Origin of the sequence: Methylobacterium sp. 2A (assembly GCF_009806555.1) — a bacterium.
Classification (GTDB): Bacteria; Pseudomonadota; Alphaproteobacteria; order Rhizobiales; family Beijerinckiaceae; genus Methylobacterium.
The window spans coordinates 1-56,420 of sequence record NZ_VUOK01000003.1 but is presented as its reverse complement, the minus strand read 5'-3'; the positions used below and the strand labels follow the sequence as shown (position 1 = coordinate 56,420).

General features: G+C 69.3%; 53 protein-coding genes, 1 tRNA gene and 2 pseudogenes (1 of these 56 running past the window's edge). 31 read left to right on the top strand and 25 right to left on the bottom strand.

What is annotated here, in order from left to right; genetic code table 11:
- The 3 genes and pseudogenes from FVE89_RS00490 to FVE89_RS30805 form a co-directional block, all read left to right on the top strand.
- Positions 1-1,097, top strand: the final stretch of a protein-coding gene (locus tag FVE89_RS00490; protein ID WP_160532307.1) for a hydantoinase B/oxoprolinase family protein. The gene continues 1,234 nt to the left of window position 1, outside the view; only the last 1,097 of its 2,331 coding nucleotides appear in the window; its start codon lies beyond the left edge, outside the window; the stop codon is at positions 1,095-1,097.
- Between the two features lie 74 nt (positions 1,098-1,171).
- A complete protein-coding gene (locus FVE89_RS00485; protein WP_160532306.1) occupies positions 1,172-1,681 on the top strand; it encodes an acetone carboxylase subunit gamma in 510 nt (169 codons plus the stop codon).
- A gap of 37 nt (positions 1,682-1,718) precedes the next feature.
- Positions 1,719-1,901, top strand: a pseudogene (locus tag FVE89_RS30805) (hypothetical protein); the annotation flags it as partial.
- Between the two features lie 132 nt (positions 1,902-2,033).
- On the opposite strand, the gene FVE89_RS00480 reads toward FVE89_RS30805, so the two are convergent.
- Positions 2,034-2,228, bottom strand: coding sequence for a hypothetical protein (locus tag FVE89_RS00480; RefSeq protein ID WP_342390077.1), 195 nt, complete (start codon positions 2,226-2,228; stop codon positions 2,034-2,036).
- A gap of 34 nt (positions 2,229-2,262) precedes the next feature.
- Between FVE89_RS00480 and FVE89_RS00475 the strand changes: the two are divergent.
- Positions 2,263-2,669: pseudogene (locus FVE89_RS00475) on the top strand (transposase); the annotation flags it as partial.
- 298 nt (positions 2,670-2,967) lie between these two features.
- On the opposite strand, the gene FVE89_RS00470 reads toward FVE89_RS00475, so the two are convergent.
- From FVE89_RS00470 to FVE89_RS00460, 3 genes are all read right to left on the bottom strand, one after another.
- The gene (locus FVE89_RS00470) at positions 2,968-3,759 is read right to left on the bottom strand and encodes an ABC transporter permease (RefSeq protein WP_246730456.1); all 792 of its coding nucleotides are present in this window, start codon (positions 3,757-3,759) and stop codon (positions 2,968-2,970) included.
- A 92-nt stretch (positions 3,760-3,851) separates the two neighbouring features.
- Entirely contained in the window at positions 3,852-4,781 is a 930-nt protein-coding gene (locus tag FVE89_RS00465; RefSeq protein ID WP_160532304.1) for an ABC transporter permease, read from the bottom strand.
- A gap of 209 nt (positions 4,782-4,990) precedes the next feature.
- The gene (locus tag FVE89_RS00460; RefSeq protein ID WP_160532303.1) at positions 4,991-6,634 is read right to left on the bottom strand and encodes an ABC transporter substrate-binding protein; all 1,644 of its coding nucleotides are present in this window, start codon (positions 6,632-6,634) and stop codon (positions 4,991-4,993) included.
- Between the two features lie 312 nt (positions 6,635-6,946).
- On the opposite strand from FVE89_RS00460, the gene FVE89_RS00455 reads away from it, so the two are divergent.
- From FVE89_RS00455 to FVE89_RS00445, 3 genes are read left to right on the top strand one after another with little or no spacing between them, the layout of a single operon-like run.
- Complete coding sequence (locus tag FVE89_RS00455) at positions 6,947-7,564, top strand: MotA/TolQ/ExbB proton channel family protein (RefSeq protein WP_342389768.1); 618 nt, start codon at positions 6,947-6,949, stop codon at positions 7,562-7,564.
- Positions 7,565-7,566: 2 nt separating this feature from the next.
- Entirely contained in the window at positions 7,567-8,037 is a 471-nt protein-coding gene (locus FVE89_RS00450; RefSeq protein ID WP_160532301.1) for a biopolymer transporter ExbD, read from the top strand.
- Entirely contained in the window at positions 8,034-8,864 is an 831-nt protein-coding gene (locus FVE89_RS00445) for an energy transducer TonB (protein WP_246730430.1), read from the top strand. The genes FVE89_RS00450 and FVE89_RS00445 overlap by 4 nt, the downstream gene beginning before the upstream one ends.
- Before the next feature lie 101 nt (positions 8,865-8,965).
- On the opposite strand, the gene FVE89_RS00440 is transcribed toward FVE89_RS00445, so the two are convergent.
- The 5 genes from FVE89_RS00440 to arsH all read right to left on the bottom strand — a co-directional run bounded on the left by FVE89_RS00440 (position 8,966) and on the right by arsH (position 14,845).
- Positions 8,966-10,069, bottom strand: a complete 1,104-nt coding sequence (locus tag FVE89_RS00440; RefSeq protein WP_160532300.1) for a LacI family DNA-binding transcriptional regulator — start codon at positions 10,067-10,069, stop codon at positions 8,966-8,968.
- A gap of 96 nt (positions 10,070-10,165) precedes the next feature.
- Positions 10,166-10,954: a DUF1868 domain-containing protein gene (locus FVE89_RS00435; RefSeq protein ID WP_246730429.1), complete on the bottom strand. Its 789-nt coding sequence runs from the start codon at positions 10,952-10,954 to the stop codon at positions 10,166-10,168.
- 44 nt (positions 10,955-10,998) lie between these two features.
- Positions 10,999-13,332, bottom strand: a complete 2,334-nt coding sequence (locus FVE89_RS00430; RefSeq protein ID WP_246730428.1) for a TonB-dependent receptor — start codon at positions 13,330-13,332, stop codon at positions 10,999-11,001.
- Between the two features lie 466 nt (positions 13,333-13,798).
- Positions 13,799-13,888, bottom strand: a tRNA-Ser gene (locus FVE89_RS00425).
- Between the two features lie 201 nt (positions 13,889-14,089).
- Complete coding sequence (arsH, locus tag FVE89_RS00420) at positions 14,090-14,845, bottom strand: arsenical resistance protein ArsH (RefSeq protein ID WP_342389766.1); 756 nt, start codon at positions 14,843-14,845, stop codon at positions 14,090-14,092.
- Between the two features lie 50 nt (positions 14,846-14,895).
- Here arsH and FVE89_RS00415 point away from each other — a divergent pair, with 50 nt between their 5' ends.
- Genes FVE89_RS00415 through arsB form a run of 3 tightly spaced genes read left to right on the top strand, consistent with a single transcriptional unit; the run spans position 14,896 to position 16,764 of the window.
- Entirely contained in the window at positions 14,896-15,267 is a 372-nt protein-coding gene (locus FVE89_RS00415) for a helix-turn-helix transcriptional regulator (RefSeq protein WP_160532297.1), read from the top strand.
- Entirely contained in the window at positions 15,260-15,697 is a 438-nt protein-coding gene (gene arsC / locus FVE89_RS00410) for an arsenate reductase (glutaredoxin) (protein ID WP_160532296.1), read from the top strand. The genes FVE89_RS00415 and arsC overlap by 8 nt, the downstream gene beginning before the upstream one ends.
- A gap of 8 nt (positions 15,698-15,705) precedes the next feature.
- Positions 15,706-16,764: an ACR3 family arsenite efflux transporter gene (arsB, locus tag FVE89_RS00405; RefSeq protein WP_160532295.1), complete on the top strand. Its 1,059-nt coding sequence runs from the start codon at positions 15,706-15,708 to the stop codon at positions 16,762-16,764.
- 118 nt (positions 16,765-16,882) lie between these two features.
- Here arsB and FVE89_RS00400 read toward each other — a convergent pair whose 3' ends face one another.
- The 3 genes from FVE89_RS00400 to FVE89_RS00390 are packed head-to-tail and all read right to left on the bottom strand — an operon-like array spanning position 16,883 to position 19,414.
- Positions 16,883-18,001, bottom strand: coding sequence for an ATP-dependent RecD-like DNA helicase (locus FVE89_RS00400; RefSeq protein WP_160532294.1), 1,119 nt, complete (start codon positions 17,999-18,001; stop codon positions 16,883-16,885).
- Positions 18,002-18,011: 10 nt separating this feature from the next.
- Positions 18,012-18,944, bottom strand: coding sequence for an oxygen-dependent coproporphyrinogen oxidase (hemF, locus tag FVE89_RS00395; protein ID WP_160532293.1), 933 nt, complete (start codon positions 18,942-18,944; stop codon positions 18,012-18,014).
- 59 nt (positions 18,945-19,003) lie between these two features.
- Entirely contained in the window at positions 19,004-19,414 is a 411-nt protein-coding gene (locus tag FVE89_RS00390; RefSeq protein WP_342390076.1) for a PaaI family thioesterase, read from the bottom strand.
- Positions 19,415-19,933: 519 nt separating this feature from the next.
- Between FVE89_RS00390 and FVE89_RS00385 the strand changes: the two genes are divergently transcribed.
- From FVE89_RS00385 to FVE89_RS00365, 5 genes are all read left to right on the top strand, one after another.
- Positions 19,934-20,434 (top strand): MucR family transcriptional regulator, encoded by a 501-nt coding sequence (locus FVE89_RS00385; protein WP_160532291.1) that lies wholly within the window; start codon positions 19,934-19,936, stop codon positions 20,432-20,434.
- A 476-nt stretch (positions 20,435-20,910) separates the two neighbouring features.
- The gene (locus FVE89_RS00380) at positions 20,911-21,438 is read left to right on the top strand and encodes a hypothetical protein (RefSeq protein WP_160532290.1); all 528 of its coding nucleotides are present in this window, start codon (positions 20,911-20,913) and stop codon (positions 21,436-21,438) included.
- 45 nt (positions 21,439-21,483) lie between these two features.
- A complete protein-coding gene (locus FVE89_RS00375; RefSeq protein WP_160532289.1) occupies positions 21,484-21,945 on the top strand; it encodes a GNAT family N-acetyltransferase in 462 nt (153 codons plus the stop codon).
- A 70-nt stretch (positions 21,946-22,015) separates the two neighbouring features.
- Entirely contained in the window at positions 22,016-22,372 is a 357-nt protein-coding gene (locus FVE89_RS00370) for a hypothetical protein (RefSeq protein ID WP_160532288.1), read from the top strand.
- Positions 22,373-22,502: 130 nt separating this feature from the next.
- Positions 22,503-23,621 (top strand): DUF2336 domain-containing protein, encoded by a 1,119-nt coding sequence (locus FVE89_RS00365; RefSeq protein ID WP_160532287.1) that lies wholly within the window; start codon positions 22,503-22,505, stop codon positions 23,619-23,621.
- A 10-nt stretch (positions 23,622-23,631) separates the two neighbouring features.
- On the opposite strand, the gene FVE89_RS00360 is transcribed toward FVE89_RS00365, so the two are convergent.
- A complete protein-coding gene (locus tag FVE89_RS00360) occupies positions 23,632-23,952 on the bottom strand; it encodes a hypothetical protein (RefSeq protein WP_160532286.1) in 321 nt (106 codons plus the stop codon).
- Between the two features lie 297 nt (positions 23,953-24,249).
- Between FVE89_RS00360 and FVE89_RS00355 the strand changes: the two genes are divergently transcribed.
- The 4 genes from FVE89_RS00355 to FVE89_RS30800 all read left to right on the top strand — a co-directional run bounded on the left by FVE89_RS00355 (position 24,250) and on the right by FVE89_RS30800 (position 29,982).
- Positions 24,250-26,124, top strand: coding sequence for a PAS domain-containing sensor histidine kinase (locus tag FVE89_RS00355; protein WP_160532285.1), 1,875 nt, complete (start codon positions 24,250-24,252; stop codon positions 26,122-26,124).
- Positions 26,125-26,176: 52 nt separating this feature from the next.
- Complete coding sequence (locus FVE89_RS00350; RefSeq protein ID WP_160532284.1) at positions 26,177-26,902, top strand: peptidoglycan-binding domain-containing protein; 726 nt, start codon at positions 26,177-26,179, stop codon at positions 26,900-26,902.
- An 87-nt stretch (positions 26,903-26,989) separates the two neighbouring features.
- The gene (locus FVE89_RS00345; RefSeq protein ID WP_160532283.1) at positions 26,990-27,328 is read left to right on the top strand and encodes a DUF1491 family protein; all 339 of its coding nucleotides are present in this window, start codon (positions 26,990-26,992) and stop codon (positions 27,326-27,328) included.
- Between the two features lie 491 nt (positions 27,329-27,819).
- Positions 27,820-29,982: a HAMP domain-containing methyl-accepting chemotaxis protein gene (locus FVE89_RS30800; RefSeq protein WP_246730427.1), complete on the top strand. Its 2,163-nt coding sequence runs from the start codon at positions 27,820-27,822 to the stop codon at positions 29,980-29,982.
- 117 nt (positions 29,983-30,099) lie between these two features.
- Here the strand turns inward: FVE89_RS30800 and FVE89_RS00335 are convergent, their stop codons facing one another.
- The 5 genes from FVE89_RS00335 to FVE89_RS00315 form a co-directional block, all read right to left on the bottom strand.
- Positions 30,100-31,149, bottom strand: coding sequence for a 2-dehydropantoate 2-reductase N-terminal domain-containing protein (locus tag FVE89_RS00335; RefSeq protein WP_160532281.1), 1,050 nt, complete (start codon positions 31,147-31,149; stop codon positions 30,100-30,102).
- Between the two features lie 183 nt (positions 31,150-31,332).
- A complete protein-coding gene (dgcA, locus tag FVE89_RS00330) occupies positions 31,333-32,316 on the bottom strand; it encodes an N-acetyl-D-Glu racemase DgcA (protein ID WP_160532280.1) in 984 nt (327 codons plus the stop codon).
- Between the two features lies 1 nt (position 32,317).
- Positions 32,318-33,331 carry an N-acetyltransferase DgcN gene (gene dgcN / locus FVE89_RS00325; protein WP_160532279.1) on the bottom strand — a complete coding sequence of 338 codons (1,014 nt, stop codon included), beginning with the start codon at positions 33,329-33,331 and terminating at the stop codon, positions 32,318-32,320.
- Positions 33,332-33,651: 320 nt separating this feature from the next.
- Complete coding sequence (locus FVE89_RS00320) at positions 33,652-34,203, bottom strand: N-acetyltransferase (RefSeq protein WP_160532278.1); 552 nt, start codon at positions 34,201-34,203, stop codon at positions 33,652-33,654.
- Positions 34,204-34,452: 249 nt separating this feature from the next.
- A complete protein-coding gene (locus tag FVE89_RS00315; protein WP_160532277.1) occupies positions 34,453-35,619 on the bottom strand; it encodes a type III PLP-dependent enzyme in 1,167 nt (388 codons plus the stop codon).
- 716 nt (positions 35,620-36,335) lie between these two features.
- Here FVE89_RS00315 and FVE89_RS00310 point away from each other — a divergent pair.
- Complete coding sequence (locus FVE89_RS00310) at positions 36,336-36,842, top strand: N-acetyltransferase (protein WP_160532276.1); 507 nt, start codon at positions 36,336-36,338, stop codon at positions 36,840-36,842.
- A gap of 14 nt (positions 36,843-36,856) precedes the next feature.
- On the opposite strand, the gene FVE89_RS00305 is transcribed toward FVE89_RS00310, so the two are convergent.
- Complete coding sequence (locus FVE89_RS00305; RefSeq protein WP_160532275.1) at positions 36,857-38,629, bottom strand: methyl-accepting chemotaxis protein; 1,773 nt, start codon at positions 38,627-38,629, stop codon at positions 36,857-36,859.
- A gap of 410 nt (positions 38,630-39,039) precedes the next feature.
- Here FVE89_RS00305 and FVE89_RS00300 point away from each other — a divergent pair, with 410 nt between their 5' ends.
- The 6 genes from FVE89_RS00300 (at position 39,040) to FVE89_RS00275 (ending at position 49,099) form a co-directional block, all read left to right on the top strand.
- Positions 39,040-40,482 (top strand): polysaccharide biosynthesis C-terminal domain-containing protein, encoded by a 1,443-nt coding sequence (locus FVE89_RS00300; protein ID WP_160532274.1) that lies wholly within the window; start codon positions 39,040-39,042, stop codon positions 40,480-40,482.
- 142 nt (positions 40,483-40,624) lie between these two features.
- On the top strand, positions 40,625-41,812 hold the full coding sequence (locus FVE89_RS00295) for an FAD-binding protein (protein WP_160532273.1): 1,188 nt from the start codon (positions 40,625-40,627) through the stop codon (positions 41,810-41,812).
- A 137-nt stretch (positions 41,813-41,949) separates the two neighbouring features.
- The gene (glcF, locus tag FVE89_RS00290; RefSeq protein ID WP_160532272.1) at positions 41,950-43,278 is read left to right on the top strand and encodes a glycolate oxidase subunit GlcF; all 1,329 of its coding nucleotides are present in this window, start codon (positions 41,950-41,952) and stop codon (positions 43,276-43,278) included.
- Between the two features lie 305 nt (positions 43,279-43,583).
- Positions 43,584-43,967 (top strand): addiction module antidote protein, encoded by a 384-nt coding sequence (locus FVE89_RS00285; protein WP_342389763.1) that lies wholly within the window; start codon positions 43,584-43,586, stop codon positions 43,965-43,967.
- A gap of 653 nt (positions 43,968-44,620) precedes the next feature.
- On the top strand, positions 44,621-47,671 hold the full coding sequence (locus FVE89_RS00280) for a ribonuclease E/G (protein ID WP_160532271.1): 3,051 nt from the start codon (positions 44,621-44,623) through the stop codon (positions 47,669-47,671).
- A gap of 186 nt (positions 47,672-47,857) precedes the next feature.
- Positions 47,858-49,099, top strand: a complete 1,242-nt coding sequence (locus FVE89_RS00275; protein WP_246730426.1) for a methyl-accepting chemotaxis protein — start codon at positions 47,858-47,860, stop codon at positions 49,097-49,099.
- Between the two features lie 16 nt (positions 49,100-49,115).
- On the opposite strand, the gene uraD is transcribed toward FVE89_RS00275, so the two are convergent.
- The 6 genes from uraD to FVE89_RS00245 form a co-directional block, all read right to left on the bottom strand.
- Entirely contained in the window at positions 49,116-49,625 is a 510-nt protein-coding gene (uraD, locus tag FVE89_RS00270; protein ID WP_160532270.1) for a 2-oxo-4-hydroxy-4-carboxy-5-ureidoimidazoline decarboxylase, read from the bottom strand.
- A gap of 4 nt (positions 49,626-49,629) precedes the next feature.
- On the bottom strand, positions 49,630-49,998 hold the full coding sequence (gene uraH, locus FVE89_RS00265; protein WP_160532269.1) for a hydroxyisourate hydrolase: 369 nt from the start codon (positions 49,996-49,998) through the stop codon (positions 49,630-49,632).
- A gap of 20 nt (positions 49,999-50,018) precedes the next feature.
- The gene (uraH, locus tag FVE89_RS00260) at positions 50,019-50,537 is read right to left on the bottom strand and encodes a hydroxyisourate hydrolase (protein ID WP_160532268.1); all 519 of its coding nucleotides are present in this window, start codon (positions 50,535-50,537) and stop codon (positions 50,019-50,021) included.
- A gap of 96 nt (positions 50,538-50,633) precedes the next feature.
- Positions 50,634-50,861, bottom strand: coding sequence for a DUF2934 domain-containing protein (locus FVE89_RS30790; RefSeq protein ID WP_342389762.1), 228 nt, complete (start codon positions 50,859-50,861; stop codon positions 50,634-50,636).
- Between the two features lie 92 nt (positions 50,862-50,953).
- Positions 50,954-51,124: a DUF3606 domain-containing protein gene (locus tag FVE89_RS00250; RefSeq protein ID WP_160532266.1), complete on the bottom strand. Its 171-nt coding sequence runs from the start codon at positions 51,122-51,124 to the stop codon at positions 50,954-50,956.
- A gap of 99 nt (positions 51,125-51,223) precedes the next feature.
- Positions 51,224-52,234 carry a 2-keto-3-deoxygluconate permease gene (locus FVE89_RS00245; RefSeq protein WP_160532265.1) on the bottom strand — a complete coding sequence of 337 codons (1,011 nt, stop codon included), beginning with the start codon at positions 52,232-52,234 and terminating at the stop codon, positions 51,224-51,226.
- A 174-nt stretch (positions 52,235-52,408) separates the two neighbouring features.
- Here FVE89_RS00245 and FVE89_RS00240 point away from each other — a divergent pair, with 174 nt between their 5' ends.
- The 5 genes from FVE89_RS00240 (at position 52,409) to pdxA (ending at position 56,211) form a co-directional block, all read left to right on the top strand.
- A complete protein-coding gene (locus FVE89_RS00240; protein WP_160532264.1) occupies positions 52,409-53,188 on the top strand; it encodes an FCD domain-containing protein in 780 nt (259 codons plus the stop codon).
- 48 nt (positions 53,189-53,236) lie between these two features.
- Positions 53,237-53,548, top strand: coding sequence for a DUF4926 domain-containing protein (locus FVE89_RS00235; RefSeq protein WP_160532263.1), 312 nt, complete (start codon positions 53,237-53,239; stop codon positions 53,546-53,548).
- The gene (locus FVE89_RS00230; protein ID WP_160532661.1) at positions 53,523-53,816 is read left to right on the top strand and encodes a DUF6883 domain-containing protein; all 294 of its coding nucleotides are present in this window, start codon (positions 53,523-53,525) and stop codon (positions 53,814-53,816) included. The genes FVE89_RS00235 and FVE89_RS00230 overlap by 26 nt, the downstream gene beginning before the upstream one ends.
- A 266-nt stretch (positions 53,817-54,082) precedes the next feature.
- Entirely contained in the window at positions 54,083-55,186 is a 1,104-nt protein-coding gene (locus tag FVE89_RS00225; protein WP_160532262.1) for a four-carbon acid sugar kinase family protein, read from the top strand.
- Positions 55,183-56,211, top strand: a complete 1,029-nt coding sequence (gene pdxA / locus FVE89_RS00220) for a 4-hydroxythreonine-4-phosphate dehydrogenase PdxA (protein WP_160532261.1) — start codon at positions 55,183-55,185, stop codon at positions 56,209-56,211. Before FVE89_RS00225 ends, pdxA begins: the two co-directional genes overlap by 4 nt.
- Positions 56,212-56,420: the final 209 nt, after the last annotated feature.

Below are 56,420 nucleotides of genomic sequence, written 5' to 3'. Positions count from 1 at the left end.
GGCGCGGCTTGTCCCGATCGTATTTCGGGCGCGGCTACCTCGAGGAGGTCAATGCCGGCAACGCCAACACGTCGAACTGGCTGCAGGGCGGCGGCTTCAACCAGTACGACGAGATCCACGCCGTCAACTCGTTCGAATGTGCCGCCAACGGCGTCGGCGCGGGCGCCATCGCGGACGGCCTGTCGCACGCCGCCGCCATCTGGAACCCGGAAGGCGACATGGGCGACATGGAGATCTGGGAACTCGCCGAGCCGCTGATCTATCTCGGCCGGCAGATCAAGGCGTCCTCGGGCGGGGCTGGCAAGTATCGCGGCGGCTGCGGTTTCGAGAGCCTGCGTCTGGTGTGGAATGCCAAGGACTGGACGATGTTCTTCATGGGGAACGGCCATATCAGTTCCGACTGGGGCCTGATGGGCGGCTACCCGGCTGCGTCGGGTTACCGCTTCGCGGCCCACGAGACCGGGCTGAAGCAGCTGATCGCCGACGGCAAGCCGCTGCCGTTCGGTGGCGACACCGACCCTGAGAACCCGATCTGGGACGGATTGCTCGAAGGGGCGCGGATCAAGCGCGACAAGCAGGCGATCACCACGGAGGAGATGTTCGCCGACTACGATCTCTACCTCAACTACATGCGCGGCGGACCCGGCTTCGGCGACCCGATCGACCGCGAGCCGCAGAGCGTGGCCGACGACATCAACGGCGGCTACCTGCTGGAGCGGTTCGCTGCCCAGGTTTACGGCGTCGTCGGCAGCCGGGGGGCCGACGGCCTCTGGTCCGTCGACTCCGCCGCCACGCTGGAACGACGCAAGGCGATCCGCGGCGAGCGCATCGCCAAATCGGTTCCGACCCGGGATTGGATGAAGGGTGAGCGGGAGAAGATCCTCGCCAAGGAGGCGGGCGACCACGTCAAGCAGATGTTCGCGGCCTCCTTCAAGCTCGGACCGCGCTTCCTGGCGGAGTTCAAGGCCTTCTGGGATCTCCCGGACGACTGGACGCTCTCGGAAGACGAGATCGGCATCCCCCATTATGGGTCGACATACGCGATGGACATCTCCGAGTTGCCGGACGTGAAGGTCGTTCAGTTCGTCGAAGAGTAATTGTGTGGTCCGGCGAAGCACGTCCTGCCGCCCGACCCGCCCGATCACCACCAATTCGCACGAGGAAGCGACCGATGGCCTATACCCGCTCGAAGATCGCCGATCTGATCGACGGCAAGATCGACGCCGACACCCTGCATCAGATGCTGTCGACACCCAAGGATCCGGAGCGTTTCGCGACCTATGTCGAGGTCCTGCAGGAGCGCGTCCCGTGGGATGACAAGATCATCCTCCCGCTCGGCCCGAAACTGTACATCGTCCAGCTCAAAGCCTCCAAGCAATGGAAGGTGCGCTGCGAATGCGGCCATGATTTCTGCGATTGGCGGGAGAACTGGAAGCTGCATGCCCGCATCCATCTCCGCGACACACCGGAGACGATGGAGGAGATCTATCCGCGCTTGATGGCGCCGACCTCCTCCTGGCAGGTTCTACGAGAATATTACTGCCCCGAATGCGGAACCCTGCACGACGTCGAGGCGCCGACGCCCTGGTATCCGGTCATCCGGGATTTCGAGCCGGATATCGATGCCTTCTACCGGGAGACGCTCGGCATCCCGGTGCCGGAGCGGGCCGAGGCCGCCTGATCCCGCGCGGCATGGTCGACGGCATCTGCCGTCGACCGTGCCGTCCTCTCCAAAGCCCCGAACAGGTCATGAGAGGAGGGAGCGCACGAGGACGACGGCTATCTTCGCCGACGAGGGCAGAATCGTCCTCGACGGCAAACCGACCCCGGAGACCGGACTGCAGGGTGCCCTCGTCTGGATCACCCCGATGATCTGCGGAACCGACATCCACATCCTGAAAGAGGCGTGACCTGACCGGTCGTTTGGACACTGGCCGGGCGCCGGCACCGGTTGAGCCAAGGTTTGCTCGACGATCCAGACGGCTTGGGCGGCACGACAGAGCCGTTGGTCTGATCGGAGCGCTTGACGATCGTCAGCTTGAGCCACCGGCACACCCGGCGCAGGCCAGCCTTGAACGCCGAGCCCTGATAGCCGCCGTCCGTGTTGAGCCGCACCAGGAACGGGCAGAGGCCGAACGGGCCATGACCAAGACACCGCCGGTGCGGTCCTGCACGCTGGCCGGATGTACCAGTGCGTGCATCAGCAAGCCGTGCGTGTCGACGAGGATGTGGCGCTTCCGGCCCTTGATCTTCTTGCCCGCATCGTAGTCCGACCTGTTCATCCTGCGTGGGGTGCGCGGCCATATCCGTTCAGACAATGGTCCGGAGTTCATCGCCAAGTCGGAACAGGCCTGAATCTTCGGCGTCGGCGCGAAGACTGCATACATCGCAGCCGGCCCACCGTGGGAGAACGGTTACGTCGAAAGCTTCAACGCACGGCCAAGAGATGAATTGTTGAACGATGAAATCCTTATACGCTCAAAGAGGTGAAGATCGTGCTCGAGAGTTGGCATCGACATCACAACGGCGTGCATCCGCACGCTTCACTCGGATACCGACCACCCGCCCCGGAGGTGTTGGTGCCGACCTCATCCGCTTGGCCGGCTGCGCTCACCCGACCGGCCCCGCCGGCCAAGCTGCCAGTGGAGCCCAGACCGACCCTGCGCTAACTTTGAATTTGGACCACCGCCTGGGGGCCGATCACTTGTCGGTGTCAGACGCCTCGTCGAGGTGGGTATGCTAACGGTCCGCGTGCGGTCAGTTACGCCGCAGTTCAGCGCTTCCGACCTCGACCACGCGATGCCTTGTGCGGATTGGCCGTGCAACGACCGAAAATCCACTTCCTCCTTCTCGTGGGGTAATTCAGTACGCAAAGGCGAAGCCTCGTCTTGTGGTCCAGATTACATGCCGACTTACCGTCGACCAAAGCGAACGAACCAAAAAGGCCATCCTATTGCGTGAGCGATCTCACTCAGACCCTGCGTCAAGACCGTCCCGCAGCCAGTCCCCCACGAGACTGACGGCCAACGTCGTCAGCACGACGATCAGTGCGGGCAGCATCAAAATCCACGGCGCACGCGTGAGGTAATCACGGCCATAGCCGATCATCGTACCCAGGCTCGTGAGCGGCGGCTGCACGCCGAGGCCCAGGAACGACAGCGCACTCTCCAGCATGATGACCTCCGGTATGATGAGCGTCATCAGGACGATCAGCGTCGCGGCAATGCTGGGCAGGATGTGGCGCAGGTAGACGCGAAGCGGGTGCGCGCCGAGTTGCCGGGCGGCGGCGACGTAGCCCTGGGCCTCCGCGGTGAGCGCCAGCCCGCGGGCGATCCGCGCGTGGCGCTCCCAGCCGAAAAGGCTCGTCAATCCGATCACCGGTAGCAGACCGTGGCCCAGGAATGCCATGACCGTCAACGCGAAGATCGGGAACGGCACCGCGGCCTGGACATCGGCCAGTGCCAGGATCGCCTGCTCGGTGAGGCCGCGGCGGTGGGCGGCCAGAAACCCGAGGCTCGTCCCGATGCTCGCCGAGAGCAGCGATGCGGCAAAGGCCAGGAGCAGCGAGATCCGGATGGACGCGATCAGCCGCGAGAGGACGTCACGCCCCAGCGCATCGGTGCCGAGCCAGTGGGCCGAAAGACCGGAGTTCGTCAAAGGGGGCGCGAGACGCGCCCGAAGATCGACGGCGAGGATGCTGTAGGGCTCGATCACGTCCGCCAGGGCGGCGACCATGAGCATCAGCGCCAGCCATGCCATGGCGATCCGCACCGGGTAGGAAAGCCGCGCCCGCAGCGATCGGATGGCGCGGGGCGGCGGGTAGCCTCGCTCGGCGTCGGCGGTCCGGCCGCTCATCGCGTCGCCGCCCCTGTCCGCAGCCGCGGATCGAGCAACCCGTAGAGGAGATCGACGATCAGGTTTGCCGTTACCATGGTGGTCGCAGTCAGCAGCAGAATACCTTGTACGACCGCGAGATCGCGGCTGGCGACCGACATGACGAGGAGCCGCCCGACACCCGGCCAGGAGAAAACGCTCTCGACCAGGACGGATCCGGCGAGCAGCGATCCAACCGAGAAGCCGCCCAGCGTGACGAGCGGAATCGCCGCGTTGGGCAGGGCGTGGCAGCAGATTATCCGACCCCATGGCAGCCCCCGTGCGCGGGCCGCGCGGATGTAGGGCTGCCCAAGGACATCCAGCATCGCGCTGCGGGTGAGCCGCGCGAAGGCTGCGGCGCCGCCGAGGCCTAGGGTCAGGACCGGAAGCACCGCGTGCCGCCAGGTCCCATGGCCCCCGGAGGGGAGCCAGCGCAGCTCGACGGCGAAAACCAGGACGAGGATGAGGCCGAGAACGAAGCTCGGCACCGCGAAGCCGAGGACCGCCAGGGTCGTCACGACCCGGTCGACGAAGCGCCGTCGGTACAGGGCAGCCGCGATCCCCGCGGACAGGCCCAGGACGAGCTTGAGCGCGAGCGCCGGCAGTGTCAGCGCCAGCGTCGCCGGCACGCGTTCGGTGACCAGCGCCACGGCCGGCCGGCCGTCTCTCATCGACAATCCGAGATCGCCCCGGGCGACGGCCGCACCATAGGTGACATATTGCTGCCAGAGTGGGGCATCGAGGCCCCAGGAGGCCCTGAACGCCGCCACCGCATCGGGCGGCGCATCGTCGCCCATGATCAGGAGTGCCGGATCGCCGGACAGGCGCAGACCTACGAAGGCGAAGGTGACGACGAGCAGGATGGTCAGCGCCGCCCGTGCGAGGCGTGGGGCCAGGAACCGGATCACGCAGCCACCATCCAGACAGGGCTCATCCGCACGGAATCCCAGCCGGTCTTGTCGTGGTGTCCATGGGAGGCGGCACGTCCGACCGAAACGCGACAAGCCCGCCCGGCAGGGGACGATCGCCTCCGAAGAGCGGGGATGGCAGGCGCGGGGCCAGTGAACGCCAGCGGAACCAATCTGCGGTGCTCATGGCGCACGATCGAGACTTAACCTCAGGCGCGCGCGTCGCAATTGCCGGATCTGAAATCCATGGCGAAAGCCGGGGAGGCCCTCCAGCGGATCGCCTTGCGCTTGGCCGTGAAGGTCGCGTTCTGATGCAGCACCGTGTAGGCGGGATCCTCGCGCTCGGCGATCGTGAGCAGCCGGTGGAAGATCGACCGGCGCCGGGACTGATCCGTGGAGCGCTCCAGTTCCAGGCAGAGACGATTGAACTCCCCGTTCGCGTATTCACCGATCTGCTGCTGCTGGCCGTTCGGGCCGTGCTGCGCGACGAGGGACGAGACCGGATCGTTGAAAAGCGCCGAATTCGACCAATCCCGCAGGGCCCGGTCCGCGGACCGCTCCATGACCTGCTGGGTGTTTTCCTTCATGTGGATCTCGACGTTGAGACCCACCTGCCGCCACATCTCGACGAGGAGTTGCGCCGTGTCGACCTGGTTCGTGTAGTAATTTGGAAGCAATCGATACGGGATCGGCTCGCCCCGGTAACCTGCCTCGCGCACGAGGTTCCGGGCCAGTGCGGGATCGTAGGCTGGCACCGACCAGTCCGCGATATAGAGATCACCGTAGTGCGGCCATTGCAGACCCTTCGGCACCGATGTCCGCCCGGCCCAGAGCGCTGCCACGATGGCGTCGCGATCGATGGCGTGGGTCAACGCCCGGCGGATCCGCGGGTCGGCGAGAACCGGGTGGGTCTTGTCGAAGACGAGGATGCGGTGGTTCCTCACAGGGCCGCCCTGGACCTCGAAGGCGGGATCACGCTCGATCCCGGCGATCTGATCCGGCGGGATATCGCAGGCGAAGTCGTATTCACCGGACAGGAGGCCGTCGATCCGTGCGGGCGCCTCAGGGACCTCGACGAATCGAAGGCGCTTCAGGGGCGGACGGCCACCCCAATAGGCATCGTGGGCTTCGAGAATCAGGTGCCGGTCGGGCGCGTAGGCGGCGACCCGGTACGGTCCCGTGGTGATCGGGTTGCGCGCCCATTCCAGGTAGCTGCCGGCCTCTCGAAACCCGCGCTGGCTGGCGATCTCGCCGCCGTACCGCCCGATCCGGCCTTCCAGGGTGATGTCGGGCGTCGCGTTGACGAAGCGGACGGTGTAGCGGTCGACGACCTCGACCGAGACGAGCGCCGGGAAAGCCCGACGGGCCACCGCCGGCACCTCGGGAGGCGGCAGCTTGCCGGCCAGATAGGTGGTCGGCCGCTCATTGACCCGCAGGGTTTCCCCGGTATCCGGAACGGTGTCGCCGAACATCCGCTCGCGACCGAAGGTGAAGGCCACGTCCTCGGACGTCAGTTCGTCACCGTTGTGGAACCGGACGCCGGGCCGCAACGCGAACTCGATCGTACGGTCGTCGAGGCGGCGCCAGCGCGTCGCGAGGCCCGGCACCGTCCTGAGATCACCGCTCCAGTCGCGTCCGATCAACGATTCCCACAGGGACGAGAAGAAGATCCGTTCGCCGACATTCGATTGCTCGCGCAAGACGTCGAGGGTGTTGGTGTTCGCAATCTTCTGCACGGCGATCGCGATCGATGGCCGGTCCTCCGACCGCGCGACGCCGATTCGGGGCAGCGCGCCGGAGCCCGCGGCAGCGGCAAGCCCACCCAGCACTGCGCGCCGCCCCAGGACCGTCATCGCATCCTCTCTCGCCTGGCGGCGGTAGCCCGGCGCATCCCCGATCCGTCTGCGGTTGTAGGCCCTGCAGGTCGGTTCTCGCCATGGCGCACCATGGGACCATCCGGCTACGCTTGTGTGACGATGGCCTGAGACCCTCCCGGCTCGGTCGGGCATGGTGCGCTGCAAAATCCGGGGCTTGTGCCCAGTTTTTGCCGCAAAGATGCCCGTGTTGCGCCCTAATAGAACGTTCTAATTCGTCGTGGCCCGGATGGTCCACACAATTTAGCCACGAACGTAAAAACCGGGGTTTGTACGATGGACCCAGCAAGCATGTCGCCGTCAGCCATGTTCCTCCAGGCCGGACCAGTCGGAAAGGCTGTGATCATCACGCTCGCCGCAGCATCCGTGTGGTGCTGGGCCCTGATCGCCGAGGGCATCTACACCACCTTCCGGCTCCGCCGGTCGCTCAAGGCCCTGGAGAAGGGGACCGTGTCCAAGTTCCTCAGACCGGTCCTGGACGCCGGGACGCGGGCGGCGGCCGTCACGCTGCCCGACGAAGGCGTCGGGGATGTCCGCCGACGCACCATCGAGGCGATGAACGGCGCCGCCACGCAGACCATGATCGCCACCGAGGGCGGCTTCTCCAACCTCGCGGTGATCGCTTCGGTGTCCCCGTTCGTCGGGTTGCTCGGGACGGTGTGGGGCATCATGAGCAGCTTCATCAGCATCGCCGCCTCGAACGACACCAGCCTCGCGGTCGTGGCTCCCGGCATCGCCGAGGCGCTCGCCACCACGGCCATCGGGCTGATCGCCGCGATCCCGGCCGCCGTCGCCTACAGCCGCCTCGGCGCGATCCTGGGCAAGCTGTCCCAGACGCTGGCTCACCTCATCGAAGCGCTCTCGGTCGATCTGATCGCCAAGGGCCGCCTCGCCGTGAAGGAGGGCTGACGATGGCATTCGCGTCCAATTCCGGCGGGCCTTACCGTCCCTCCGCCGACATCAACGTCACGCCGCTGATCGACGTGATGCTGGTCCTCCTGATCGTGTTCATGGTCACGGCGCCGCTGATGACCACGGCCATGAAGGTCAACCTGCCCCAGGCGCAGGTCGCCAAGCCGATCGACCCGAAGGAGCCGGCCGTGATCGCCGTCGGCAAGGACGGCAAGCTGTTCATCGGCAAGGACGAGATCGAGGCCGACAAGCTCGTCCCGGCCGTGGTCGCGGCGATCGAGAACGATCTGTCGCGGGTGATCCATCTCCGGGGCGATAAGGAGGCCGCCTACGGTGACGTCGTCAAGGTGATGGACCTCCTCGCCCGGAACGGCATGACCCACATCGCGATCATCACGACGAAGGGCGGGGCGGAACGGTCCGCCGACGCGGAGCGCGCGCCCACCGCAGCCGGGAGTGCCGCGCCATGAGCACGATGGTACTAAGCGGAGGCGATTCCTTCGTCCTGTCCCTGCCACGGCAGGCCGATTCGAAGGCGCTGGTACGCGGCGCGGCGCTGGTGGTGGCGCTGGCCATCCACGCGTTGCTGTTCGTCACGTCGGGACCACAACCGCAACCGGTCGCCCCGCCGGCTGTCGAGACCCTCGAACTGAGCGTCGTCGCCCAGGGCGACGCGACCACCGACAACGCCACGGAGACTCAGAGCGCGGCCGAGATGGCGCCCCCGCCGGAGCCCGAGGTCCTCGAACCGCCGAAGGAGCCCGAACCCGCGCCGGTGGTCGAGGAGGTGCCCGTCAAGGAGGATCCGACCGCTCTGGCGATCCCAGTTCGCAAGCCGGAACCACCCAGGCCGCCGGAGGTGCAGAAGCCGCCCGAACCGCGCCCGGTGCCGAAGCCCAAGCCCAAGGTGCCGCCAAAGCCCAAGACGCCGCCGAAGGTCGAAAAGCCGAGCGCCGCGAGCGCGGCGCAGCACAGGGGTCATTCGGGTGCCGAGCGCGGTGTGCAGGCCAATGCCAGCCAGTCGCTGGCTGATTACGGCGCCAAGCTGAAAGCCGAGATCAACCGGCACAAGGCTTACCCGGCCGCCGCCCGTGATCGGCACGCATCCGGTATCGTGCTGGTGACCTTCCTGGTCGGTCCGTCCGGCCGTGTCTCGTCTGCGTCCGTCGCGCGGTCGGCGGGGGATGCGGCCCTGGATCAGGCCGCGGTGCAGGCGGTCCGGTCAGCCAGCCTGCCGCCGCCGCCGGGCGGTCATTTCGGCGGCCGTATCGCCATCGACTTCACCCTGAAGCGCTGAGGCGAACGGCCGTGCATCACATCGGAAACCCGGCCTGACCACGCCAGGGTCGGGCCGGGCTTCCGTCACAGGTGCGACCGGCCAACCGGATCATTGGCGTGTCACGACGCGCCGTCGCCACGGGCTGCGATCCGTTCGACGCCGGGACGATCGGCAACGTCACTGCGGATCAGACCTGTCGAGTCGCGGATCACGAGGCGTGTGGGAAACAGCTTCTGCGCCAAATCGTCCGGCGCGCGCGTGCCCTCGATGACCTCGACCAGGGTGGCGAAGGTAAACCGCACCATCTCGAGAGTTGGCACCTCGATCGAGGTCAGGCTCGGGATCGTATAGGCCGCCTGCACGAAATTGTCGAAGCCGACCACGCGGATGTCGTCGGGAACCCGGACGCCGCGGTCGTGCAGCGCCTTCAGCACGCCGAACGCAACCCGGTCGTTGGCCGCCACGATCGCATCCGGCCTGACCGAGCGATCCAGGAGATCCAGCGTCACGCGGTAACCGCTCTCGGAATTCCAGTCACAGGGGATGACGAGGTCGTCGCAGGGCGGCACGCCCGCTTCCGCCAGGGCCTCCCGATAGCCGCGCAGCCGCTCGGTCACCGTGCGCAGCCGTCGCCCGCCGCGCTCGCCCTTGAAGAAGCAGATCGACCGGCTGCCCGTCTGCACGAGGTAGCGCACCGCTTCGTAGACCGCGTCGCGCTCGGCCCGCATGGCGAAGTGCGTGCCCGGCACGTCGAGGCCGAACACCACGAAGGGGAAGCGCTTGGCCTGCAGCATCGCGATCAGCGGGTCGTTCCGCCGATCGGCGAACACCACGACGCCGTCGACCCGGGCCTCGCTGACGAGGCTCGTGATCCGGGTGAGCCCGTCTGGGTCGTCGCTGTTCCAGCGCCTGTGGATCAGGGTGTAGCCGTGCTGGTCGGCCACGGCCGCGAAGGTCTGGAGCACGAGACCCTGGTAGGTCTCCTGCATCAGACCGGACGCGTCGTCGTAGGGTTGGGCGCCCACCGAGAACACGCAGGCGATGCTGCGGCTCGGCTTCTTGCGCAGCGAGCGGGCCGCCAGGCTCGGCACGAAATCGAGCTCGCGCATGGCGGCCTCGATGGTCTCGCGCGTGGTCCGGGCGACCCTCTCGGGATGGTTCAGAACCAGGGAAACGGTCTGGAAGCTCACGCCGGCCCGCCGGGCGACGTCCTTGATCGTCATCTGACCCATCGTCACCTATGCCCGGCCGCGGCCTCGACAGGCCTGCGGGGAGGCCACGTCCGGGGATCCAATTCCCGCTATGACCGGTCTTCTTGTCTAAAGCCGCACCGGTTGAAGATAAAGCCTCGGGTTGAACGCGAACATATCCTCAAACACGCAGAAGGCCGGGGCGCCGAGTTCGAGCACGGGCATCGCCGCGGCGAGAACCTCCAGCGACGCGCGGCGAACGGCGCGGTAGCGCAACGTTTCCGCCTCGGTGAGGGGGGTGATCGCGTAGGTCTGGGTGGTGTGGAACTTGTAGGCTTGGTGATTCGGCTGGCGCAGCTTCAGCAGGTCGGCCAGCCGGTCGCGCAATTGGCGCAGCCTGCGGTTCTCCTCATCGTCGACCGGCACCAGGTAGATGCCCGCGCCCGGCCGCATCTCGATATTGCCCGGCCCTTCCATGACCTTCATTCGGAATCGCGGGGCGCAGCCGAGATCGAAGGCTTCGAGCTTCTGGAGGAAGAGGCGGTTGCAGGCGTCGAGCGGTGCCTCGGCGCTGAGATCCGATGGCCAGAAGCCCGGCCTGCGCTCCGCGTCCACGACCCCTTCGAACACCGTCATGTGGTAGCTGGAGGGCGGCGTGAAGGTGAATTTGTGCGCGTAGGGCTCCGCTTCGAGGGCGGCGCGGAACGCCTGGAGCGGGGCCCTGGCCGGGTGCTCCGATCCGATCGGGCAGATGATGGTGTTGCCCGGAAAGGGGAGCACGCGTCCGTCTGCGGTGAACTTCTTGCCGATCCAAGGGAAGGGCTTCTCGGGGTCGTTAGCGGCGGCGGCCTCCAGCCGTCCGGTCAGACAGCCGATCGCTGCGGTCGCGGTGAGGCGGAGCGCGTGGCGGCGCGTCATGGTCAGGCCTGATATCGATGGAGAGAGAGGGCCGTGGCGCATGGCTAGAAGTCCAGGCTGAGGCTGGCGACCACCGAGAAGGGCGCGCCGAGATAGAAGGTCGGCGTGCCCGCCGAGGTGATCTGGACGCCTGTGCTGTTGCCGGGATTGATGTACAGGTACTTGGCGTTGAGCACGTTGGTCAGGTTGAGCTTGAACGTGCCGTCCTGCGCGCCTGGTATCCCGTCGAGGAACGCCGTCCCCTTGAGCTTGTAGGCGAGACCGAGATCGACCGTGGTGTAGCCGGGCAGACGGATGTCGTTGGTCAGCGTCGCGAAGACGGAGCTGGTGTACTTCGCCCGGGCGAAAGCGGAGAACGGCCCGTCCTCGTACATCAGCGTCGCGTTGGTGATGTATTTCGGCGCGTTGAAGTACTGCTTGCCCTTGGTGGGCAGCAACGTGCTGCTGCCTTCAGCTCGGATGTCGGTGTCGAGCGTGTCGTCGTTGAAGGCCTGCGAAACCAGCACACTCCAGCCTTCATAGGGCTTGGTGCCGACCTCGATCTCTGCCCCCAGGGCGGTGGTGCTGCCCACATTGGTGTATTTCGAGATCAGCGTCCCGTTCGTACTGGTCGTCTGGGCAATGCGGTCGGTGTACTTGATAAGGAATCCGGTCGCGTTGAAATCCAGCAAATCGCCTTTGTAGCGGTAGCCCGTGTCGAGGCTCAGGGAGCGCTCGGGCTTCAATTCCCGTACGTTGATCAGATTGGTCTTGTTATCCACAAGTTGGCCATCAACGAAATTCGGTGGGACGCGCGCGCCCATGGAGGCGTTGAAGAAGATCTGATCCGCCTCGTCGAGGTCGTAACGGGCACCGAAAGACGGCAGGAACAGCGCGAAATTTCGCTTTACCTTGTAATCGAGATAGGCGTCTTGCCGGGAACTGCTGCCCGACGGCAGATTATGGAAGGTGCGGTCGTAGATCCGCTCCTTGCCGGACACGTCGATATGGAGCTTGTCGTCGAACAGTGCGATGCTGTCGGATAGTGACAGGGCGGTATTGTAGTAGTCCGTGACCCAGTCGCGGTTGGTGACGATCCGGCCGCTGTAATCTCGGATCAAGTGTGAGCTGAGGAAGATATCCGGAATCGTGTTGGTGAAGGGATCGATCTGCGTGAACGGGTTCAGCTGATGCTGGTGCGTGTATTCGCCCCAGATAGCACCGCGGATCGTGTGATCACCAAAGTGACCGGTGAGGGTCGCGGTATTACCGAACCGGTCGAAGTTGCTCTGGCTCATCTGCACCAGGAGCGCGTTGGTGTTCCTCGTTCCATAGGCACTGAACGCGCCGATCGGTGAGGACAAGAACTTGTTGCTGTAACCAGCTTCTTGCAGCACGAACTCGCTCGTGCTTCCGGATTCCTGGTGGAGGAAATACGGCGTAACAGCCAGATCGATATTGTCGGTCAGAGGGAACTGGCCGTCGACGGAGACGTAGCCGTGCCGCCCCGGCTCCCATTGGTAGGGGCCGTAACCGAGGTTGAACGGGTTGTAGGGAACCGCCGCCAGGGTCTGACTGAACGCAGCCTTCGGACCCGTCAGGATCGTCGGCGGTATTGTGAGCCAGCCGTTCCGGTATCCGTAGGCGGCATATTGAGCTTTTGAGACGGTGTGAATATATGTGTTCTCAAAATAATTAAAGAACGAATTGAATGTCAGGCTGGCACCGCCCTCAAGTTTCATGTCGAAGCGGGTGTCGACGTGGTGCCTGTCCGCCGCTCCGGGCGCAATGAAGTAGTCGGACTGGGCGTGCGAGTACGAAATATAGGCCTTGAGTGTGTCGTCGTTCAGGAGGCCGGTGTTCACGCGCAGGAATGACTTAAAATTATTATACGACCCTAACGACTGCGACACGGTTGTGCCGGGTTTGTCGGTCGGGGCGCATTGCTGCATCTTCACTTGGCCACCGATGGCGCCGTGCTCCGCCACCGCTCCGGCACTCGTCCCTTGGTTGACCTCGACCGCGCAGAGATTCTCCGAATCGGTGTAGACCTGGGGCGCGACCGCGAAGGTCCCGGGATCGTTGAGCGGTACGCCGTTGAGCGAGAGGCCGATCTGGGTGCTGTCGAAGCCGCGGATTGAGTAGCCGCCGCCGAACAGGCCGGAGGCGTCGCGCGAGTAGGAATTGACGCCCGTCACGGCGCCGATCTGCTGGGCGACGTTCTGGGTGCTCGGCTGGCGGGCGATGTCGTCCTGGCGGAGCGTGGCCGCCGCGACAGTCCCGTTCTGCTCGGCCAGCAACGGCGTGCCGCGACCGCCGCCTTGACCGGCAACCGCTTCGACCGAGACCGTGCCGAGATCGTTGACGGCCTGTCCGAAAGCAGAGCTTTGGAGCGTCAAGGTAGCGGATATCAGGCTAAAGGCCCCAAATTGGAACGTTCTAATTTTCTTGGACACTTCTGCCTCCGTCCGCCTCTCTGAACATCCCAAGATCGACGGTCGCGCGGGATCGATTCGTCCGTGCTCTGACCGAGATTACGTCATTGCATGGAACGTTCCAAGTCTTAGGTCACGAACCCTTCAATTCTGTGACATCGTTCATCATGCCGCGTGATCGGCACCATCAAGCTGCGCGCGCCGCGTCAGGACTCGACCGACGTTTGTCGCCGTTGTCGAACGACACAGGCAGCTTGAGTAGAGATCATGAGTGTCGGTCTCCGCGATACGCGATCTAAGAGCGCCTAACAGAAGGTAAAAAAAGCGCTGATCTATCAACGGCGCTTGCCTGCGCCGGACAAATTATGCTGCGATCGAGGTCAGAAACGCACCCATAAGGGTCAATCTATGGCGTGCGTTACGAATTGACTGGCGGAGAGGGGGGGATTCGAACCCCCGATGCCCTTGCAGGCATGCCGCATTTCGAGTGCGGTGCATTCAACCGCTCTGCCACCTCTCCAGCAATGATTCCAACCCAGGCGCGACACTGGAACCGAACTCATTGCATGGGCCAGACCGACACGCTGTCGCCGAAGAGTCGACGACGGGCAACCGGCCACAGCCGAGGCGGGTCATAACGAGGTTGCGGCGCCAGGGCAAGCACCGAGAGCTGCGCTTGTTTGTTCGTCACGCGGTGCAGGTTCGCACAAGCGGGACAGGCTCAGCGTTCCCCGAAGCCGATATCGGCCGCCACCGCCTTCAGCCGCTCGGGCTCCCGCTCCTTGCGCTCGCTGTAGCGGTCCACCAGCAGGGCGGCCCGCTCGCGGGTCAGCAGGGTGAACTTCATCAGCTCCTCGCACACGTCCACCACGCGGTCGTAGAGCGGCCCCGGCTTCATCAGGCCGGAATCGTCGAACTCCCGGTAGGCCATCGGCACCGAGGATTGATTCGGGATGGTGATCATCCGCATCCAGCGGCCGAGCACCCGCAGCGCGTTCACGGCGTTGAACGACTGCGACCCGCCCGAAACCTGCATCACCGCGAGCGTCCGCCCCTGGGTCGGCCGCACCGAGCCCTCGCTCAGCGGCAGCCAGTCGATCTGGCTCTTCATCACGCCCGTCAGCGTGCCGTGGCGCTCCGGCGAGACCCAGACCTGACCCTCGGACCAGATCGACAGGTCACGGAGTTCCTGCACCTTCGGGTGGTCGGCGGCCGCGTCGTCGGGCAGGGGAAGGCCATGGGCGTGGTAGAGCCGCACCTCGCCGCCCATCGCCTCCAGCAGCCGCGCCGCCTCGTAGGCCAGGAACCGGCTGAACGAGCGCTCGCGCAGCGACCCGTAGAGGATCAGGAAGCGCGGCGCGTGCGTGAACGGCGTGCCGACCTCCAGATCCGCGCGGACCGGCACCCGGAACACCGGCGCGACGACGTTCGGCAGCCCGTCACGCGCGGACGGGTCGGGCGGAACAGGCTTGCTCACGCGGCGGAACGCTCCTACGTTTCAACGAACGTTGAATAATAGGAGCGCCCTTGGACGAACGGCAAGCCCTCGCGGCCTTTGCGGCCCTCGCCCAGGAGCATCGGCTGCGCCTCGTGCGCCGGCTGGTCGTCGCCGGCCCGGCGGGGCTGGCGGCGGGGCGCGTCGCCGAGGCGGTCGGCGTCTCGGCCTCCTCGGCCTCGTTCCACCTGAAGGAGCTGGAACAGGCGGGGCTGGTGCAGGCGCGGCGCGAAGGCCGGTCGATTCTCTACAGCGCCGCCTACCCGGCCCTGTCCGGGCTGGTCGCGTTCCTGATGAAGGATTGCTGCCAGGGGCGGCCCGAGGTCTGCGAGCCCGCCGTCGCGGCCCTCGGATCGACCCTGGAACGTTGCTGCCCCGCAACCGGAGACACCGCCCATGCCTGACCCGTTCGACGTGGTCATCTACCACAACCCCGCCTGCGGCACCTCCCGGAATACCCTGGCGATGATCCGGAATGCCGGGATCGAGCCGCATGTGGTCGAGTATCTCAAGACGCCGCCGAGCCGGGCGATGATCCGCGGGCTCGCGGCGCGCGCCGGCCTCACCCTGCGCGACCTCCTGCGCGGGACAGGCACGCCCTTCGCCGAGCTCGGCCTCGGCGATCCGACCCTCGACGACGACGCGCTGCTCGACGCGATCGCGGCGCATCCGGTCCTCCTGAACCGGCCCCTGGTGGTGACGCCGAAGGGCGTGGCCCTGTGCCGCCCGTCCGAGAGGGTGCTCGATCTCCTGCCGCCGCAGCAGGGTGAGTTCGTGAAGGAAGACGGCGAACGCGTCATCGACGAACGCGGTCGCCGCGTCGCGACGGCCTGAGGATCGGCATGTCGGTCTTCGAGCGGTATCTCACCCTCTGGGTCGCCCTCTGCATCGTCTCGGGCGTCGCGCTCGGGCACCTCATGCCCGGCCTCTTCCAAGCGATCGGCGCGGCCGAGATCGCCCGGGTGAACCTGCCGGTGGCGGTGCTCATCTGGCTGATGGTCGTACCCATGCTGCTCAAGATCGACTTCGCCGCCCTCGGCCAAGTCGGGCGTCACTGGCGCGGGATCGGCGTGACGCTCCTGATCAACTGGGCGGTGAAGCCGTTCTCGATGGCGGCGCTCGGCTGGGTGTTCGTCGGCCACCTGTTCCGGCCGTACCTGCCGGCCGATCAGATCGACAGCTGCATCGCCGGCCTGATCCTGCTGGCTGCGGCCCCCTGCACCGCCATGGTGTTCGTGTGGTCGAACCTGACGCGCGGCGAGCCGCACTTCACCCTCTCCCAGGTCGCGCTCAACGACGCGATCATGGTGGTGGCCTTCGCGCCGATCGTCGGCCTGCTGCTCGGGCTCTCCGCGATCACGGTGCCCTGGGATACCCTGATCCTCTCGGTGGTCCTCTACATCGTCATCCCGGTGGTCGTGGCCCAGATCGCACGCCGAAGCCTCCTGGCGGCGGGCGGCCCGGCCGCCCTCGCGCAGGTGCTGCGCGTCCTCGGACCGGCCTCCCTGGTCGCGCTGCTGGCCACGCTGGTCCTGCTGTTCGGCTTCCAGGGCGAGCAGATCGTCGCGCAGCCCCTGGTCATCGGCCTGCTCGCCGTTCCGATCGTCATCCAGGTCTATCTCAATGCCGGGCTCGCCTATCTGCTGAACCGGCTCGCGGGCGAGCAGCATTGCGTGGCCGGCCCCTCGGCCCTGATCGGCGCCTCGAACTTCTTCGAACTGGCGGTGGCCGCCGCCATCAGCCTGTTCGGGTTCACGTCCGGGGCGGCCCTCGCGACGGTCGTCGGCGTCCTCGTCGAGGTGCCGGTGATGCTCACCGTGGTCGCACTCGTGAACCGCTCGCGCCCCTGGTACGAGCGGCGCGTGGCGCGGCCGGATCACGTCGTGGTTTCGAAAGGTTGAGACCTTTCGCGGGTCCAGGGCGCAGCCCTGGTGAACATCTCAGGGCTCCGCCCTGAGAACCCGCCAAAGGGCTTCAGCCCTTTGGAAACCCGTCCCACCGGTCCTGACGGTCGGGCGCTCAGACCACCACGGTGATCGCCTGGGCGGCACGGGTCAGGCCAGTGTAGAGCCAGCGCGCCCGGTGCTCGCGGAAGGCATAGGATTCGTCGAACAGCGTCACCCGGTCCCATTGCGAGCCCTGCGCCTTGTGCACGGTCAGCGCGTAGCCGTAGGTGAACTCGTCGGTCTCCCGGCGCAGGAACAGCGGGATCTCCTCGTCGGAGCCGGCGATCATCGCGCGCAGCACCTTGATGTCGGTGGGCTTCCGACGCAGCGCCGGGTCGTCCTCCGGCACCACGTCGAGGCGGATCAGGTCGGGCCGCGGCGGCGCGCGCAGGGCCTGGACCGTCCAGGTCGAGCCGTTGAGCAGGCCCTTCACCCGGTCGTTGCGCAGGCAGACCAGCTTCTCGCCGATCGCCGGCATCGGATCGGTATGGCCGGCGAGTTCCCGGAGGCGGGCGTTGTAGAGCCGGCGCGTCTTGTTCAGCCCGACCAGAACCTGATCGCATTCCAGCACCTCGGCCGGGTCGAGGGCGCGGCGCGAGACGACCCGGCTCTGACCGTAGGTGCCGAGTTCCAGCCGGCCGCCCTCGCGGATCGTCATCGCCATGCGGACGATCGGGTCGTCCTTGGCCTGCCGGTGGACCTCGGTGAGCATCACGTCGGGCTCGGCCTCGGTGAAGAAGCCGCCGCCGCGCACCGGCGGCAATTGCGCGGGATCGCCCAGCACCAGCACCGGCCGCTCGAACGACAGGAGGTCGTTGCCGAGGTCGGAATCGACCATCGAGCACTCGTCGATGATGATCAGGTCCGCCTTGGCGGCCGGGCCCGACCGGTTCAGCGTGAAGGTCGGCCCGCCCTCCTCCGCCTCCTTGGTGCGGTAGATCAGCGAGTGGATCGTGGCGGCGTCGTAGCAGCCCTTCTGGCGCATCACCGAGGCGGCCTTGCCGGTGAAGGCGCCATACACCACCGTGCCGTCGACATCCTCGGCGATCCGCCGGGCGAGCGTGGTCTTGCCGGTGCCGGCATAGCCGAACAGGCGAAACACCTGGGATCCGCCGTCCCGCCGCCACGCGGCGATCGCCTTGAGCGCCGCATCCTGCTGGGGGGCGTAGGCCGAGGGGAGCCCTGCGCTCACGACAGCCCCGTCACGGCCAGCGCACGGTGGGCGGCATCGACGACAGGATCGAGGCGACGTTGCCGCCGGTCTTCAGGCCGAAGATCGTGCCCCGGTCGTAGAGCAGGTTGAACTCGACGTAGCGCCCGCGCCGCACCTGCTGCTCGAACCGGTCGGCCTCGGTCCAGGCCGCGCCGAGATTGTCGCGGACGATTTTCGGATACGCCTCCAGGAAGGCCTGCCCCACGTCGCGCGTGAAGGCGAGGTCGGCCTGGGGATCGCCGGTCCAGCGATAATCGTAGAAGATGCCACCGATGCCGCGCGGCTCGTTCCGATGCTTGAGGTGGAAGTATTCGTCGCACCACGCCTTGTAGCGCGCATAGTCGACGCCGTGGGCCGCGCAGGCCCGCTCCAGGCAGGCGTGGAAATGGCGGCTGTCCGGGTCGTCCTGCGTGCGGCGCCGGTCGAGCACGGGGGTGAGGTCGGCCCCGCCGCCGAACCACGCCCGGGTCGTGGCGACGAAGCGGGTGTTCATGTGCACGGTCGGCACGTGCGGGTTCCAGGGATGGGCGATCAGCGAGATGCCGGTGGCGAAGAAGCGCGGATCCTCGGCGGCACCCGGCATCTGCGCGCGGAACTCGGGGGCGAACTCGCCGTGCACGGTCGAGATGTGGACGCCGGCCTTCTCGAACACGCGCCCCTTGAGCATCGCCATGACCCCGCCGCCGCCGGGCCGGCCGGTATGGTCGGTGCGGTTCCAGGGCGTCTTCACGAAGGTGCCCGGCCCGTCGGGCGCATCCGGGTGGAACGGACCCTCGGCCTCGGCCTCCAGGGCCTCGAAGGCCGCGAGAATGCGGTCGCGCAGGGTCGCGAACCACGCGGCGGCCTCGGATTTCATGGCCGTGACATCGGCCTCGGAGGGAGGCGCAGCCAGGGCTGCGCGCGCGTCGTCCGGCATCGTCATGCCCGAGGCTTTCCCACCCCGCCGGGCCGCCGTCAATTCGGTCGTGACGGGGCGCGTCGCTAATCCGCGGATCGCTCGCCCACCGGCTTGAGCAGCCCGGTGGCGCTCGCCACCGGCGCCCCGTCGGCGTCGCGGATCTCGGCCTCGCAGAAGATCACCGAGCGCCCGGCCCGGGTCACGCGCCCCTCCGCGAGCAGGACGCCGCGTCCGGGATTCAGGAACCGGGTCTGCATGTCGAGGGTCACCACGGGCCGCCCAGCGCTGAGGCGCGCCGCCGTGCCGAGGGCGACGTCGAGCAGGGTGCAGAGCACGCCCCCATGGGCAATGCCGAGATTGTTGGCATGATCCGGACGCAGGACGAGCCGCAGCCGCGTTCGCCCGTCGCGCACGTCCAGCGCCTCGATCCCGCAGGCCTGCACGAAGGGGATGTGCGCGCCGAAGACGGTGCCCGGCTCCCAGTCCTGATCCACGTCCACCATCCCGGTTTCGTCCTGCGAATCCCCTTATGGCGCAGGCCTCGTCCAGCCCCAAGCTCTTCTCGGCCGCCGGTCCCTCGAACCGGTCCCATTCCGGCTTTCCGGCCGCGCCGAACCCGGGCGTGGACCGCGCCATGCCGTGCCCCCCGTCGTGCCCCACCCGGGAACCGCGGTGAGATCTTCGCAATGCCCCGGCGTACACAACCATAGCGCCATAGGATGCGTCGCGAGATTTCGCGGATCTCGTCAGACGGAGAACCGATCTTCGTAAGCGCAGCGACCGGCTTGCCCCGGGCCGGAGGCGAGGCGGCACGGCGGCGGCGGGCTGGATCTCCTGAAACCGGCCGTCCCGCCAATCGGGTTTCTCGGGCAACGATTTCAGCTCGACGGAGCGCTTGAATAATATGCGTGTTAACGACCGCCGGGTTGTGTAGGGAAATCCTCGACGACGACTTGATTTTGCTGCAGAGACGTTAGAACCGTCTCTCCACCACCGCATAGAGGGAACCATCCATGGACGACAACGCCCCTGAACAGCAGCAGACCTTTATCGAGCAGGCCTCGGACATCGTCTCCGCGTATGTCTCGAACAATTCGGTGCCGATCAGCGAGTTGCCCGGCCTGCTCGCCGGCGTCCACGCCGCGCTCGCCAAGCTGTCCGCTCCCGCGGCGGCCGTCACCGAGGCGGCCGACAAGCCGACGCCGGCCCAGATCCGCAAGTCGGTGACCCCCGACGCGCTGATTTCCTTCATCGACGGCAAGCCCTACAAGACGCTCAAGCGCCATCTCTCGCGCAACGGCCTGACGATCGAGCAGTATCGCGAGCGCTTCGGGCTGCCGCGGGACTACCCGTCGACGGCGGCGAGCTATTCCGCGCAGCGCTCCGAACTTGCCCGCAGCCTGGGCCTTGGCCAGCAGCGCCGCAAGTCCGCGGCCGTCGAGGAGCCGGTCGAGGACGTCGCCGAGAAGCCGAAGCGTGCGAGCCGCCCGCGCAAGGCCAAGGAAAACGCCTGAGCGCGCCCATCCGGGCGCCCCGCCGGGCCGCAGACGGTTCGGCGCATGGGCCCGGGTGCTGGAAACCTGGTTGACCGGGGATCTTGGGTTTCCAAAGGGCTTCAGCCCTTTGGCGGGTTCTCAGGGCGGAGCCCTGAGATCTTGACCAGGGCTCCGCCCTGAGAACCCGCGAAAGATCTCGACCTTTCGAAACCACGACTTGAGTCCTCCGCACGACGCGGAACATCGTGCAGGGCTGCTTCGGCTGCTCGGTTTCCGGCCGATCCCGGTCGTCCCGCCCGTCCGGGGATCGATCCCGCACCTGATCTGCCATGCTGCGTGTCCCCGGCGATCCTGCGCGGCAATGCGGCTCCGGCCCCATGCGCTCCGCCGTTCGAAACATCGCAGGGCTCCGCTCCGGGAGAGAAACCGGGCTATCGGCGTTGCATGACCGGATGCCGCCGGGCAGGCCGTCGGCACCAGGGATGGAACCCGCGATGACGGACACGCACACCCGGCCGGAGGCGAGCCGGCGCGACCTGCTGGCGGCCTCGCTCCTCGGCACGCTTCCGCTTCTCCTGGCGAACGCCGCCGAGGGCAGCCCGCTCAACCCGGAGCAGACCATCGTCCGCGCCCCCGAGGCGCTGCCCTGGATGCCGTCGAAGGATTATCCGGAGCGCAGCGTCGACCGGTGCAATCTCACCGGGGACCTCAACGGCACCGGCCTCTACTATACCCTGATCCGCTGGTGGCCGGGCTACATGAGCGCGCCGCACACCTATACGTCGGACCGGTTCTGCATGGTCCTGTCGGGCACGTGGTGGTGCAACAGCGGGGCGGATTTCGACCCGGCCGCCTGCCTGCCCGTGAAGGCCGGCAGCTTCGTCCGGCGGGTCGCGGGGACGCCGCATTATGACGGCGTCGTTCGCGACGGGACGGAGCCCGCAATCATCGCCATATGCGGCATGGCACCGGTCAACTACCGGCTGGTCGACCCGTCGCAGCCGGGCTGGCGCCGGGTCTGAGGGGCGACCGCTCGGGGACGCCCGGCTGTCGGTCAGGAGTGCGCCTTGGGCAATCGGTATGGGCTGGAGATCCGGACGGCTGCGGGCTCCGACGCCGCCGGCCTCGCGACCCTCGTGAGCGAGACCGGTGCGCCAGTCGGTGCGGCAGACATGGCCTCCCGGCTCGAAGGCCTGCAGCGGGACGGCGGCACCGTCCTCGTCGCCGTGGAATGGGGACCGCCGAGCGGCCTCATCGCCCTCAGCCCCGTCCGCACCCTCGATGCGCCGCGGCCCTTCGGCCTGATCACGACCCTCGTGGTCGCGGCCGAGTCCCGGCGCCGGGGCATCGGTCGGGTTCTGCTGAAGGCGGCCGGGCGGGCGGCGCGCCAGGCCGGGTGCGACCGGCTGGTCCTGCGCGTCGGCCCGGAGCAGGCCGCCCTGCGCGCCTTCTGTGCCGCGGCGGGCTTCGCCGGTGCGACGGAGCTCTACGAACGTCCCTTGCTCAAGCGCGGATCCGGCGAACCGTAAGACCCGCGACAACCTGACCGCAGCCGACGGCGTTTCCAGGCGTTGACCGAATCAAGCTGGAGCCCCGTTCATGACCCTGCGATCCGAAACCCCGCCGCCGCCCGCCAACCTGCCGGCCGATACGCCACCGGATTCGGAGACGCCGACCTCGGCGCAGCTCAAGGGCGACATCGACAGCGGCCGCACCGCCGACAAGACCCCCCACATGGATGTCGGGGCGGCGCCGCTCGGGACCTGCGAGGAGGCGGGCGGGACGCCGCCGACCTCGCAGGAGGTCCGGCTCGCCCGCCAGAACGAGCGGGCCCCCTCGGAGAAGACGAAGGCCGGCTACGTCCACCAGCGGCAGCCCTGGGTCCTGCCGGTCTTCGTCGGCTTCATCCTCTTCGCGGCGGTGGTGCTCGGCGGCGGCCTCTGGCTGACGCATTGAGGCGGGCGAACGGCCGCGCGGGACCCCGATGATGCAGGACGGCACGGTCCCGCGGGGGGCGTCTTAAAGGTCGATTCACGTCGATGCGGTTAGCGTGAGCTTACTGCAGTCCTGCGTAAACCGATCGTCCATGCCCCCATCCGTCGATGCTCCGCCGGACCTGTCCGGGCTCCTCGAACTCTCACGCATCGAGAATCTCGATCTGAAGCCCGTGATCCTGCGGGTCCAGACCGATCTGTTCGTTCGGGCGCCGGGCCGCGACCGGGCCGAGACCGAAATCTTCGAATCCCTGGCCTGCGGCCTGATCCCCACGGTGGACGAGGAGACGGCCCGGGTGGTCGCCCGGAAGCTCGCCCCCTGCCCCGAGACGCCGCCGGCGATCCTGGAAGCCCTCGCGCTGCGCGGCGGCGGCGCCCGCGACGCCGTGGTGGAACTCGCGCCCACGCTGAGCCGCAGGCTGATCGACGCCGCGCTCGCCGACGGGTCCGACATCGCCGACCGCATCGCCGCCCGCACCGGGCTCAGCCGCGAGGCAGCGGACGAACTCTCCCGCGAGGGGCGCCCCGAGATCGACCGGGCGCTCGCCGCCAATCTCGGCATCACCCTGCGCGGCGCGACGCTCGCCCGGCTCGTCGGCCGCGGCCGGGGCGACGCGGAACTCGCCCGTCTGCTCCTGGTCCGTCCCGACGTCTCCGCCGCCGACCTCGTGCCCCTCTACCTGCACGCGGATCCGATACGCCGCGCGGTGATCGGCCGGAGCGTGGAGGCGACCGCCGCCCTGCGCCCCTGCCCGCCCCCGCCCCGCGACCTCGGCGAATCCCTGACCCGGCTCTCGGCCGCGCACGACGTCGCCGCCTTCGTGACGGCTTTGGCCGACGGGCTCGGCCTGCCCCACGATTTCCTCGCCGTGGTCGCCGATCCGGGCGCCCGCTACGACCTCCTCACCCTCGGCCTGCGCGCGGCCGGCCTGCACGAGGAGGAGGCGGTCTACATCTTCCTCACCCTCAACCAGGGGGTGGCCCGCTCGGCCGAGCGCGTGGCCGACCTCGTCCGCCTGTTCCGCACGGTGAGCCGCCCGGCGGCGCGGGATCTCGTGGCGGCGATCCTCGACCGGCCGCTCGCCGAGCGCGGGCGCGGCGAGGCGCATCAGCCGCTTCACGGCCCGGAGGCCAAGCTGCGCCAGAACGGTGCTCAGCGCACGTCCCTGCCGGCGCGGACCCGCCCGGCCTCCAAGGCGGAGGCCGGCTGACGGAGCGCCGTCAGCGGGGCTCGACGCCCCGCCAGGCCGGCTGCCGGTCGGCCGCCTCCAGGGTGTCGATCGAAGGTGTATCGGCCGGAGTCCGGGTCTCACCGGCCCGGCGGCTCAGCTCCGCCAGCAGGCCGCGGGCCAGCACCGCCCGGGCGGCGCGCTCGCGGGTCTCGGGCGGAACGGCCTCCAGGGCCGCCGGCAGCACCGCAGAGGCGCTCGGCAGCGACCCCGTGAGCTTGCGGGCCTCCGCGGCCGGATCCGCGCCGCCGCGCATCAACGCGAGATACGAGAGCACGCCGATCACCAGCGCGGCGCGCAGCAGGACGGTCATGGTTCGTCGTCTCCGCTCGGTGTGGGCCGCATCGTCCCGCGGCCGGGGCTGCCGTCCGGGACGATGGCGACGCCGAGATTTCGACGGGTTTCGTGAACCGGGCCTCAACCGCTCCGGGCTTTCGCGCGCGATGGTGAACGAAGCTTATCCGAACGCCGTTGGTTACCTTGCGGAAAGCATCCTGATCGTTCTGACCAGTCGCGCAACACTCGTTTAAGCCGCCTCTGCGACCGTCCGGAAGTCGTTCGAAAGTCGAACCGGAGGCGCGAGGGATGCGGAAACGCGTACTCGCGGCGTGTGCCAGCCTTGCCCATTAAAAAAGTCCTGACTTCCTTGATCGACGACCGTCTCGCGGGGCTGATTCACGCCTCCGCGGCCGACGACGCGGCCATCCGGAGCCGCCATCAGCGCTTCCTGGTGTCGCGCCTCGCCACGGGCGCCGTGATGATGGTCGGGCTGCCGCCCTACCTGCTCTGGCGCGGCGTGCCCTCGGGCATCGAGGTGCTGGCGATCGCGAGCCTCCTGCTGCCGGTCTTCGCCGCGGTGCTGCTCGTCCGGACCGGATCGCTCTGGCTCGCCCATGCGGTCTCCTCCGCGGGCCTGACCGGCGTGGTGATCGCGCTGGCGAGCGTCACGGGGGGCGTTACCTCTCCGGCCGCAGTCTGGCTGGTGGCGATCCCCGTGGAGGCGCTGATCTCCGGCTCGCTGCGCGCGACCCTGGCGGCGGCCGCCATGGCGGTCCTCGGCGTGCTGGCGGTGGCCGGCCTCGGCGCCTTCGCGGCCGCCCTGCCGGTGATGGACATCTCCGCCAGCATCGCCCTGCCGGCCTTCGCACTCACGGCGATCGGCCACGTCGCCGCCCAGGCCCTGGAGCACAGGCGCAATGAGGGCGCGTGGCGCGCGCGGCTGCGCGACAACGAGGCCCGGGACCGGCTGCTGCTCTCGGCGATCGACGATCTCGTGACCTGGCACGACCGCAACGGCCGCGTCGTGGACGCCTCCGTGTCGGCGACCCGGCTGCTGGGCAGCGATCCCGAGCGCCTGCACGGCCACGGCCTGCTGGAGCGGGTCCACGTGGCCGACCGTCCGGCCTTCCTGAAGGCGGTGAGCGACGTCGCGGCGACCGGGCGTCCCGCCACCCTGCCGCTGCGCCTGCACGTCGAGGCCGGCCGGGCCGACGGCGCGCGCCTGATCCACGCCGAGATGCGCGCCCACCGGATCGCGCACGGCCCCCACGACGCCACCGCGGTCGTGGCGGTGACCCGCGACATGACCGAGCATTACCGCCACGCCGAGGAGCTGGAGCGCGCCCGCGCCGAGGCCGAGCGGGCCGACGCCATCAAGGGCCGGTTCCTGGCCAACGTCACCCACGAGCTGCGCACGCCGCTCAACGCGATCATCGGCTTCTCCGAGGTGCTGGCCGGCGAAGGCGCCCCGAGCCTCAGCGCGGATCAGGCGCGGGACTATGCCGGGATCATCGGCGCCTCCGGCCACCACCTGCTCGGCGTGGTCAACACGCTCCTCGACATGAGCCGGATCCAGAGCGGCAATTTCGATTACGCGCCGGAGGTCTTCGACATCGCGGGCCTGCTCCGCTCCTGCTGCGACCTGATGCGTCTCCGGGCCGAGGCCGCGGGCGTCACCCTGGCGGTTTCCGCTTCTGGCCCGGTCGAGATCACCGCCGATCCCGGCGCCTGCCGGCAGATCCTGATCAACCTCGTCTCGAACGCCGTGAAGTTCACGCCGCGCGGCGGCCGGGTCGACCTGTCCCTGCGCCGCGGCGTCGAGGGCCTCGACATCGTCATCGCCGATACCGGCTGCGGGATCGGCGCGGCGGATCTGGCGAAGCTCGGCACGCCGTTCTTCCAGGCCGGGGCCGGCGACTACAAGCGCCAGCACGAGGGGACCGGGCTCGGCCTCTCGGTGGTGCAGGGGCTGGTCGGGCTGCATGGCGGCGCGCTGCGGATCGAGAGCGCGCCGCAGGCCGGCACGGTCGTGACGGTGACGCTGCCCCGTCAGTGCCGGTCGCCGGAGGCCGCCTGCGGCCCCGCCCCGATCCACACCGCCGTGCGGGGTGCCCCCGCGCCGCGCCGGGTCGTGCGCCTGCCGCTCGGCCTGTTCGACGCGGAGCCGGGCGCCGAGCCGGTCTCGATGCTGCGCCGCACGGGCTGAGCCGAAGATCCCCGGCAGGATTTTTCGGCGAGATTTCCCGGAAGGAGACAGGATGTCAGGCTACCGCGAGATCACCGTACCGGGCGAAGCCGGCCGGGCGCGCCGCCCGACCGCGCGGCGCAGCGCGGTTCAGGGGGACTGGCGCTCCGTCCTCGCCGGTGCGCTGAGGGCCACGGGCACCACCTGCCGCAACAGCCCCGGCACCGTCCTCGGCAGCCTCGTGGGCCTGGGTGCGGCGGGCTTCATCTGCGTCAACGCCCTCGGCTACCAGACCCACCGCCATCCGGCCCCGATCCTGCCCAAGCTCGCCCAGAAGCCGCCGCCCGCGCGCGAGGCCACCCCGGCGGTGCGGGAGGCGGCCCGGGAGCCGGTGCGCGAGATCGCGCGGGATCCGGTCCGCTCCGAACCGCCGCAGGCCGCCCCCGCCAAGCCGGCGGCCCGCGACACGATCGGCGAGCTGATCCGCGCCGACGAGACCACCGCCTCGGTCACTCCGAAGGCCTCGCCGGTCCGGCTCGCGGCGAAGCCGGCCGCCAAGGAGACCGCCAAGGAGACCGCGAAGGGGTCTTCCAAGAAGCCGGAGGCGGAGTCCGATCCGGTCCTGCGGGCCCAGAAGGCGCTCTCGAAGCTCGGCTATCCGGTCAAGCCCGACGGCGCCATGGGTCCGGGCACCCGCGCGGCGATCGAGAAGTTCGAGCGCAGCGCCAAGCTGCCGGTGACCGGCGAGGCCGCGGGCCGGACCCTGCGCGCCCTGATGGCCCGGGCAGGCCACGGTTAGGATTCGGCCCGGCCCGCCGGCCGCGCCGGGTTGCTACGGCCTCGCCGTTCGCGCATCCCGGTCGGGTTTCTCGGGAGGCCCGTCCGCATGCGCCTGCGTTCCGATTTCTGGGTCTCGGCCCATCTGCGCCGCCTCGACGTCGCGGGCATCCCGGCGGTGCTGCGCCGACGCGGGGCTGCGGAGGCGGGCGCGATCTTCGTGAAGGTCGATCGCCTCGACGGCAGCGCCGACCTCTACGGACCCGCGCCGCAGGCCCTGTTCGAGGCCGAGGAGAGCGGCGACCGCCGCTTCGCCGCGATCGTCACCGGCGGCAGCCCGCTCGACGTCGAGGAGCGCCTGACCAAGGAGATCCGGTTCGATTCCGATCTCTGGATCATCGAGATCGACGACCGGCAGGGCCGGCATTTTTTAGATTTGGCAGCGTGATCGAAGAGCCGCTGAGCGTTTCCGCGCGCAGGGGGAGTCTCGGGCGCCGGCCGGTCGATCCAGGTCGGGACCGTTTGCCGGCGGCGTCCAACATTGGCTACAGACGGCGCGGCGGTGGGCGATGGCCATATCGGCTCGAATCACCTGCTTCGATGTCCGACTGGGGTGGTCAAGCTGATCGCCCGGCGTCAGGCTCCCTGCTCGCTCAGACACCTGGCTGTCGCTTCAGTTCTACAACGGGCGCCAGCAGCCGCTCTATCGGCTCCGCTGTGTCGAACAGAGTCATCCGCTCCTGTCGGCCGCGCGCCCTTACTCGCCAACCCTTCGGGGCGCATCATCGCCAAGCATAGATGGAGCGATCACAAGAATAAATCCAACGGGCGCGCCGGCGCATCCCGTTCGCGACGTCATCACTTGTCGACTATCTCCAACAGGGATAGGTTGCCAGCATCGTTATCCCGACAAAAATTGATCGATTGCTTGGGACAAAATTGCGTGACGAGGATTTTATGACGATAAATGATGCATATAAACCACTCAATACGAAGATTATGGACGCGATAATGCGATCCATCCGCACCATCACAGTCGGTGTCATCGTATCGATAAGTTCTGTCGCGGCAATATACAGCCTGAGTTCCGCCATCTCGGCCTGGGACGCGTATAACAATTTTCAGATGGTCGAACTCTACGCAGAGATAGAGGATGGGCTTCTGACGGTGCAAAAGGGCCTTCTTTCGGAGCGGGCGGATAGTCCCAACGTGCTTGTCCTAGATGGAAAGGCCTTCGAGAGTGCGCGACGCTCTGTCGATCAGAACCGCCAGACCGTGGATGCAGGGTTCAATCAAGCGCAGGCATTGTTAAAGGACATAAAGGACCCGGGACAGCTGAAACTGGCAAATGACTTCTTAAAAAACTACGATGACTTGAAAAAGAGTCGCCGGGAACTGGACAAGAATTATTCTTTATCGCGCGAACAGCGTGACCTTGCGGCGGGCCAGGCCATATTGTCGGCTGGAACGAACCTGATGGCATCGCTCGACGCTTTGTCGAGCGCCTTTGATCGCGCGATCAGTGATTCCGACCCGGTTGTGGCGCGCCTGACCCAGATCAAGCAGTTGGCTTGGCAGACCCGCAGCATCGGCGGCTCTGTCTGGGAGATCGCTCACGGAACCTATACCAGCGGCAAATGGCTCGATCAGGCGCAAAAGGACAGGATCATCTTTATCCAGGGCCAGACGAAATCGTATTGGGATCTGACACATCAAACCGCCGCCTCGGACGGATTGCCCGAAACGGTCAAGAAGGCCGTCGCATTCGCGACCAATGCCTATTTTGGAAAGGAATTCTCCGACCTCCAGAATCGCATTATCACGGACATTAGATCGGACAGAATGCCGGCCATGGAATTTTCATCCTGGCTGCAGATGCTGATTCCCGCAATCAATTCCATCACCAACGTCTCCACGATATCGATGAATGCCGTGGTGCACGTCGCGAAAGATCACAGCCACAGAGCGGAAGCGACCTTCATTGGGAGCGCCGGCACGTTTTTGGCCGTCCTGATCCTGATCGCTTGTGGCATCGTTCTCCTGCAACGACGGCTGTTCAAACCGATCCGTCATATTACCCAGACGCTATCAAAATTATCGAATGACGATGTGAACGTCGAAATCGCCTATCGCGAGCGCCGTGACGAGATCGGAAGGATGTCGGCCGCGATCCAGATCTTCAAGGATCAGCTGATCCGCAACGCCATGCTGGAGCGCGAAGCGACAACGCTTCGTGCGGCCGCCGAGGCAGAGCGCAAGAATGCCATGATCCGGTTGGCGGACACGTTCGAGCAGGCCGTCGGGGGGATCGTCGGCATGGTCTCGTCCGCGGCGGCCGAACTGGAAGTCACGGCTCAGACCATGACGGCCGCGGCGACCGAGACGGCCAGTCAGTCCACAACCGTGGCGGCAGCCGCGGAAGAAGCCGCCACCAACGTCAACACCGTCGCGGCCGCCGCCGAGGAGCTCGGCGCCTCAGTCCGGGAGATTGGGCGGCAGGTGACCGGCTCGGCCAGCCTCGCCCAGGCCGCGGTGGGCGAAGCCGATCAGACGGCGGCCCTCGTCCAGGCCCTCAGCCAGAACGCCGCCCGGATCGGCGACATGGTCGGCATGATCTCAGGGATCGCGGGCCAGACCAACCTGCTGGCGCTCAATGCCACGATCGAGTCCGCCCGTGCCGGCGCGGCAGGGCGCGGCTTCGCGGTGGTGGCGGCCGAGGTGAAGAGCCTGGCCGAGCAGACCACCAGGGCGACCGAGGAAATCGTCCGGCAGATCGGTGAGGTCCAGGCGGTCACCGCACAGGCGGTGACGGCGATCAGCGGCATCACCGGCCGCATCCGGGAGATCGACGGCGTGGCGACCTCGATCGCGGCCGCGGTGGAGCAGCAGGGGGCGGCGACTCAGGAGATCGTGCGCAACGTGACCCAGGCCTCGGCAGGGACCAACGAGGTGACCGGCAACATCTCTGGCGTTGCGCAGTCCTCGGAGAAGACCGGGGCCGCAGCCTCTCAGGTGCTGTCGGCGGCCTCCGAACTGTCGCGGCAATCCGAGCATCTCGGCGTCGAGGTCGCCCGCTTCCTCGCCACGGTCCGCGTCGCCTGATCCGGAGGCTCACGGCGCGCGGCTCTCGCGACCCCATCGTCCGCGTCTGATCACCAAGGTTGCAGACGGGGATGGCAGAACGCCATCCCGGGCAGGACAGCCGGGGCGCCGCGCGCCTCAGCCCTCGATGATGCGCTCGTCGAGCTTCCGATCAACCGTCTCGACCGTGCGGTCGATCTCGGCATTCGGCGCGCCGAGCTGATGCGCGATCAGCTTCACCAGCAGGTCGACGCGCTCGATATAGGGAGCCCCGTTCGCCACCGCGCGCGCCGCCGAGGAGGGCTTCAGCAGGCTCTCGGCCGCCTTGGCGTATTTCTCGAACGGCACCTGATCGGCCGGGTCGGCGCCGAGCTTCCGGGCGATCCCGTCGACATGCTCGTAGATCGCCCGCGAGCGGGCGAGATCGCCGTGCACGGCATCGTGGATCGATTGGGGCTCGCCGGGCGTGATGCAGCGGTAATTGCCGGTCAGCAGCATCGACCACTTGGCCAGCGGCACGAACAGCGAATCGAACACCTTGAGCTTCACCGGCACGTCGTGCCCGTCGAGGCGCACGGCGTCGATATCGGCCTCCAGTTGCCGGAGCAGGCGGTTATGCGCCTCATCCGCGAAGGTCGCGGCCTTGAAGTTCGTCGGCAGGCCGACATGGAGGACATTGGCCTCCTCCTCCGGCGGCCGGAAGGCCTGCGGGTCGGGCGAGCAGAGCGACACCAGCCCCGGCTCGAACCGGTCCCAGACGCCGGCATTGGTGTAGGCGTCCTCAAGGTCCATGGCGGCCAGCGCCGGGATCCGCTTGAGGTAGGGCAGCGGCGGCATGTTCATGATCGACAGGCAGGGCAGCTTCGCCGCCGCGATCTTGATCATCAGCACGCGGATCGTGTGGTTGTTGTATTGCGGCTCCTGCATGGCGAGGCCGACGAGGTCGTAGCGCGACACGTCGACGTCCTCCGGCGGCATGGCGTCGACCTTGCCGGGCAGGTCGCGGGAATGGATCGCCCGGTGCTCCTTCTCGTCGCGGAGCTTGATGCGGACCTCGGTGCCCTCGCGGTTGATGAGGTCGGCGGTCTTCCGGCGGCAGACCAGGGTCACGTTGTGACCGGCCATCAGGAGCTTGGTGCCCAGGAGCGAGCCGTAGGAGGCCCCCAGGATCAGGATGTTCTTGGCCACGTCGTTCCTCCCCAGCATTTTAGACTTGCTGTGTGTTGTCTGGCTGCTGGGAACAGCGCGTCCACGCCATGACCCCAATCGCACGAGCGATGGATGGCAGCGGTACGACAGGAAGGCAAGCCTTCTGGTATACCTAATCCCAAAGCCGCTGTGACGCCCAGCGGGTGACAGGTGGAGCGAATCCTATCCCCAGAGCTCCGGCGCGGGCGGATACATCAGGCTTCCCTCGTAGCGCAGCGGCGTGTCGCGGTCGCGGGCGAGCAGCAGCGGCCCGTCGAGATCGACGAAATCGGCGTCGTTCGCCAGCAGCGCGGCCGGCGCCATGCCGAGCGACGTGCCCAGCATGCAGCCGACCATGATCGACAGCCCCCGCGCCTTCGCCTCCCGGGCGAGCAGCACCGCCTCGGTCAGGCCGCCCGTCTTGTCGAGCTTGATGTTGATCGCGTCGTAGCGCCCGGCCAGCGCGTCGAGCCCGGCGCGGTCATGCAGGCTCTCGTCGGCGCAGACCGGGACCGGATGCGGGATCTCGGCGAGCAGGGCGTCGGCGCCGGCCGGCAGCGGCTGCTCGATCAGAGCGACGCCGGCCTTCAGGCAGGCTTCCAGATTGGCTTCGACCGTCTCCGGCCGCCACGCCTCGTTGGCATCGACGATCAGCCGCGCCTCGGGCGCCCCCGCCCGCACGGCGGCGATGCGCTCCGGGTCACCCGCCCCACCGAGCTTCACCTTCAGGAGCGGACGATGCGCCGCCTTGCGGGCGGCCTCCTCCATGCTCTCCGGCGTGCCGAGGCTCAGCGTGTAGGCGGTGATGGCTGGCCGGGGTTCGGGAAGCCCGGCGATAGCCCAGGCCGGGCGGCCCTGGAGCTTGGCTTCAAGGTCGAACAGCGCGCAATCGAGGGCGTTGCGCGCCGCCCCGGCCTTCATGCGGGTCATGAGTTCGTCGCGCCCGATCCCGGCCGCGATCGCCTCCGCCTGCCCCTCGATCAGGGCGCTGACGCTCTCGACGCTCTCACCGTAGCGCGGATAGGGCACGCATTCGCCACGCCCGACCCCGTTCGCATTCGTGATGGTGGCCACCACCACGGCGATCTCCGTGCGGCTGCCGCGGGAGATCGTGAAGGCCCCCGCGATCGGGAAGCGCTCGACGGTCAGCGTCAGGCGGCGGGTCATGTCAGACCCCCGGGAAGTCGGCGACGATCCGGTCCACCACCCCGTCGATGCCGAAGCGCACCGGGTCGGTGGCGGGCAGGCCGTGCCCGGCCCCGACCTTGTCCAGATAGGTCCGGGCCTCGCCCTCGGCGAGGGCCTGGGTGTTGATCGCGATGCCGACGGGCTTGATCGCCGGGTTGGTCAGGCTGCCGAGTTGGACGGTGAGGTCGATCACCTGGCGGATCGTCGGCAGGGGGTGTTTCACGCCGCGCATATTGGTGCGGGTCGGCTCGTGGCAGACCACGAAGGCGTCGGCCTGGGCGCCGTGCAGCAGGCCGAGGCTCACGCCCGCGAAGGACGGGTGGAAGAGCGAGCCCTGGCCCTCGATCAGGTCCCAGTGGTTCGGGGCGGCGTCGGGCGAGATCGTCTCGACGGCGCCGGAGATGAAGTCGGCCACCACGGCGTCGATCGCGACGCCCTTGCCGGAGATGAACACGCCGGTCTGGCCGGTGGCGCAGAAATCGGCATCGAGGCCCCGGGCGCGCATGGCCCGCTCCAGGGCCAGCACGGTGTACTTCTTGCCGACGGAGCAATCGGTGCCCACGGTGAGCAGGCGCCGCCCGGTCCGCTTGGTGCCCTTGCCGGTGGGGAAGCGCGCGTCGGTGTGGCGGACGTCGTGGAGCTGGCGGCCCCGCCGGGCGGCGGCCTCCGCGATGGCCGGCACCGCGCCGAGCTTGACGTGCAGGCCGCTCGCCACGTCGAGCCCTGCCTCGATCGCCGCCACGATCTCCTTCACCCAGTGCTCGGGCAGAACGCCGCCAGCGTTGACCACGCCGATCACCAGGGTCCGGCAGCCCTTCGCCAGGGCCTCCGGCAGGGTCATGTCGGGGATGCCGAGATCGGCGGCGCAGCCCGGCAGGCGCATCTGGCCGACGCACCAGTCTGGGCGCCAATCCTTGATCCCGTAGGCGGTCTTGGCCGCCAGCGTGTCGGGCACGTCGCCCAGGAACATCAGGTAGGGCGTGGCGATCTGCATCGGTCGAGCAACCTTCTCCGGTGGCCGGCGGACCGTCTATGCGGGATCGCGACCATCCGGCGCAATGCATGAGGCCGGCCAGGACGGTGGACGTCGTCCCGAGTTCGGGTTTCGAAAGGGCTCGCCCTTTCGCGGATCCAGGGCAGAGCCCTGGTGCCGGACTTCGTCCGGTGCCGGACTTCGTCCGGTGCCGGACTTCGTCCGGTGCCGGACTTCGTCCGGTGTCGGGCTCCGCCCGATCTCAGGGTTCCACCCTGAGCACCCGCCAAAGGGCTTCAGCCCTTTGGAAACCCGGTGCCCCCGGTCAAAGATGACCCCGCTCAGGCAGCGCGTCGTCGCGCGACCTGCGCCTCGTCCGCCACCGCCTCGACCGGCGACAGCACACCGGTCGCCCGGACCAGCCCCTCGGCGCCCGCCAGCGCGCCCGCGCGCAGTTCCAGCCCGAGGAAGCGCGCGCGCTCGAACGGCCCCGGCAGGGTCAGGCCCTCGGCGAGCGCCCGGTCGAAGCCGAACCGGGCGTAGTAGGGCGCGTCGCCGACCAGCAGCACGGCGCCGTGGCCGAGCGATTCGGCCCGGCCGAGGGCCGCCTGCATCATCACCGAGCCGAGCCCCTGGCCCTGGATCGCCGGATCGACCGCGAGCGGGCCGAGCAGCAGCGCCGGGCGCGCATCGCCGGTCTCGACGTGCCAGAGCCGCAGCGTGCCGACGAGGCGGCCGCGCCGGGTCGCCGTGAAGGCGAGGCCCCGCGCCGGAAGACGGCCCTCGCGCAGGCGCTCCGAAGTCTTGGCACGGCGATTGCCAGGAAAACACGCGTCGAGCAGGCGCTCGCGCGCCGGGATGTCGTGCAGGTGCTCCGCGCGGATCTCGATCATGGCTGTGCCCTCCCCGGGCCGACATGCGGGAGAAGCGATTTTTTTCGACCGGGAGCCGGGCGCCCTCGGTCGAGGCTTTGGTAAAGCTCAGCGTCCGGCGGGGTCGCCCGCGCCGTCATCGCGCGCAGAGCAAAGCGCCCCGGAGCCGCTCGGCCGTCGTCGCCGTGGCGTCACCGGATGGCTTTGCACCGCTTGCAGGGGCAGCAACGCCGCTGCCCTTCAAACGGACCCAGTCTCAGTCCGAAAAAATCAGATCACGATCTGCTGAAGCGGCGGGAAGCCGTTGAAGGCCACGGCCGCATAGGTGGTGGTGTAGGCGCCCGCGCCCTCGATCAGCACCTTGTCGCCGATCGAGAGCGAGACCGGCAGCGGGTAGAGCTGCCGCTCGTAGAGCACGTCCACCGAGTCGCAGGTCGGGCCGGCGATGACGCAGGGCTCGGTCGCCTCCCCGTCCCGCGCGGTGCGGATCGGGTAGCGGATCGCCTCGTCCATGGTCTCGGCCAGCCCGCCGAACTTGCCGATGTCGAGGTAGACCCATCGGACCTCGTCGGCATCCGCGGACTTGCGCGACACAAGAACAACTTCAGCCTCGATCAGGCCGGCATTGCCGACCATGCCGCGGCCCGGCTCGATGATCGTCTCGGGGATCCGGTTGCCGAAATGCTTGGTCAGCCCCCGGAAGATCGCCTCGCCGTAGCTCTCCACGCCCGGCACCGCCTTCAGGTACTGGGTCGGGAAGCCGCCGCCGAGATTGACCATCGACAGGCCGATGCCGCGCTCCGCGCACTCGCGGAACACCGCGGCCGCGGAGCCGAGCGCCCCGTCCCAGGCCTCGGTGTTGCCCTGCTGCGAGCCGACATGGAACGAGATGCCGTAGGCTTCGAGCCCCTGGCGATGGGCGTGCTCCAGCACGTCCGCGGCCATCTCGGGCACGCAGCCGAACTTGCGCGAGAGCGGCCAGTCGGCGCCCGCGCCGTCGCACAGGATGCGGCAGAACACCCGGATCTCACCGGTCGGCACGCCAATCGCCGCGGCGGCCCGGGCGATCTTCTCGACCTCGACCTGGCAATCGACCGCGAACAGGCGGATGCCGAGCGCGAGGGCGCGGCCGATGCAGCGCTCCTTCTTGATGGTGTTGCCGAAGGAGATCCGGTCGGCGGTGGCGCCGGCGGCCAGCACCATTTCCATCTCGGCGACCGACGCCGTGTCGAAGCACGAGCCCATCTCGGCGAGCAGGCGCAGGACCTCCGGAGCCGGGTTCGCCTTCACGGCGTAGAACACGCGGGTATCCGGCAGGGAGCGCGCGAAGGCGGTGTAGTTGTCGCGCACGACGTCGAGATCGAGGACCATCACGGGGCCCTCGTCCTGACCGAGGTCGCGGCGCACGCGCAGGTAGTCACGGATGCGGTCGGTCATAGTCGTCTCCCAGACACGGGTTCGCGAGCGCCCACCGCGGGGCGCGCTGTCGAGCGAATGTGACGGCCAGAACCGGCCGTCGGCGTCAGGGGGCGATGCGTCGCGCGGGCCCACGCGTGTTGGAGACGCGTGCGTCCGTGCGGGCGCAGAGCACCCGGAAGCTGCCGTGGATTGGAAGGGAGGACCCCCACCGCACGCCGGGCAAAGAGAAACAAGCCTCTTCGGTGTCGGCCTGTGGAGGGCCGACGAGACCAAAAAAGCCCGTTCGTCGTTGCTTTAAGCTGCGTCCCCCGTGGAGAGCGGGGTTCGCCGGTTTCGCCTCCGGCTGCCGGTTGTTGTCGGGGTCCGGTGTCGCCACCTGGATGCCGGCCGTAGGGATCCACCCTTGCGACCATCGATCCTTTAAGACCCCTGGCGGCTGTCCGGCAGTTGACCGGATGCCCACCAACCGACACGCGGCCACAGGCACGTGCGAAATTGGGCAGGGCGCATATATGGGGAATGCCCCTGGCCGGCAAGGGCGATACAACCAGAGGGACTGGGTTTTTCACCTGCCATCCACACCCGGGGCCGGCCGTTGCAAAAACAGCGCATTCCGGGTGCCCGGACGGGCTTCCCAAGCGCGGCGGAAGCGGGCATCTGACGGCGGGGCGGCGTATGCGGGCGAGTGGTTGATCGATGGGCGGGCCGGGCAGTTCCATCGCGACGGCGCGGGCGTGAGCGCCCCTCTCCGCAACCCGGTCGGCGCCGGGCTCCCCGAGCCGGCGATCCGCACCGCCACGCTCGCCGATCTCGACGCCCTCGTCGCCCTGGAACACGCCGCCTTCGCCACCGACCGGGCCGAGCGCCGGGCGATCCGCCACGCGATCCTGTCGCCCACCATGGACGTGCTGGCCGCGCTGATCGACCCGCCGGACGGGGACCCCACCCCCGTGCTGGTCGGCGCCGCGGTGCTGGAGCGGCGGCGCAACACCCGGATCGCCCGCCTCGCCTCGATCGCCGTGGCGCCGAACCGCGGCGGCCTCGGGCTCGGCGGCAAGCTCCTCGACGCCGCGGAGGCCCGGGCGCGCGCCCGGGGCTGCGACCGCCTGCGGCTCGAGGTCCGGGCCGATAACGGCGCCGGGATCCGGCTCTACGAGCGCCGGGGCTACACCCGCTTCGCGGTGCGGCCCGACTATTACGAGGACGGCATGGAGGCGTGGCGCTACGAGCGCGCCCTGTAGCCCCCGCCCCGGCGTCAGGCCGCGGCGGGCTGGGCGCGCCGCCGCTCCGGGCCCTGACGGTCCGGGTCCTGCCTCTGGCGCCGGTCCATGGGGCCCTGCCGCAGCGTGAGCACGAAGGCCCTGACGCGCGCGTCGATGTCCGAGGATTGCGCACGCAGGGTCCGCGCCACCGTGAGCACGCTGCCGGCGGTGGACTCCGTCTGGGCCGCCACCGTGCGGACGTCGGTGACGGTCTTCGCCAGCTGCCCGGTCCCGTCCGCGGCCATCTGGACGGAGCGGACGATCTCCCGCGTCGCCGCCTCCTGCCGGCCGACCGCCGCCGCCACGCTCGCGGCCGCCGTCAGGATCGCCTCCATCAGGCCGGACACCGCCTCGTTGGCGATCACGGCGCGGCGCGTCCCCTCCTGGATCTCGGCGACGCGGGCGGCGATATCGTGCGTGGCCCTGGCGGTCTGCTCAGCCAGCACCTTCACTTCGCCCGCCACCACGGCAAAACCCTTGCCGGCCGCGCCGGCCCGGGCCGCCTCGATGGTGGCGTTGAGGGCGAGCAGGTTGGTCTGCTCGGCGATCGCCCGCACGGCGGCCACCACGGTCCCGATCCGCTCGCCCGTGACCGCCAGTTCGCGCACCTGCGCGGCCGTCTCCTGCGCCGTCGTGCTGCCCTGGCGGACCGTCTCGGACATCCCCGCGATCTCGCGCCCGATCTCCTGGATCGACCCCGAGAGCTCGTCGGTGGCGGTGTGCACGGCCGCCACATGCGTGGAGGTCTCGCCCGATACCGTCGAGGCGATATCGGCCTCGCCGGCCGTCCGGGTCGAGACGGCCGCCAGCGCCTCGGCCATCTCGTCGAGGCGCGCGGTATCGCGCGACACCGTCGCCACCACCTCTCGGATCTTCTCCTGGAAGTCGGCCAGCACGGCCTCGATATGCGCCGTGTTCCGCGCCTTCTCGGCGGCGGCGACCTTGGCCTCCTCCTCCAGGCGCTGGCGGGCCAGGGCCTCCTCCCGCAGGGACTGGACGGCGCGCGCCATGGCGCCGATTTCGTCCCGCCGGTCGAGGGCCGGAACCTCGCGATCGAGCCGGCGCTGCCCGAGTTCGATCAGCACGCTGGTCAGGGTCGTGGCCGGTCCCATCGCGCGGCGCAGGACGATCCAGCAGAAGGCTACGCTCAGGACCGTGGCGACCGCCCCGATGAGCAGGACGCGCTCGAACAGCGCATTGAGCGCGGCGAGGAAATCCGCCTTCTTCACGCCGACATACAGGATCCCGATCGCCTGGCCGTCGATGTCCCGGATCGGCTCGTACCGTGTCATGTAGGCCGTCCCGAGGATGTCGGCCTCGCCGCGATAGCCCTTCCCCGCCCCGATGACGGCGTCGTAGGCCGGCCCCGGGCCGAGCTTGGTTCCGATCGCCCGGCTGCCCGCCGCCGTCATCACGTTGGTGGCGACCCGCGTGGTGCCGAGGAACACGGTCGCGGTTCCGCCCAGCACGTCCCGCACCCGGTCCACCGCCGGGTCGTCGGCCAGGATCGCGTGTTCGCCGATATAGAGCCTGCCGTCCCGGACCGAGAAGAACGCACCCGGACCGCCCTCCTCACCGAGCTTCTGCTCGAGCAGGCTCAGGTTGGCATCGAGCGCCAACCCGGCGCGATGCAGCAACGCCTCGCGGACTTCGACATAGAGCAGCCCGGTGACGATCCCCATCGAGACGACCAGCAGAACGGTCACCAACATGCCGATCCGGAACGACAGGGATTCCGTGAATCGCATCCAGTGTTTCAGGCTCATGCCGTCTGCCCTCCGACGATGCCGGACAGGCTTAGCCGCAGAGCGCGGAATCAACAAATGTCTCAAATCCGCCTTTGATCCGATACAAAGATTTGACTCATCCAATAAAAATGCCGTCGTGGAATAATTGTTGCCTTTGAATTGCGGTTTCGTCGGCATGGACCCTCGACGAATCCCGCCGTTGCATTGCGCGCGCCGCGCGTACAATTTCCCGGCCCTGCATCGTGGACGGGCCGGGAGGCTGCGGAGTCCGCGCGCTGAGGGACGGGCCTGCCGGCGCCGCCCGGATCTGACGATGCCGCCCGATACGGGGCTCTGCCGCGATGCTGCCCCGTTAGAAGAGTTTTACGGCTGCCGCGCTACACCGCACCGCCCGCCCGAGGGACCCCGCCGCCCGTGAGACGCCGTTCATGGCCGTGATCGCCGCCTTCGCCATCAACGCGGGGCTCAACTTCGTCCTGGGCCTGCTGATCGCCAAGCTGCTCGGCCCGGCCGATTTCGGGCGATTCGCCCTGGCGACCACCGGGGCGACCGTGCTCAACACGGTGCTGTTCGAATGGCTGCGGCTCTCGGCGACGCGCTTCTATTCGGGGCGGGTGCGGATGGACGAGCCCTGGATCCGCCACGGGCTCGACCGGGCCTATCTGCGCATCGGCCTGCTGCTGCTGGCCGCTGCCGCCCTGTGCGGCGCCTTCGGCTTCGCCGACGGCGCGGACGGGCGCGCGGCAATCCTGTGCGGCACCGGGCTCGCGGCCTTCGGGATCGGGGTGTTCGACTATCACGCGGCTTTGGCCCGAGCCCGGTTCGACGGAAAGCTCTATCTCGGCCTCGTGGCGGTGAAGAACGTCCTCGCCCTCGCGCTGATGGCGGCGGCCGCGTGGTGGCTGCCGCAGCCGGCCTGGGTGCTGGCGGCGGCGGGCTTGAGCCAGTTCCTGGCGGTCGTCCTGCTGCGCCACCCGCTGCGCGACCCGCACGCGCCGGTCGAGCGGCCGCGCCTCTCGGCGACGTGGCGGGTCTTCGCCCGCTACGGCCTGCCGCTGATCGCCGCCAACACCGCCTATCAATGCCTCGCCTTCGTCAACCGGGGCGTGATCGCGGGCCATGCCGGATTCGCGGAGGCCGGCTATTTCGCGCTCGCCGCCGACGTCACGTCCCGCGCCCTGATGACGCTCGGCACCGCCCTCGACCTGCTGCTGTTCCAGCTCGCCGTCCAGGCCGAGGAGCAGCGCGGCCGCGCCGCCGCCGAGGCGCAGGTCGCCGACAATGCCGGCATGGTGTTCGCGCTGCTGGCGCCCTGCGCGGTCGGCTTCTGGGCCGTGCTGCCGGCCCTCCAGGCGCTGGTGGTGCCGGACGCCTATCGCGGTCCGTTCGCGCGCTACAGCGTCACGCTGATGCCGGGCCTGTTCTGCCTGACCATGATGTTCTACGCCCTCAATCCGGTCTTCCAGATCCGCCGCCGGACCCTGCCGGTGATCGCCGCCGCCCTGGTCGGGCTCGCGGTCAACGGGGCCGGCCTTCTGGTCCTGCCGGACCGTCTGGGCGGGATCGGTGTCGCGCTGGCGCAGACCGCCGGGCTCGCCGCTGCCGCGCTGTGGCTCGGCTGGCGCGCCCTGACGGGACCGGAGCGCATCCGCCTGCCCTGGGGTTCGATCGGGGCGGCGTCGCTGGCCTGCGCCGCGATGGGCCTGGCGCTCGCACCGTTCCGCCACCTGCCCCCGGCGACCGCACTGGCGGCGCTGGTCCCGGCCGGGATGCTCCTCTACGGGGCGCTGGTCTGGATCTTCGACATCGCAGGGCTGCGCCGTCAGGTCGCCGCCCGGCTGCGCCCGGCGCGGGTGGCGGCGGCGGAGTAGGATTAATCCACCGATCGCGACCGCGGCGCCGCAGAGAGAATCCGGGTGCTGAAACCCCGCGACGCCACCTCCGCTTGAATCCGCCGCCCGTTCCGGCGACACCCGTCCTGGAATGGATACAAACAGGACCGGGGCGGCAACGATGGGCGTCTACGAGCCCGGCACCGAGGCGGAGGCCGCCGAGATCGTGCGGGCGGCGGCCGGGCGCGGCGAGCGGCTGCGGCTCGAAGGCGGCGGCACGGCGGCCGGGCTCGGCCGTCCGGCGCAGGACAGCGCGACGCTCTCGGCGAAGAAACTCACCGGCATCACGCTCTACGAGCCCGCCGAGATGGTGGTGGCGGCCCGGGCCGGGACGCCGCTCGCCGAGGTCGAGGCGCTGCTCGCCTCGAAGGGCCAGATGCTGCCCTTCGAGCCCATGGACCTGCGCGGCCTCTACGGCACCGGCGGCGAGCCGACCCTCGGCGCCGTGGCGGCGATCAACAATGCCGGCCCCCGGCGGATCAATGCCGGCGCGGCGCGGGACAGCCTGATCGGCGTGCGCTTCGTCAACGGGCGGGGCGAGGCGATCAAGTCGGGCGGGCGGGTGATGAAGAACGTCACCGGCCTCGACCTCGTGAAGCTGATGGCCGGCGCGCACGGCACCCTCGGGCTCCTCACCGAGGTGACCTTCAAGGTCCTGCCGGCGAGCGAGCGCGTCGCCACCCTGGTCTTCTCCGGCCTCGACGATGCCCGGGCGGTCACGGCCCTGTCGGAGGCCCTGGGTTCGCCGTTCGAGCTGACCGGGGCGGCGCACCTGCCCGCCGGGATCGGCGCCCCGGAGGCGCGCACGCTGATGCGGTGCGAAGGGTTTTCGGAGTCGATCGACTACCGCACCGGCGAATTGCGGCGCCTGCTGAAGCGCTACGGGCAGCCCGAGATCATCGACGGCGAGGCCGGCGCAGCCCTCTGGCGGGGCGTGCGCGACGCCGCGCCGCTCGCCGAGCCCCGGGACGCGGCGCTCTGGCGGATCTCCACGGCGCCGACCCGCGGACCGGCGCTCGCGGCTGCGGTGGCGGCCGAGCGGGACGCGCGCTGGTTCTTCGACTGGGGCGGCGGCCTGATCTGGCTCGCCACCGGCGCGCAGGGCGACGCCGGCGCGGAGGCGGTGCGCAAGGCCGTGCGGGCGCAGGGCGGCCACGCCACGCTGGTGCGCGCGCCGGACGCCGTGCGCGCCGCGGTCCCGGTGTTCGAGCCGCTCGCCGAGCCGCTGATGCGGCTCACCGCGGGCATCAAGGCCGCACACGATCCGAACGGCGTGCTCAACCCGGGCCGGATGTACGCGCAGGTTTGAATTTTTCCCCTCCCCCTTGTGGGGAGGGGTCAGGGGTGGGGGTGGCTCAGGATCGAGCGCCGCGGTGCCGTCTGCACCACCCCCACCTCCAACTCCTCCCCACAAGGGGGAGGAGAGCAGGCAGGCAGGAAGAGACCGTGCAAACCAACTTCGCCCCCGCCCAGCTCGCCGACCCCGCGATGGCGGCGTCCGAAAAGATCCTGCGGACCTGCGTGCATTGCGGCTTCTGCACGGCGACCTGTCCGACCTACCTGCTGCTCGGCGACGAGCTCGATTCCCCGCGCGGACGGATCTACCTGATCAAGGACATGCTGGAGGGCGGCAAGCCGGCCTCGCCGGAGGTGGTCAAGCATGTCGACCGCTGCCTGTCCTGCCTGTCCTGCATGACCACCTGCCCCTCGGGCGTGCACTACATGCACCTCGTCGATCATGCCCGGACGCATATCGAGGAGACCTACGCGCGCCCCGCCGGCGACCGGTTCCTGCGGGCGCTGCTGGCGCAGGTCCTGCCCTATCCGAACCGCTTCCGCCTCGCGCTCGCGGCCGCCAGGATCGGCGCGCCGTTCCGCAGCCTGGTGGCCCGGCTGCCGCGGGTCGGCAATCGGCTCGCCGCGATGCTCGACCTCGCGCCCTCCGGCATGCCGCCCCGGGAGCCGACCAACCGGCCCGGCCGGTTTCCCGCGGCGACCGGTACGGCGGCCAAGCGCGTCGCCCTGCTGCGCGGCTGCGCCCAGAGCGTGCTGCGGCCGGATTTCAACGCGGCGGCGATCCGGCTCCTCAACCGCCACGGGATCGAGGTCGTCCACGCCCAGGAGGGCTGCTGCGGGGCGCTGACCCACCACATGGGCAAGGCGGATTCGGCCCACGCGCTCGCCAAGCAGGCGATCGACGCCTGGGATGCCGAGATCGCCAAGGGGCTCGACGCGATCCTGGTCACGGCCTCGGGCTGCGGCACGACGATCAAGGATTACGGCTTCCTGTTCCGCGACGACCCGGCCTATGCCGAGAAGGCGAAGCGGGTGTCGGCGCTCGCCAAGGACGTCACCGAGTATCTCGCGCTGCTGGATCTCGCCCCCGTCGCCGAGACCGATCTCGTCGTGGCCTATCATTCGGCCTGCTCGATGCAGCACGGCCAGGGCATCCGCCTGGAGCCCAAGACGCTGCTGAAGCGCGCGGGCTTCACCGTGAAGGACGTGCCCGAGGGCCATATCTGCTGCGGCTCGGCGGGGACCTACAACATCCTGCAGCCGGAACTGGCCGCGAAGCTGCGCGCCCGGAAGGTCGCCAATATCGAGCGCGTGCGCCCCGACGTGATCGCCACCGGCAATATCGGCTGCGCCACGCAGATCGGGAAGGGCACCGGCATCCCGATCGTCCACACGGTGGAGCTGCTCGACTGGGCGACCGGCGGCCCGAAGCCCGCCGCGCTCGCGGGCGTGGCGCCGCGGCTGGAGGCGGCGGAGTGAGAGAGGTTCAGCTCCGGCGTAGGCGCGCCCTCCGCGAAGTACCACCGTGTTCGACGGTGGCCGACCGCAAAATGACTGCGTGATCCCACCCACCCCCCTCATCCTGAGGTGCCGGAGCGTAGCGGAGGCCTCGAAGGAGGGTTCCAGCCGGCCGCGCGATCCCTGAAGCCCTCCTTCGAGGCCCGCTTCGCGGTCACCTCAGGATGAGGGGGTGGGTTGGACGATCGATCCGAGCCGTTCCAGTATCAGGTCGTGCATCGTGAGGAGGACTTCGACTTCGGTCCGCGAACCAGATATCCCATACGATGCGTGGTGACGTCGTCGTGGTCCTGCTGTGCGGCGGCGACAAGGGTTCGCAGGCTCGGGACATCGCACGGGCGAAAAGGATGGCACGCGAGGTTTGTGGCATGGCCATCGAAACACAGCCTTGGGACGCGGCCGAGGTGCTGAACACACCCGCAGATATCGCAGCCTATCTCGATACGTACCTGGAGGACGGGACGCAGGAGGAAGTGCTCCGTGCCCTCAACACCATCGCCCGATCGAAGGGAATGTCGGCGCTCGCGCGCGAGACGGGGATCAGCCGTGAGGCGCTCTACAAGGCGTTCAGCGACAACGGAAACCCCACGCTCGACACGCTGCTGCGGGTGCTGAAGGCCTTCGGCGTGCGCCTCGCCGTGGCGGCGTAGCGGTCCAAAAGCCCTCCGATCGACAGCCCGCTTCGCGGACGACGCGGAGCCGGCGCATTTCGGGGAGCAACGGCTCGGTCGCCGCGCCCGCGCCCCATGACACCCCCGTGACATCTATTCACGGTTGACCCTTGCCAAATCCGCGCAGCGGTCTGTAATGATACGGACCCCTTTCCGGTCCCGCCGGCCGCCGCAACGGCCCGCGGACGCAGCCGAATTCCTCGCGAAGACGGCGGCGGTGTCGCGGCGGGCCCTGTCGGCCCGTCTGGCGGCGACGGGTGTCGTCCCCGATCGGGCAGGTGTCGCACGTCGCGGCGGGTTCTCCGCCGCACCCCAGGAATTCACGGCCGGTCCGATCCGGCCGAGAGCATTTCGCGAGGTCGGGATCACGATGGACGGACGCACGGCCCAGCATAACGCTGCGCGTGCCCCGGCGGCGCAAGACGCGCGTCGCGCCGGTCCGTCTGTCGACCCGGCCAGGTTCAACCCCAGGCGCCCTTTGCGCCGACCGGCGGTTGACGGCAATTTCCCCTCGAACCCATCCGCCTCGGCGACGAGGCCGGCACCGCGCCCGACAGCATTGACGTCGGGCGAGGCGCCGCCGGGACCACGGGCACGGAGAACGACGTCGGCCGCCATGCCGAGAGTCCGACATGGCCAACAAAATGCTGATCGACGCGATGCACCCGGAAGAGACCCGGGTCGTCACGGTCCAAGGGTCTAGGGTCGAGGAGTTCGACTTCGAAGCCGCCAACCGGCGCCAGCTGCGCGGCAACATCTACCTCGCCAAGGTTACCCGCGTGGAGCCCTCGCTCCAGGCGGCCTTCGTGGAGTATGGCGGCAACCGCCACGGCTTCCTGGCCTTCAACGAGATCCACCCCGACTACTACCAGATCCCGCTCGCCGACCGGCAGGCGCTCCTCGAGGAGGAGGCGCGCGACGCCGAGGAGCACCGCGAGCGCGAGGAGCGCCGCCGCCGCTCGCCCCGCCGCTCCCGCGGCCGCCGCGCCGAGGCCCGCGCCCACAGCGCCGACGAGACGGTGAGCGCCGAGGACGCGCACGAGGCCGCGCAGGTCGAGGATCAGACCGAGGGTCAGGTCGCGGGTGACGCGGATCGCACCGAGACCCCCACGGAGGCTGGGATCGCGCCGGCCGGCATGCCCGACACGCTCGCCGAGAACCCCGAGGCGGTGCAGGAGGCGCTCGCCTCCGAGACCGCGGCCGGGGATATCCCCGAGCCGCAGGCCGAGCCGGCGGCCGAAACCGTGGATCCCGCTCCGGTCGCCGCGCAGGCCGAGGAGGCCGCGACCGACCAGGACGATCCGGCCGAGCCCGAGGCCCGGATCGCCGTGGCCGAGGCCCTGACCGTGGCCGAGGAGCCGGCCGAGACCGTCGCGGAGGATGTCGCGGAGGCCTCGGGCCACAGCGGCGCGGCCGTCGGCGAGCTCGACGAGCTGTCCGACGAGGACGAGTCCGAGGAGGACGAATCCGACGACGACGACGAGGATGAGGACGAATCGGAGGACGACGAGGACGAGTCCGACGACGATGAGGAGTCGGACGAGGAATCCGACGATCCCGACGCCGAGCCCAAGATCGCCCAGGTCGGCGGCAACGGCGACGCGCTGGCCGAGATCCCCGAGCGTCCGCGCCACTACCGCCGCCAGTACAAGATCCAGGAGGTGATCAAGCGCCGCCAGATCATCCTGGTGCAGGTGGTCAAGGAGGAGCGCGGCACGAAGGGCGCGGCGCTCACCACCTACCTGTCGCTGGCCGGCCGCTACTCGGTGCTGATGCCGAACACCGGCCGCGGCGGCGGGATCTCGCGAAAGATCACCTCGGCGGCCGACCGCAAGCGCCTCAAGGAGGTCGTGCAGGATCTGGAGGTGCCCGAGGGGATGGGCGTCATCCTGCGCACCGCCGGCGCCTCGCGCTCCAAGCCCGAGATCGCCCGGGACTTCGAGTACCTGATGCGCCTGTGGGAGTCGGTCCGCGAGCTGACGCTGACCTCGATGGCCCCGGCTTTGGTCTATGAGGAGGGTTCGCTGATCAAGCGCGCCATCCGCGACCTCTACAACAAGGATCTGGACGAGGTTCTGGTCGCCGGCGAGGACGCCTACCGCGAGGCCAAGGACTTCATGCGGATGCTGATGCCCGGCCAGTCCAAGGTCGTGAAGCCCTACCGCGACTCGACGCCGATCTTCGCCCGTTTCGGCGTCGAGCAGCAGCTCGACGCGATGTTCTCGACCCATGTCTCGCTGAAGTCCGGCGGCTACCTCGTGATCAACCCGACCGAGGCGCTGGTCTCGATCGACGTGAATTCCGGCCGCGCCACCCGCGAGCACGACATCGAGGACACCGCCCTCAAGACGAACCTGGAGGCCGCCGAGGAGGTCGCCCGGCAGCTGCGCCTGCGCGACCTCGCGGGCCTGATCGTCATCGACTTCATCGACATGGAGGAGAAGCGCAACAACCGCGCGGTCGAGAAGAAGCTCAACGAGTGCCTGAAGAACGACCGTGCCCGTATCCAGGTCGGCCGGATCTCGCCCTTCGGCCTCCTGGAGATGAGCCGCCAGCGCATCCGCACCGGCGTGCTCGAATCCTCCTCGATCCCCTGCGCGCATTGCGGCGGCTCGGGCTACGTGCGCGCCACCGCGTCGGTCGCGCTGCACATCCTGCGCTCGATCGAGGAGGCGCTGCTCAAGTCGGCCTCCCACAACCTCGTGCTGCGCACCCGCACGGAGGTCGCCCTCTACATCCTCAACCAGAAGCGCGGGCACCTGCGCGAGCTGGAGGTGCGGTTCGGCGTGACCATCACGATCGCGGCCGACGAGCGGCTGGCGGCGACCGCGGCGTTCCAGCTCGATCGCGGTGAGCCGGCCCAGCGGGCCGAGGGCCCCGTGACGGGCGTGCGCGCCCAGGCGATCTCGCCGACCACGGAGTTCGACGACGAGGACGAGGAGGTCGAGGAGGCCGAGGCCGAAGTCGAGGGTGAAGCCGAGGGCGAGGCCGAGGAGACCCGCACCGAGGCCCGGGAGGACGGCACCCGCGACGAGGGCGACGGCCGCCGTCGCCGCCGGCGCCGCCGGCGTCGGGGCGGCCGCTCGGAGGGGCGTTCCGAGCAGGAGCGCCAGGGCGCGCCGCAATCCGACGAGGATGGCCGGGACGAGGAGTGGGACGGCGACGAGCCGGCGAACGCCAACGAGGCGGCGACCGGCGAGCCGGTTGAGGCGGCCGTCACCGCCGAGGGTGGCGCGTCCGACGCGGTCGTGACGGGCCCGGACGAGACGGTCCAGGCCGAGGACGAGGGCGGACGCCGCCGTCGCCGCGGACGCCGGGGCGGACGTGGGCGCGGCGAGGGCCGCACCCGCGAGGGCGCCGAGACGGAGGAGGCTGCCGCCTCCGACGAAGCGGTCGCCTTGCCGGCGGAGGAGCCGGTGAGCGTCGAAGCCGTGGCCGAAGTCGTCGAGGCCGCCCCCGAGGCCGCCTCCAACGAGACGGTGGTGGACCTGCCGGTCGCCGCCCCGGCGGCGGAGGCCGCAGAGCCCCAGCCGACGAACGGCGCCGCCGAGCCGGCCCCCGCGTCGACCGCTGAGCCGGCGCCCGAGCCCGTGGCGGTCGTGCTGACGCCCCCGTCCGATCCGGACCGGCCCAAGCGCGCCGGCTGGTGGTCCCGCACCAAGGCCGCGCTGACCGGCGAGTGAGCGCGCGCGCCACCGGCCCCCTCACGGCCGGTGGCGCCCGTTTCGATAAGCGAGTTTCAACGGATGAATTGCCACCTAAAGGGAGCAATTTTTCCGATTGATAAGAAACTGATAAGTTTAGCCTTCACCATTGGTTGAAGGATCCGTGCGAAGCTCGGTTCCGATTCGTCGATCGGAGGACCCCGCATGTTCGGCCTGAACCGCAAGCGCTCGGAGATGAGCGCGTCCGGCTCCCTGCAAAAGGCCGCCGCACCGGTGCAGGCACCGGCCATCGTCACGGCCGCGCCGGAGCCGCAGCCCGCCGCCGCCCCGACCGTCGACCGCGAATGGCAGTCGCTCCTGGCGCGCATGTCGGCTGCGGCCTCGGATGCCGGCACCTCGATCGGCTGGATGACCCACGACGCCTCGGGCACCGCCGAGCAGGCGCGGCTGATCGCGGCCGCGAGCGAGGAACTCGCCGCCACCACGGGCGAGATCGCGGCCCGCTCCGCCTCGGCCGCCGAGACCGCCGAGACCGCCCGCTCCGGGATCGCCACCTGCGTCGGCGACCTCCAGCGCGCCGCCGAGGGCATGCGCGGGATCGAAGAGGGCACCGAGGAGATCGGCAACCGGCTCGACAGCTTCTCGACCGCGGCCCTGCGGATCGAGGAGATGGCCGGTACGATCGCGGCGATCTCGGCCCAGACCAACCTGCTGGCGCTCAACGCCACGATCGAGGCGGCGCGCGCCGGGGAGGCGGGCCGCGGCTTCGCGGTGGTCGCCGCCGAGGTGAAGACCCTGTCGGCGCAGACCGCCAAGGCGACCGACGAGATCCGCGCCCGCGTGGCGGGCCTGCGCGAGGAGATGGCGGCCATGCAGGCCGCGGTCACGCGCAGCCGCGGTGCGGTCGAGACCGGAGCCGCCGCCATGGTGCGGGCCAATGCCCGCGTCGAGGCCGAGAGCGGCGCCGTCGCGACGGTTGCGTCGCAGATGCGGGAGGCTTCCGAGATCCTGAACCAGCAGATCCAGGCCACCGGCGACATCGCCAACAACGTCAGCCGGATCGCAGAGGGCACCGACAAGGCGCGCCGCGAGATCGGAGACGCCCTGGCCGAACTCGAGCGGATCGAGGCTCTCGGCCGCAACCTGCTCGACCGGCAGGATGACGCGCAGGCGGAGGCGCATACGGCACGCCTTCCGGCCGATCTGGCCGCCTGGCGACGCGCCATCGCGGCGACCCTGGTCGGCATGCGTCCGGCGGACAATCCGCCCGAGCCGGTGGCCGCCAATCCGGCGCGGCCGGCCGCGGTGGAGACGCCCCTGGCGCAGGCGCGCGAGCAGGCGGCGGCGATGCTCCGCCACGTCCGCGCTCAGGCCTGGGACGAGGCGACCACCGCGTTCATCGCCTTCGAGGCGGCCATCAAGGACGCGCGGTCGGCGGTCGCCTGAGCCGCCGCAGGCGCGGTCAGGCGTCGATCAGACGGTCCAGCCGCATGCGGGTGATCTGCGCGACTTCCGCCAGCGCGGTCTCCCGCTCGGCCGCCGGATCCCGGCCGAGCCGCGCCTCGAACACCGTAAGGATCTCGGCCCGGCCGCGCCCCCGCACCGCGATGATGAACGGGAAGCCGAACCGGGCGCGGTAGGCCGCGTTCAGCCGCGCGAAGGCCGCCGCCTCGGCCTCCGCCATGCGGTCGAGCCCGGCGCTGCCCTGCTCGCTCGCCGAATCGGCCGTCAGGACCCGCGCCCGCGCCTCGGGTCCGGCGAGTTCCGGATGGCCGTTGAGGAAGGTCAGCTGCGCGTCCGCGGGCGCGGCGCGCAGGGCCCGCATCATCGCCGCGTGCAGGTCGGCGAGACCGGCGAAGGGCCGCTGCGGCGCGACGGCCCGGGCCACCCAGGCGGCGTGCTCGAACACGCCCCCGAGCAGGGCCACGAAGGCGGCCTCTTCCATCCGGTTGACGGTGGCGAGGTCGGGCACGGCCTCAGCTGCCGCGATAGGTGGTGAAGCTGCCGGGCGCGCACAGCATCGGCACGTGATAATGCTGCGCGGGATCGAAGATCGCGAAGCGCACCACCGGGTTGTCGATGAAGATGTCGGCCTCCGCGGTGCCCGGGCGATCCCGGAAATAATCATCGACGTGGAAGACTAGCTGATACTGGCCGACCTTCGCCTCGCTCGGTGCCAGGATCGGCTGGTCGGTGCGGCCGTCCGCGTTCGTGACCACGCTCTTCACGAGCCGCCACGTTTCGCCCTCCGATGTCTCGCCCTCCAGGACCGAGAAGTCGATGCGGATCCCCGCGGCGGGGCGCCCGCGATCGGTATCGAGGACATGGGTCGAGATGCCGGCCATGGAATCCTGTCCTGATGCGGTCAGCTGCCGCGATAGTAGGAATAGCCCCAGGGCGTGAACAGCACCGGCAGATGGTGGCGCTGGCCCGCGTCCCGGATCCGGAACCGGATCGGCACGCGATCGAGGAAGTTCGGGCTCGGCAGGCTCACGCCGCGGGCGGCGAAATAGGCGCCGAGATGCAGCAGCAGCTCGTAAGGGCCGGGCCGCAGGGCGGCATCCGTCAGCAGCGGCTCGGCCGGCCGGCCGTTGGCGCCGGTGGTGACGGTCTTGATCGGCGTGAGGGTGTCGCCCTCGCGCCAGGCGAGGTCGCAGACCATGCCGGCGGCCGGGGTGCCATGGAAATTGTCGATGGCGTGCAGCGTCAGGCGCGGGCCGAGCCCGGCCTGCGAGACCGGGGCGGTGGTGAGGGGCGCGGGTTTGCCGGAGGCCGCTGACGAAGTCGGGCCTGTCTGTGCCAGAACGCCGCCGGACGCGGCCGCCGCGGCACCTCCGAGACCGAGTCCGGTGAAGCTGCGGCGGGTCAGGGCGGATGTCTCCAAGGCGGGCTCCCGTCATGCGACCGGTCATCGGATCGCGGACGGCGTCGGCGACCTTTCATGCCGCGTCGCAAGGTACACGCCAGAGAGGGGACGTCGCTATTGCGCCGGTGGCTCGGAAGCGGCCGGCGCCTCATGGGCCTTCCGCCGCTCGCGCTCCTTGCGCAATTCCCGCTCGGCCAGGAGCCAGAACTCGATCTCGAATCCCTCCGGCCGGTGGTTGCGCTCCCACAATTCGTAGGCGCGCTCACGGATCTGCTCGAACGTGATGGCGTCCGGGGCCGGAGCGGAAGGTGCGGGGGAAGGCACGGTCTTGTCGTCGGACACGGCCGGTGATTCCGAAACATGGGGCGGCTGCTCCGGGGCGGTCGCTTCCGGAGGCGGATAGGTATCGGATTTCATGGCGAGGCCGGCCCCGCTCAGGGCGCCGGCCTGTCGAGATAGGCCGCCACGCTGGTGATGCGGCTCCCCACCATCGTCACCGCCTTGCGCAGCCGCTCCTCGCTCACGCCGAAGCGCTGGGCCCAGACCGCGCGGGTGGCGCGGTCATGGATGTCGATATGCGTCTTGCCTCTGGCTTCGGTGGACATGGTGTGCCCGCTCCGGTCTGTCGCTGTGCCGCGCCGTCTACCGGGACAACCGGGCGTCACCGTCTTCGGTTGCCGGGCCGATGCGCGCCTGTGGAAGGATCAGGGCCGGGGCGTCGCGGGCCGCACCGCGGGGTCGAGCAGCGGCCCGGACGGCTCCCCGTCCTGCCGCACCCGGGCGGCCACGAAGGCGGTGAGCAGCGGCACCAGCAGCGCCGAGACCACGACGCTCGCCGCCACCAGCACCGTGGCGGGGCCGGCGGCCTCCGCGTAGGCCGGGTTGGCGGCCGCGATGATCGCCGGGACGGCGGCGGCGTTGCCCGCCGTGGAGGCGGCCGCGACGCCCGCCACCCCGTTGCCCCCCGTCAGCCGGTCGGCCACGAACAGGACCGCCCCCGTCACCGCCACCACGGCGACGCCGAGCCCGATCCCCAGGAGGCCCGCCTGCCAGATCTTGGCGAGGTCGAGCCCGAAGCCCAGCGCGAAGGCGAAGAACGGGATCATCACCGGCGCGGCGCCCGACAGGAAGGCGCGCATGTCGCGGTCGAGGTTGCCCAGCACCATGCCGATCAGCAGCGGCAGGATGCTGCCGACCAGCGTCGGCCACGGGAAGGCGGAGAGACCCGCGAGCCCCAGCGTCACCATGGTGAGGAACGGGCCGGATTCGAGGCTCATGATCGCGTAGGCGCCCGCATCCTTCGGGCGGCCGAACTGGCCCATCAGGGCGAGGTAGAGGCCGCCGTTGGTGTCGTTCATGGCGGCGACGATCGCGAGCGTCGAGAGCCCCGCGAAGGCCCCGCCCACGACCGGGGATTCACCGAGGAGATGGCCGAACACCACGCCGAGGATCGCCGCGACGCCGACCTTGGCGGCCAGCAGGACGCCGCCCTTGCGGGCGATCGCCGGGGCGGCGCGGAAGTCGATGCCCGCGCCCATGCAGACGAAGAACACCGCCAGGATCGGCAGGGCGCCGTTGAACAGCGCGCCGGTGAACGAGCCGAAGAAGGTCGCGGTGTTCGGGAACAGGGTGTGGAGGATCGCGCCGAGGAACAGCGGCACCACCATCAGGCCGCCCGGAACGCGCTCCAGCGAGCGCTTGATCGGAATCTGCATGGGAGGTCCTCCGGTGCGGCTCCTGTCCCGGGCCCGCCACCTGAAATCGTCCCCCCGGCGCCTGCTACAACCTTTCGACAAGTACGCGCAACATGGCGGACAAGTGCCGACTTGTTGACAATCGGGTGGTCGCGTCGATGACTTGGCCGACGAAGCGCACGGAGGTCACCCCGGATGTCGTCAACCCTGCTTGGCCGCGCGGAGGCCCCCGGCCCGGAAGCGGGCCGTGCCACGGTGGCGAAGGCGGCCCCCGTCCGGCCCGCATCCCGGTCGGACGGCATCTACGACGCGATCCTCGCCGGCATCGCCAACGGAACCTATCCGGCCCATGCCCGCCTGCCGAGCGAGCACGACCTCGCGGGCCGGTTCCAGGTCTCGCGGCCAGTGGTGCGGGCCGCCCTGGACCGGCTGCGCCGGGAGGGCACGATCGTCTCGCGGCAGGGGGCCGGCAGTTTCGTCCGTCCCCGCGAGGAATCCGGCCCTGCCCCGGGCTTCGCGCCGGTGGAAAGCATCGCCGATATCCAGCGCTGCTACGAGTTCCGCCTGACCCTGGAGCCGGACGCGGCCTTCCACGCCGCCACGCGCCGCGACGCCGCGGCCCTCGACCGGATCGCGGCGGCCCTCGATCTGCTGGCCGCGGCCACCCGCCGGGAGCAGCACCGGGAGGATGCCGACTTCGCCTTCCATCACGCGGTCGCGGTGGCCTCGAACAACCACTATTACGCGGCCTCCCTGCAGGCCCTGCAATCGCACGTGGCGGTGGGCATGAAGATCCACGGCCTCGCGCTACTGGGTCCGCGCTCGGGTCTGCAGGGCGTGCTGGAGGAGCATCACGGGATCTTCGCGGCGATCCGCGACGGCGAGGCCGAGGCCGCCCAGGCCCGCATGACCGCCCATATCCGCGCGTCCCGTGATCGGCTGTTCGAGGGGCGGCTGCTCGATCTGTCGATGTAGAGTCCAGAGCGGCTTGCGGGTCGGTCGGAGGCGCGGCAGAATGCGGCCATGTCGGTCGAGGCCGTATACCTGCTGAGGAAGGACCAGCCCGGCGGCGCCATCCGGGAACTCGACGACGTGCGCCTGCTCTCGGATGTCGTCACCGATGACGGGGACATCATGTCCGCCGGCAGCGAAGGGACCGTGGTGGCCGTCTGGGGTTTGGGCGAAGCCTACGAGGTCGAATTCCCCGAACCGATGGGCGCCCTGGCGACCGTGGAGGCCGCGCGGATCGAGCGGATCGGGCGCTCGGTGCCGCGATCGACAGCCGCCGTTCGAGGTCCCCGAGGAGAAGATCGCCCATTACCTGCTGAACGTTGACCACCCGAAGGGCGGTCCGAAAGCCCGGTATTTCCTCGCCTTCGGGTTCCACCCGTCGCGGCCGATGCAACTGGCCGAAGCGTTGCTGGCCCATCATACCGCGCACGACCTGCAGATGCACGGAACTGAGGTGGCCGGGCGGATCCGTCTGATCTGCGAGGGTTCGATCCTCGCGCCTGATGGGCGCCGTCCCACCATTCGAACGGTGTGGCAGCTCTACGACGGTGTTGCGTGGCGTCTCATCACCGCCGTTCCGCGGACGCGCTGAGAGATTTCAGCCACCATTCTATCGGCGCCATTCCTTGACCCGCAGCGCAGGTCGGGCGTATCGGCCAAACAACTTCACAACAAGTACCGATATGCCACTGCGACAGATCCCATGATAAGCGCCGCAAATGGCCTTATCGATCGCCTCTCCGATCCCGGCGGCGGCCACACTACCGGGGCGGTGATCCGCGAGCCTGCCGTCTGCGCAAAAGACGGGTCGGCGCCCGATCAGGACTGCGCGAAGGTTGTAACCTTATCCCCCGTGCCATGACCCGCCTGCGCCTCATCGCCGACGACCTGACCGGCACCCTCGACACCGCCGCCGGCTTCACCGGCCTGTGCGGGCCGATCCCGGTGGCGTGGCCGGAGATCCTGCCGGAAGCCGGCTCCGGGTGCCTCGCGATCGATTCCGGCACCCGGGAAGTCTCGCCCGCGGAGGCCGGCCGGATCGTCGGGGATCTCGCGCCGCGCCTTCGGGAGGCCGACATCGCCTTCAAGAAGGTCGACAGCCTGCTGCGCGGCCCCTGGGCGGCGGAACTCGCTGCGGTGATGCGCCTCGGCGCCTGGGCACGCTGCATCGTGGCGCCCGCCTTCCCATACCAGGGGCGGCGCACGGAGGGGGGCCGACAGCGTGCCCGGCGTGACGGTGGCTGGGAACCGGTCTCCGGCGACATCGCCGAGGCCTTGCGGGCGGTGGGCCTGCCGGCGCGCCGGGCCACGCTCGCCGACGGTCCCGTGGCGGGCGTGGTGGTCTACGATGCGTCGCACGACGACGATCTGGCCCGCATCGCCGAACTCGGCCGGGAGGGGCCGGTGCTCTGGTGCGGCAGCGGCGGCCTCGCGGCGGCCCTGGCGCAGGGCGTCGCGGCGCCCGGCGACGATCGCCTCACCGGGCCGGTGCTCGGCCTGTTCGGCTCCGACCGGCCGGAGACCGCGGCGCAGCTCGACGCCTGCGGGCCCCACCGCCTCGTCCTCTCGCCGGAGGCGGCGGACCATGCCGACGCGGTCGGCGAACGCCTCGCCCGGGACGGTGTCGTGCTGGCAAGCCTCGCCCTGCCCGAAGGCACCGCCCGGGAGGCCGCCGCCGCGCGGATCGCCGAGACCTTCGCGGGCGTGGTCGAGCGGATCCCGAAGCCCGGCACGCTTCTGGTGGCCGGCGGCGAGACGCTCAAGGCGCTCTGCCTCGCGCTCCGGGTCGAACGCCTCGATGTCACCGGCCAGATCGCCCCCGGTTTGCCGCGCTCGACCCTCCGGGGCGGGCGCTGGGACGGGCTCGCGGTGATCTCGAAATCCGGCGCGTTCGGAACGCAGACCGTCTGGCGCGATCTACTCCATCACAACGGTTTCACGCCCGACAGGAGCGACGCATGACGCAGCATCTCGCCATCACCATGGGCGATCCGGCCGGCATCGGCCCGGAGATCATCGTCAAGGCTGCCGCCCGCCTGAAGGATCGGATCGCAGCCGGCGACCTGAAGCTCATGGTCATCGGCAGCGCGCCGGCTCTGCACCGGGCGGAAGCCGCGCTCGGCCTCCTGCCAGAGAAAATCCCCGAGGTCGCCGAGGATGGCGACTGGCCGGCGCTCTGCTGCCTCCAGGCCGATGCGGAGGGCGCGCCGATCGAGCCGGGCCGGCTCTCGGCCGATGGCGGGCGCTTCGCCTACAAGGCGATCGAGGCCGGGGTCCGCCTCGCCATGGCGGGACGGATCGGCGGGATCGTCACGGCGCCCCTCAACAAGGAGGCGCTCAACAAGGCCGGCTACCATTATGCCGGCCATACCGAGATGCTGGCGGAGCTGACCGGCGTGCGCGGCTCGGTGATGATGCTGGCCCACGGCAACATGCGGGTCTCGCACGTCACCACCCATGTCGCCCTGGAGGATGTGCCCAAGCGCCTGACGCCGGAGCGGCTGCGCCTCGTCCTCGACCTGACCGACAAGGCGCTGAAGGGTCTGGGGCTCGCGAAGCCGAAGATCGCGGTGGCGGCGCTCAATCCGCATGCCGGCGAGGGCGGCCTGTTCGGGCGCCAGGATATCGACGTCAGCACCCCGGTGATCGCGCAGGCCAACGCCGACGGGCTCGACGTGCACGGTCCGGTGCCGGGCGACACGGTGTTCGTGAAGCTGCGCGCCGGCCAGTACGACGCCGTGGTGGCGATGTACCACGACCAGGGGCACATCCCGGTGAAGCTGTTGGGGTTCGAGATCGACCCGGCGACGGGGAAGTGGATGGACCTGTCGGGGGTGAACATCACGCTCGGCCTGCCGATCATCCGCACCTCGGTCGATCACGGCACCGCCTTCGACATCGCCGGCCAGGGCATCGCCAACGAGCGCAGCCTGATCGAGGCGATCGAGTTCGCCGAGCGGCTGGCGGCCAATCGTCAGGCTGCGTGAGCCAGCGGATCCACGCCCTTCCCTCCCCCCCTGTGGGGGAGGGCGATTGCATATGAGTAGATTGGCAGTTGCTCTGTCATCGGCGATCGACTCTGACCACGTCTTCCCCCTGGGAGGGACTGGTCATGGTCGAGGATCTTCTGCTCATCCTGCGCGCGGTTCGGGACCCGCGCGACTACACCGCCCGTCACGACTTGGGCGAACTGCTG

Excerpts from the sequence above, each read along its gene's own strand:
- FVE89_RS00485 (WP_160532306.1), top strand. The coding sequence starts at position 1,172 with ATGGCCTATACCCGCTCGAAGATCGCCGATCTGATCGACGGCAAGATC.
- FVE89_RS00470 (WP_246730456.1), bottom strand. The coding sequence starts at position 3,759 with ATGGCATGGCTGGCGCTGATGCTCATGGTCGCCGCCCTGGCGGACGTG.
- FVE89_RS00460 (WP_160532303.1), bottom strand. The coding sequence starts at position 6,634 with ATGACGGTCCTGGGGCGGCGCGCAGTGCTGGGTGGGCTTGCCGCTGCC.
- FVE89_RS00455 (WP_342389768.1), top strand. The coding sequence starts at position 6,947 with ATGTCGCCGTCAGCCATGTTCCTCCAGGCCGGACCAGTCGGAAAGGCT.
- FVE89_RS00450 (WP_160532301.1), top strand. The coding sequence starts at position 7,567 with ATGGCATTCGCGTCCAATTCCGGCGGGCCTTACCGTCCCTCCGCCGAC.
- FVE89_RS00445 (WP_246730430.1), top strand. The coding sequence starts at position 8,034 with ATGAGCACGATGGTACTAAGCGGAGGCGATTCCTTCGTCCTGTCCCTG.
- FVE89_RS00440 (WP_160532300.1), bottom strand. The coding sequence starts at position 10,069 with ATGACGATCAAGGACGTCGCCCGGCGGGCCGGCGTGAGCTTCCAGACC.
- FVE89_RS00435 (WP_246730429.1), bottom strand. The coding sequence starts at position 10,954 with ATGACGCGCCGCCACGCGCTCCGCCTCACCGCGACCGCAGCGATCGGC.
- arsC (WP_160532296.1), top strand. The coding sequence starts at position 15,260 with ATGCCTGACCCGTTCGACGTGGTCATCTACCACAACCCCGCCTGCGGC.
- arsB (WP_160532295.1), top strand. The coding sequence starts at position 15,706 with ATGTCGGTCTTCGAGCGGTATCTCACCCTCTGGGTCGCCCTCTGCATC.
- hemF (WP_160532293.1), bottom strand. The coding sequence starts at position 18,944 with ATGACGATGCCGGACGACGCGCGCGCAGCCCTGGCTGCGCCTCCCTCC.
- FVE89_RS00385 (WP_160532291.1), top strand. The coding sequence starts at position 19,934 with ATGGACGACAACGCCCCTGAACAGCAGCAGACCTTTATCGAGCAGGCC.
- FVE89_RS00380 (WP_160532290.1), top strand. The coding sequence starts at position 20,911 with ATGACGGACACGCACACCCGGCCGGAGGCGAGCCGGCGCGACCTGCTG.
- FVE89_RS00370 (WP_160532288.1), top strand. The coding sequence starts at position 22,016 with ATGACCCTGCGATCCGAAACCCCGCCGCCGCCCGCCAACCTGCCGGCC.
- FVE89_RS00365 (WP_160532287.1), top strand. The coding sequence starts at position 22,503 with ATGCCCCCATCCGTCGATGCTCCGCCGGACCTGTCCGGGCTCCTCGAA.
- FVE89_RS00360 (WP_160532286.1), bottom strand. The coding sequence starts at position 23,952 with ATGACCGTCCTGCTGCGCGCCGCGCTGGTGATCGGCGTGCTCTCGTAT.
- FVE89_RS00350 (WP_160532284.1), top strand. The coding sequence starts at position 26,177 with ATGTCAGGCTACCGCGAGATCACCGTACCGGGCGAAGCCGGCCGGGCG.
- FVE89_RS00345 (WP_160532283.1), top strand. The coding sequence starts at position 26,990 with ATGCGCCTGCGTTCCGATTTCTGGGTCTCGGCCCATCTGCGCCGCCTC.
- dgcA (WP_160532280.1), bottom strand. The coding sequence starts at position 32,316 with ATGACCCGCCGCCTGACGCTGACCGTCGAGCGCTTCCCGATCGCGGGG.
- dgcN (WP_160532279.1), bottom strand. The coding sequence starts at position 33,331 with ATGCAGATCGCCACGCCCTACCTGATGTTCCTGGGCGACGTGCCCGAC.
- FVE89_RS00320 (WP_160532278.1), bottom strand. The coding sequence starts at position 34,203 with ATGATCGAGATCCGCGCGGAGCACCTGCACGACATCCCGGCGCGCGAG.
- FVE89_RS00315 (WP_160532277.1), bottom strand. The coding sequence starts at position 35,619 with ATGACCGACCGCATCCGTGACTACCTGCGCGTGCGCCGCGACCTCGGT.
- FVE89_RS00305 (WP_160532275.1), bottom strand. The coding sequence starts at position 38,629 with ATGAGCCTGAAACACTGGATGCGATTCACGGAATCCCTGTCGTTCCGG.
- FVE89_RS00300 (WP_160532274.1), top strand. The coding sequence starts at position 39,040 with ATGGCCGTGATCGCCGCCTTCGCCATCAACGCGGGGCTCAACTTCGTC.
- FVE89_RS00295 (WP_160532273.1), top strand. The coding sequence starts at position 40,625 with ATGGGCGTCTACGAGCCCGGCACCGAGGCGGAGGCCGCCGAGATCGTG.
- FVE89_RS00285 (WP_342389763.1), top strand. The coding sequence starts at position 43,584 with ATGCGTGGTGACGTCGTCGTGGTCCTGCTGTGCGGCGGCGACAAGGGT.
- FVE89_RS00280 (WP_160532271.1), top strand. The coding sequence starts at position 44,621 with ATGGCCAACAAAATGCTGATCGACGCGATGCACCCGGAAGAGACCCGG.
- FVE89_RS00275 (WP_246730426.1), top strand. The coding sequence starts at position 47,858 with ATGTTCGGCCTGAACCGCAAGCGCTCGGAGATGAGCGCGTCCGGCTCC.
- uraH (WP_160532269.1), bottom strand. The coding sequence starts at position 49,998 with ATGGCCGGCATCTCGACCCATGTCCTCGATACCGATCGCGGGCGCCCC.
- FVE89_RS00250 (WP_160532266.1), bottom strand. The coding sequence starts at position 51,124 with ATGTCCACCGAAGCCAGAGGCAAGACGCATATCGACATCCATGACCGC.
- FVE89_RS00245 (WP_160532265.1), bottom strand. The coding sequence starts at position 52,234 with ATGCAGATTCCGATCAAGCGCTCGCTGGAGCGCGTTCCGGGCGGCCTG.
- FVE89_RS00240 (WP_160532264.1), top strand. The coding sequence starts at position 52,409 with ATGTCGTCAACCCTGCTTGGCCGCGCGGAGGCCCCCGGCCCGGAAGCG.
- FVE89_RS00235 (WP_160532263.1), top strand. The coding sequence starts at position 53,237 with ATGTCGGTCGAGGCCGTATACCTGCTGAGGAAGGACCAGCCCGGCGGC.
- FVE89_RS00225 (WP_160532262.1), top strand. The coding sequence starts at position 54,083 with ATGACCCGCCTGCGCCTCATCGCCGACGACCTGACCGGCACCCTCGAC.
- pdxA (WP_160532261.1), top strand. The coding sequence starts at position 55,183 with ATGACGCAGCATCTCGCCATCACCATGGGCGATCCGGCCGGCATCGGC.